Origin of the sequence: Nocardioides flavescens (genome assembly GCF_009823805.1) — a bacterium.
GTDB classification, from domain to species: Bacteria; Actinomycetota; Actinomycetes; order Propionibacteriales; family Nocardioidaceae; genus Nocardioides; species Nocardioides flavescens.
The window spans coordinates 170519-225830 of sequence record NZ_WUEK01000009.1 but is presented as its reverse complement, the minus strand read 5'-3'; the positions used below and the strand labels follow the sequence as shown (position 1 = coordinate 225830).

Below are 55312 nucleotides of genomic sequence, written 5' to 3'. Positions count from 1 at the left end.
CTGGCCAACCCGGACCTGCCCGAGCGCTGGAAGCAGGGCGCCGAGCTCAACGAGCCCGACCAGGACACCTTCTACGGCGGCGGCGCCGAGGGCTACACCGACTACCCGACCCTCGACCAGGCGTCCTGAGGCGCTCACCGGTCGTGGTTTCGAGACGGTCCTGGCGGACCTCCTTAACCACCGATTCGGTGGTTGAGGAAGGACGAAGTCCTGTCTCGAAACCACACCTCTCGACAGTGGTCTCGAGACGGCGTCAGCGCGCCTCCTCGACCACCGTGGGCGTCTAGTACCGCTGCCACACCCTGAGCCGCCGGGGCGAGTCCGACTCCGGCGACTCCGACTGCTCCCACACGCGCCGCCACGGTGCGACGTCCGGCCCCGACGGGTCGGGCGTCGTGCCGCTGGCGGCGCGTCGCTTCGCCTCCCACCAGGTGCTCCTGTCCTCGTCGAGCAGCGCCGCGACCCCGTCGCGGATGCGGGGCGCGAAGTCGCGCACGCTCTCACCCTCGGCGGGGCTCAGCGGCTCCCCGAAGCGGACGGTGAGCTGACGACGGCCCTTCGAGGGCCAGTTCTGGTCGCGCGGCATCGCCGCGAACGTGCCGCGGTGGGCCACCGGCACGACCGGCACGCCGTGCTCCACGGCCAGGAACGCCGCGCCCATCCGGAAGTTGCCCATCCAGCCGTCCTTGGACCGGGTGCCCTCCGGGAAGATCACCAGGGACCAGCCCTCGGCGAGCACCTCGCCCGGCGTGGTCGCCATCGCGCCGCCGCGGCGGTCGATCGGGAAGGTGTTGAACACCAGCGAGGAGCCGACGGCCCGCCACCAGGTGTCGAAGAAGTAGTCGGCCGCTGCGGCGACCGCCGTACGCCGCCGCCACGCGTCGGGCAGCGAGAGCAGCACCAGCGGGGTGTCGAGGTGCGAGGCGTGGTTGGCCGCGAAGATGACCGGGCCCTCGAGGCGCTCGAGGACGTCGAGGCCCTCGACGCGGGTGCGCACCTGGGAGCGGAAGAGCGGCTCCAGCCCGGCTTTCTGCGCGATCTCGCGCGCCGCCACGGCCGCCGGGCCGCGCGACCAGTCGGAGGGGAAGACGCTCTTCTGCGTGGGCAGGACGTAGGGCTCGGCCGAGCGCGGCACGAGCGGGCGCCGACCCCAGCGCCAGCCCTCGCGCACCTGCTTCAGATCGGAGGCGAGGCTCATGCCGACCTCACCGCACGTCCGCGAGCAGGTGCGGCGGGTTGTGCAGGTAGGTGATCGACGGCGAGGGACCGACCGTGCTGGACGCCATCTCGAGCGCGTCCTGCAGCGTCGTCGCGGCCCGGAAGCCCAGCCGCGCCGCCGCCTTGCGGTCGCCGCCGACCCAGATCACGTCGCCGACGTGGTCCATCGCGTGCGCCGCCCAGTACCACATGTAGAACGGGTGGACGCCGTGGTAGGCGTGCGAGGTGCGGTAGAGGTGGCGGTACCACGGGTCCTCGGCGAACTGCTGCTCGTACTTCTCCCCCACGACCGCCGGGTCGGTCGACTCGGCGAGGACCTCCTCGTAGAAGTCGACGTAGGAGGGGTGGTGCAGCTGGTTGAAGCCCTCGTCGAGGGGGTGGTAGAGGATCACCGCGCCGCCCTTGCGGACGACCGGCTGACCCCGGTAGGAGTTGAAGTAGTAGCCCAGGCCCATGCAGGTCGCGAGGATCGGGTTCATGGAGCTGTTGACGTTGTAGGGGCCGACGTAGGGCACCCCCATGACGAGCACGTCGGACTGGCCGTCGACCTCGACGCTGTGCTGGGCGTGGACCTTCTCCAACGTCTTGGTGTGCACCGCCTCGACCTCGCCTGCGCGCACACCGGTCAGGCCGTAGACCGAGCGGACGTCGTGGAACAGCTTGTGGCGCGCCTTCTGCGGCGCCATCGCGAGCCCGCGCTTGACGGCCAGCATCGAGGCCTGGTCGCGCACCGACCACTCCCACTCGCGCTTCTGCAGGAAGGCGAGCGACTTCGGGAAGATGTCGTTGTTGAGGGTCGTCTCGATCTGGAAGACCTTGACGGTGTCCTTGATGATGCGCCCCATCCGCCAGGCGGAGTGGTGCATCGCGGACTTCTTGTGGTCCATGAACGAGCGCGAGTGCACCATCGTCTTGGCGTTGTGGTGGTGCTTGATCGACTTGTACGACGCCAGCCCGATGCCGACGGACTTGTGGCCGCCGTCCATCGCGACGAGGTTGACGTTGACGTAGACGAGCAGGTCGGAGGTCGCCGCCCGCTTGTCGATCTCGATGTCCTCGCCGTGCTCGGTGGTGCCGAGGTGGAGCAGGTTGTCCTGGTCCTCGGCGTCGAAGTTGTAGAGGTCGCCCTGGGGGTAGAACGAGCGGAACACCCGCTCGCCGACGATGTGCTTGAGCTCGGCGGCGGTCATCCGGCGGTGCAGCGCGTTGGCCGCGACCAGCTTGACGTCGTCCACGCCCGCCTCGGCGGCCATGGTCAGCACCGCCTCGATGATGCGCCCGCGGATGTCGGGCGCCTTCATGGTCGGCAGCGGGAGCGACAGGTCGTCGAAGGCGATGGTCAGTCGCATGCCCGCGCGCAGCAGCGCCGGCAGCGGCTCGGACTCCTCCGGGTTGCGCAGCGCGTGGTCGATCGCCGCGTCGACGTCGGGCACTGCGGGCAGCGACTCGGGCGGGTAGACCACCCGGGTGCCGAGCGGGAAGCTCTCGAGCCGGAAGCCGAGCCCCTCGTGCACGATCATCGGGGGCGTGCGGTCGTCGACCTCGAGGACGAAACCTGGCCTGCTCATCTGACATCCATCCTTGTTGTCGACTGGTCTCGGCGGTCGCTGGTCACGACGAGCTGCCCGAGGACCTCGGGTCGAAGGCGACCTTGACCGTCCCGAGACGGCCGGCCGCGTGGGCGTGGTCGAGGGCCTCGCGCCAGCGGTGCAGCGGGTAGGAGACCACGGTCTTGGACAGCTGCACGACCGGCTCCAGGGAGCCGAGCTCGATCGCCTTGTCGAAGGCGTCCTCGGACTGCGAGGAGGCGTAGGTGCCGACGATCTCCAGCTCGCGGAACCACGCGGCCGACAGGTCGGCGGCGGCGGGCATCCCCGAGAGCACGACGCGACCGCCGGCGCGCGTGGCACCGAGCGCGGTCTCGAGCGACTGCTTGCTGCCGACGGCGTCGACGGCCACGTCGACCCCGCCGAGGAGGTACGGCGCGGCGTAGTCGGGGTTGAGCTGGAAGGCGCCGGTCGAGCGGCGTACGCGGCGCAGCACCTCGCGCGGCGCGACCACCTCACTGGCGCCGAACTGCTGGGCGAGCTCGCGCTGGTGGCCGTGCTTGGCGACGACGACGATCTCGCCGGCCGGCGTGAGCTCGCGCAGCGCGAGCGTCGCGAAGAGCCCGACCGCGCCGGCGCCGCTGACGAGCACGCGGTCACCGTCGCGCACGCCGGCCCGCAGGGCGGTGTGCACCGCGCACGACAGCGGCTCGAGGAGCAGGGCCTGCTCGTCCGACCAGCCCTCGGGCACCGGGTGCATCTGGCTGCGGTGGGCGGAGAGCTGCTGGCCCCACCCGCCGCCGGTGTCCTTGCAGAAGCCGGTCTGCAGTCCGGGCGAGAGGTCGCCGACGGTGATCCGCGAGCAGCGGTTGGTGTCGCCGAGCGCGCAGTTCTCGCACGGCTCGACGCCGCGCGCCGCGCAGGTGAGCACGGGGTCGAGCACGACGCGGGTGCCCTTGGGGAGGTCCTCGCAGTCGTCGAGGAGCTCGGCGACGACCTCGTGGCCGGGCACGAACGGCAGCGAGACCACCGCGGAGAAGTAGAGCGACGTCGACCCCGACAGTGCCCCGAGGTCGGAGCCGCAGATGCCGGAGAGCCGGGTGCGCAGCCGGGCCCAGCCCGGCCGGTCGACCACAGGCGGGTCGATGGTCACGAGCCGCAGGGGGGCGGCGAAGCCGGACAGCAGTCCAGGCATCCGCGAGCCCATCGCCTTGCCCGCGACGGTGCGCGGCAGGCTGCGGAACATCTCGAGCGCGAGCATCATCCCCGCGTCACCTCCGGGCGGCGGGGTCGAGGGCACGGGTCGAGCCGGACGGGCTCGCCCAGTCGGCGACGTCCCAGTGCGAGCGCCGCGCGTGGCGGTAGAGCGGGACGTCGGGGCGCACGGCGACCGGGTTGCCGACGGCTTCCAGCAGCGGCAGGTCGGACAGCGAGTCGGCGTAGGCGAACGACGCGGCCATGTCGATGCCGTGCTCGGCGGCGTAGGACTTCATCCACGCCCCGCGCGACTCCCCCACGAGCGGCGAGGTGGCGAGGTGGCCGGTGCAGATGCCGCGCTCGTCGACCTCGAGCTCGGCGGCCTCGATGTGGTCGAAGAGCGGGATCAGCGGGCGGGTGAGCGGCCGGATCGCGCCGGTGATGAGGACGGTGCGGTGCCCCGCGCGCCGGTGCTCGCGGATGCGGCGCACGGCGTCGGGCGAGAGCCGCGACAGGATGTGGCTGGTCAGGTGCTCGTCGGCGACCTCGTCGAGGTCGGCGAGCCGGGCCCCCGCGTAGTCGCGGTAGACCCCGCGCAGGAAGTCGCTGCGCGAGCGGCGCTCGGCCTGCACGAGGCTCGGCACCCGGGTGGCCATCCGGCCGAGCTCGCCGAGACGACCGAGCCGGTCGAGCTCGCGCAGCCGCACCCACAGGAACGTCTCGATGACGTTGGACGACAGCAGCGTGCCGTCCATGTCGAAGAACGCCGCGACGCCGTCGCGCTTGTCGCCCACCTTGCGCAGGCCGGTCTTCGCGCTCTTGCGGCGCAGGGCGCGCAGCTCGTCGAGCTTGCGCACCGGCTCGGTGACCGAGGGGCAGTGCACGTCGAGGAAGTAGTGCTCCCAGTCGACGACCGCGGTGTCGAAGGCGAACGTCGAGCGGTCGGCGTCCGAGAGCGACTCGTAGAGCGCGAGCGTGCGGCGGTCGGAGAAGCGCAGCTCGGCGGTGGCGTACTCCATGTAGAGGTCGAGGTAGCGGCGCAAGAACTCCAGGCGGCGGCCCTGCTGGTGCAGCCGGCGCGCCATGTCGCGCGCCCGGTCGCTGCGCGGCGCGTGCCCGACGACGTAGTCGGCGGCCTTCCAGGCCTTCTCACTGGTCGACAGCAGCCGCTCGACCGAGCGGGCGCCCGGGAAGCGCCACTCGGGCAGCCGCACGTTGCCGCGGTCGGTGGCGGTGAACGGGTGGCGCTCGAAGTAGGTGCGCACCGAGGTGTAGAGGACGTTGAACGTGAGCGGGTTGCGGTCGCCGCTCGAGACGTGGAAGAACGCCGGCTCGGCGGGCGCCGGCGGGTGCGCGAGCACCGCCACGATCGCGCTGACCACGTGGTCGACCGGGACGATGTCGACGATCGTGTCGGCGGAGGCGGGGAACTCCGGCAGCTCGCCGCGGCCGTAGGCCAGGATCAGCGGCTCGGCCATCTTGAAGCCCTCGATCCAGCCCGCGTGGGGCCGCTCGAGAGCCGACTCGATGATGCTGGGGCGCACGATCGAGGCGCGGTGGCCCGCGGCCGACCAGCGCTCGACGATCCGCTCGCCCATCGCCTTGGTGAAGGTGTAGCAGTCGGTCCAGCCGAGGCTGCGCGCCCGCTCGGTGCCGATGCGCACCAGCTCGTCCTTGACCCACTGGCGGCGCGCGACCTCGGTGGCCCGCGCGGCGGTGAGCAGGCCCGCGCGGCCGTGGGCGCGCTCGGCCTTGCGGCGCTCGCGCTCGAGCACGTCGACGCTGCGGCTGCGGTGCTCGACCGACTGGCGCTGGCTCAGCCCCCAGGCGAGCTCGGCCTCGAGGTCGACCTCGTGGTCGACGGGCGCCTCGGGGATCGAGCCGCGGCGCCGGCCGGCGACGTACGCCGTGGAGATGTGGACGTAGTGGATGTCGGTGCCCGAGGCGGCGGACGCCTCGTCGATGCGGGCGAGCAGGTCGCGCACCCCGACGACGTTGCTCGTGAACCCCTCGTCGACCGGCGGGTCGAAGGACACGTCGCCGGCGCAGTGCACGACGGCGTCGAGGTCGGTCGGCAGCGGCGGCACGTCGGCCAGGTCGCCCTCGACGACGCCGACCCGGGCGGCCATCAGCTCGGGCACGCCGCCCGCGGCGGCGACGACGTCGGCGAAGACCGGCTTCTCGAGCAGCTTGGCGATGCGCATCTCACCCGTGGTGGAGCCCTTGGGCCGCACGACCACGGAGGTGCGCACACCGGGCACCTCGGTGAGCATCAGGTGGAGCAGCGCCTCGCCGACGAAGCCGGTCACACCCGTCACCAGGACGTGCTGACCGGCCAGCCGCTCCGCCACCGATCGCTCGTCCGCACCCGCCACGACGGACGATCGTGCCACAGGCGCGACCTCCCACCGAGGACAGGTGCGGTGCCCCCGGGGAATCGCGACCGGCGGCGCGGCGTTCCTCCCCCATGAGCACCCCCTTCTCCCCCGGCACCACGACCGTCGCCACCATCGGCGCGGGCCACATCGGCACCGCCGTCGCCCGGATCGCCACCGCGGCCGGCTACGACGTCGTGGTGAGCAACTCCCGCGGTCCCGAGACCCTCGCCGACCTGGTCGCCGAGCTCGGCGACCGGGCGAGCGCCGACACCGCCCAGGGCGCCGCCGAGCGCGGCGACCTCGTGGTCGTCACCATCCCGCTCCACGCGATCGACCAGGTGCCGGTCGAGCCGCTCGCCGGCAAGGTCGTCGTCGACACGAACAACTACTACCCGCAGCGCGACGGGCAGATCGCCGAGCTCGACGATCAGAGCGCGACGTCCACCGAGCTGCTCCAGCGACACCTGCCGGACTCGAAGGTGGTCAAGGCCTTCAACCACATCCAGAGCGACCAGCTCGCCTTCGACGGCACGCCGAGCGGCACCGCGCAGCGCCGGGCGCTGGCGATCTACGGCGACGACGCCGACGCCCGCGCCCAGGTCGCCGCCTGGCTCGACGAGCTCGGCTACGACGTCGTCGACGGCGGCGCGGCCGCCGAGAGCTGGCGCATCCAGCCCGACACCCCCGGCTACGGTCCCCGGCTCGACGCCGAGGGGCTGCGCGCCGCCCTGGACTCCGCCACCCGCTGAGCGGGCCGACGCCCTGGTGGGGCGGCCGTGGTGGGCGCAGAGGGGATCGAACCCCCGACCACCTCGTTGTAAGCGAGGGGCTCTACCGCTGAGCTATACGCCCCGGACCGGGGACGAGGCTACGACAGGAGCCTGGAAAGGGTCGAGCCGCTGGAGTCTCGGGTCACCAGCGGCTCGACGTGCACGAACCTAGCCAGCCGGACGGGCCCGTGGCAACGCCCCACGGCGGGTCCGCCCGGGTGGTCTCGAAGTTGAGCCGACCGGGCCAGTCCCGCATGGTCCGAACGGGTCAGTGCACACCCGTGCGGTCAGCGGGTGCGGGGTGCGAGGCGTGCAGGGTCGGAGTCGGGTCGCGTGCCCACGGACGAGCCCGGACTCGTCCTCGGGCACACCACCCGGCAGCGGCCGACGACTACTCGGCGGCCTCGCGCAGCTGGCGCAGGTGCTCGTCGAGGTCGCGCCCCTCGGGCATGGCGTTGTGGACGGCCCAGCGGACGGTCCCGGCGCGGTCGACGACGTACGACGAGCGGCGGGGGCAGCCGGCGCGCTCGTCGAAGACGTCGTAGGCCCGGGCGACCTCGCCGTGCGGCCAGAAGTCGGAGAGCAGCGGGAAGTTGAGACCGTCGCTGTCGGAGAAGGCGCGCAGCGCGAACATCGGGTCGCACGAGATCGCGAGGACCTCGGTGTCGAAGGTGAGGAACTCCGCGAGCCGCTCGCGGATCCCGGCCATCTCACCCGTGCACACCCCGGAGAACGCGTAGGGGTAGAAGACCAGGGCGACGGCCTTGCGGCCGCGGAACGACGACAGCGTGACGTCCTGGCCGAACTGGTCGCGCAGGGTGAAGTCCGGGGCCGGGCCGCCGAGCTGGAGTCCGCTCACGTGGCAGCAGTCTGCCCGCTGTCCTCCGACTCCTGCGCACCGGAGTCCTGCCCACCGGAGTCCTGCTCAGCGGAGTCCCCGCCGCGGTCGGCGAGCTCGCGCTTGAGCACCTTGCCGGTGGCGTTGCGGGGCAGCTCGTCGATGACCACGATCTCGCGGGGCACCTTGTAGCGCGCGAGGTTGCGCTTGACGTGCTCCTTGAGGTCGTCCTCGCTCGCCGAGGCCCCCGACTGCAGCACCACGAAGGCCTTGAGCCGCTTGCCGAACTCGTCGTCGTCGACGCCGATCGCGGCCACCTCGACGACCGCCTCGTGCCGGGCGAGGCAGTTCTCGACCTCCTGCGGGAAGACGTTCTCGCCGCCGGAGACGATCATGTCGTCGTCGCGGCCCTCGATGTGCAGCCGCCCGTCCTCGTCGAAGCGACCCACGTCGCCCGAGGACATCAGGCCGTCGATCATGTCCTTGTGGCCGCCGCCGGTGTAGCCCTCGAAGAGCAGGCTGTTGCCGACGAAGATGCGCCCCGACTCCCCCGCCGGGAGCTCGCGGTCGGACTTCTCGTCGTAGATCTTGACGACGGTCGCCCACGGCGGCTTGCCGGCCGAAGACGGCGACTCGCGCAGGTCCTCCGGCGTCGCGATCGAGGCGTAGGCGACCTCGGTGGAGCCGTAGGTGTTGTAGAGGTTGTCGCCGAAGTGGTCCATCCAGGTCAGCGCCAGGTCACCCGGCAGCGCCGAGCCGGAGGCGGCCACGACCTGCACCGTGCGCAGCGAGTAGCGCTCGAGCACCTCCTCGGGCAGGCCCAGGATCCGCTGCAGCATCACCGGGATGACCACGAAGCCCTCGCAGCCCTGCTCGTCCACCGTGCGCAGGGCGCCCTCGGGGTCGAAGCGGCGGCGCAGGACCAGCGTGTGGCCCAGCAGCAGCGACAGCATCATGTGGGCGTAGCCCCAGGTGTGGAACAGCGGCGCCGCGATGTGCACGCTCCACCCCTGGCGCAGCGGCATCCGCGACATCAGCGAGATCGCCGCGTCGACCCCGGCCTCGTTGCGCGGCGCACCCTTGGGCGTGCCGGTCGTGCCTGAGGTCAGGATGATGATCCGGCTGTGGTGCTCGGGGGCGGGCAGCCGGGCGCCACCACGCGCCTCGCCCTCGATGAGCCGGTCGAGGCTGGTCCGCGCGCCGTTCTCCTCCACCTCGGAGTCGACCCAGGCGAGCACGCGCGTCTCGACGTGGGCGTCGGCGACCAGGTCGGTGAACTCCTCGTCATGCACGACGACCGTCGGGTCCTCGCGCTCGAGGACCTCGACGAGCTGCGGTCCGGCGAAGGCGGTGTTGAGGTAGAGCAGGTCCGCGCCGAGCTTGGCGGCGGCGACCGTGATCTCGAGGAAGCCGCGGTGGTTGCGGGCCATGACCGCCACCGAGGACCCCTCGTCGACGCCGAGGCCCTGCAGGGCCCGGGCGAGGCGGTCCGTGCGCTCGTCGACCTCGGCCCAGGTGAGGTCACCGCGCTCGTCGGAGATCCAGACCCGGTCGGGCAGCAGCGTCGCCATGGCCATGAAGCCGCCCGCGGGGCCGGTGCCCCAGTCCTTGAGCAGCTTCAGCACCCGGGCGAGCGCGAGCGGGGAGTACGGCTTGATGATCCCCGAGGAGAGCAGCACCTTCGCGGCGGTGCCGGCGGAGGAGGCGCGGGTGGTCAGCGCGGTGAGCGGTCCGGACGACGGTGTCGAGGAGGGCACCTTTCGCAGGATGCCACGCGCGGGGCCGCGGCGACACCCGGTGTCCGCGTGTTCACCGACACGCGGCACACGCCGTGACCCGGGGCCGCGCTCGTCGTTGGACGCACGGCTCGGAGACAGGCCTCGGGGTGGACCTCAGGCGGGGGTCTTGGGGGCGATCAGCTTGGTCGCCGACCAGTCCTTGCTGACGGTCGCGGTGGTCGTCTGCGACAGCCCGGCGATCGGTGCCGCCTCGGCGATGTCGGCCGGGTCGACGGCGTGGGGTCGACCGACCTTGGGAGTGAGCAGCCAGATCGCGCCGCCACCGACCAGGTCGGTCAGCGCGTCGACGAGACCGTCGACGAGGTCGCCGTCGTCCTGGCGCCACCACAGGAGCACCGCGTCGACCACGTTGCCGTAGTCACCGTCGACCATGTCCGCGTCGATGGTGTTCTCGACGTCGATGCGCAGGGCGTCGTCGACGTCCTGGTCCCAGCCGAGCTCCTGGATGACCATGCCGGCGCCGAGGCCGAGTCGTTCCGCTGCTCCCGGCGTGCCGGTCTGGGTGTCGCCACCCCCGGTCGAGCTCACTGCTGTCTCCCCTGGTCGATCACGGCCCCGCCACTGTGCGAGACGCCTTGTCGCGGGACAGTCCAGCGGAGATGCAGCCCAACTGCAAGCGCTCGCGCCCACTCGGCGGGTCCCGGCCCCCGGACTCCGGGGCTCCCCGTGGTCCAGCAGCGGGCTACCGACGGGTACGAATCGGACGCGGGCGGAGTCGGTGGAGCGTGACACGATGGACCCCGTGACCGCAGAGACACCCGAGTCGACGCCACGAGCCGACCGCTCCAACGCGACCGTCATCCACGAGGGACTGCCGACCCAGCTCCCGGACATCGACCCTGACGAGACGCACGACTGGCTGGACTCCTTCGACCAGCTCGTCGACGAGCGCGGCCGCGAGCGCGCCCGCTACGTCATGCTGCGCCTCCTCGAGCGCGCGCGCGAGCAGAACGTCGGCGTCCCCGCGCTGCGCAGCACCGACTACATCAACACGATCCCGCCCGAGCGCGAGCCGTGGTTCCCCGGTGACGAGGAGGCCGAGCGCCGCATCCGTGCCTTCATCCGCTGGAACGCCGCGGTGATGGTCTCCAGCGCCAACCGCAAGGGCCTCGAGGTCGGCGGCCACATCGCGACGTACCAGTCGAGCGCGAGCCTCTACGAGGTCGGCTTCAACCACTTCTTCCGCGGCAAGGACCACCCCGGCGGCGGCGACCAGATCTACATCCAGGGTCACGCCTCCCCCGGCGTCTACGCCCGCGCTTACCTCGAGGGCCGCCTCAGCGAGGAGCAGCTCTACCGCTTCCGCCAGGAGGTCCAGCACGGTCCGGGCCAGGGCCTGTCGTCCTACCCCCACCCCCGGCTGATGCCGGAGTTCTGGGAGTTCCCGACGGTCTCGATGGGCCTGACCGGCATCAACTCGATCTACCAGGCGCGGTTCAACCGCTACTTGCACAACCGGGGCATCAAGGACACCGCCGACCAGCGCGTGTGGGCGTTCCTCGGCGACGGCGAGATGGCCGAGCCCGAGTCGCTCGGCGCGATCCGCATCGCCGCGCGCGAGGAGCTCGACAACCTCACCTGGGTCATCAACTGCAACCTGCAGCAGCTCGACGGTCCGGTCACCGGCAACGGCAAGATCATCCAGGAGCTCGAGTCCAACTTCCGCGGTGCCGGCTGGAACGTCATCAAGGTCGTCTGGGGCCGCGAGTGGGACCAGCTGCTGGCCCGCGACGTCGACGGCGTGCTCGTCAACCGGATGAACAGCACCCCCGACGGTGCGTTCCAGACCTACTCCACCGAGGACGGCGGCTACGTCCGCGAGCAGTTCTTCGGCAGCGACCCGCGGCTGCGGGCGATGGTCGAGCACATGAGCGACCCCCAGATCGCCAAGCTCCCGCGCGGTGGCCACGACTACCGCAAGGTCTACGCCGCGTTCGACGCCGCGACCAAGCACGTCGGTCAGCCGACGGTGATCCTGGCCAAGACCATCAAGGGCTGGACGATCGACGCCCTCGAGGGCAAGAACGCCACCCACCAGATGAAGAAGCTGACCCCCGAGGACCTCAAGAAGTTCCGCGACCGGCTCTACCTGCCGATCTCGGACCGCGACCTCGAGCGGTCCTACGAGGAGACCGGCGCGGCGCCGTTCTTCCACCCCGGCGCCGACGCCCCCGAGATCGAGTACATGCTCGAGCGGCGCAAGCAGCTCGGTGGCTCGGTCCCGCGCCGCGTGATCCGGTCCAAGCCCCTCGAGCTGCCCGCCGAGAAGACCTACGCCGAGCTCAAGCAGGGCTCGGGCAAGAACAAGGTCGCCACGACCATGGCCGTCGTCCGCCTGCTGAAGGACTGGATGAAGGACGCCTCCATCGGCAAGCGCATCGTGCCGATCGCGCCCGACGAGTACCGCACCTTCGGCATGGACTCGATGTTCCCGAGCGCCAAGGTCTACAACCCGGGCGGCATGCAGTACGAGTCGGTCGACCGCAAGTTGTTGCTGTCCTACAAGGAGTCGCAGCAGGGTCAGATGCTCCACGAGGGCATCTCCGAGGCCGGCGCGATGGCCTCGGCGACCGCCGCCGGCTCGGCGTACAGCACCCACGGCGAGCCGATGATCCCGTTCTACATCTTCTACTCGATGTTCGGGTTCCAGCGCACCGGCGACTCGATCTGGGCCATGGCCGACCAGCTCTCGCGCGGCTTCCTCATCGGCGCCACCGCCGGTCGCACCACGCTGACCGGTGAGGGGCTGCAGCACGCCGACGGGCACTCGCCGCTGCTGGCGGCGACCAACCCGGCGGTCGTGCACTACGACCCGGCGTTCGCCTACGAGGTCGCGCACATCATGGAGTCCGGCCTCGAGCGGATGTACGGCTCGAGCGACGCCAAGCCGCACGGCGAGGACGTGATCTTCTACATCACCGTCTACAACGAGCCGGTGAGCCAGCCCAAGGAGCCCGAGGGCGTCGACGTCGACGGGATCCTGCGCGGCATGCACAAGACCGCCACGGGCGAGGGCGACGGCCCGCGGGTCACACTGATGGCCTCCGGCGTCGGCTACCCGTGGATCGACGAGGCCGCCCGCATCCTCAAGGAGGACTGGGGCGTCACCTCAGACCTGTGGTCTGTCACCTCGTGGAACGAGCTGGCCCGCAACGCCACCGCCGCCGAGGAGTGGAACCTCCTGCACCCCGGCGAGAGCCCGCGCACGGCGTACGTCGCCGACCGGCTCGAGGGCGTCGAGGGCCCGGTCGTCGCGGTCTCCGACTACATGCGGGCGGTGCCGCTGCAGATCGCCCGCTGGGTGCCCACCGAGTACCACGTGCTCGGCGCCGACGGGTTCGGCTTCGCCGACACCCGCCCGGCGGCCCGGCGCTTCTTCCACATCGACGCCCAGTCGGTCGTGGTCCAGGCGCTGCAGGCGCTCGCCGACGCCGGCGAGATCGACCGCGGTCAGGTCGAGAAGGCGTTCAGCGCCTACCGCATCGACGACCCCACCGCCGTCGCCGGCGTGAAGCAGGAGGGCGGCGACGCCTGACCGGTGCCGCGCCCAACGGACCCCCTCGACCATCGCTGGTCGAGGGGGTTCGTGGTTTCGAGACAGGACTCCGTCCTTCCTCAACCACCGGTGATGTGCCGGTGGTTGAGGAGGTCGCGATGGCGACCGTCTCGAAACCACTCCAGTCGGCAGTGGATTCGAGACAGGACTTCGTCCCCTCAACCACCGGTGATGCGCCGGTGGTTGAGGAGGTCGCGCTGGCGACCGTCTCGAAGCCAGTCGACCGGGACGCCGATCCGCAGTTCAGGCGGTGGTGGCCTCGCCGCCGACGGCGCGGACGTCCTGGCCGCTGCGGAGCAGGCCGCGGAAGCGCGCGCGGGAGTACGTCGCAGGCTGGGTGGAGCGGATGAACTCGTGGACGACCCGGGCGAAGCGCTGCGGGTGGTCCTTGTGCGGGAAGTGGCCGCTGTTGGGGATCACCTCGACGCGGGCGTCGGGCGCCAGGGCGGCGGCGTTGCCGGCGTGCTTGACCGGGATGACCTGGTCGTCGCGGCCCCAGATGACGGCCATCGGCATCGCCTGGGTGAGGTAGGCGCGATCGGCCATGGTGACGATCTGGCCGCGCCAGTCGACCACGGCGCGCACGACGTGGCGGATCGCGGCGCGGGCGTCGGGGTCCTTGAAGGAGTCGTAGATCTCGGCGACCTCGTCGAGGTCGCGCAGGGCCTTGTGACCGGTGAGCGCGAGTGTCTGCAGGGCGGCCTTGCCGACGTGGCGCACGCCCGGGAGGGTCAGCACGCCCATCACCTGGTGGAAGCCGGGGGTCGTGACGGCCCGGATGGCCGGGGTCACCTCGGAGCCGAGGCCGCCGCTGGCGACCAGGATCAGCCGCTCGGTGCGCTCGGGGAACTGGTAGGCGAACTGCATCGCGACCCCGCCGCCGAAGCTGTGGCCCACCACGGTCACCTTGTCGATGCCGAGCAGGGTGATCAGGTCGCGCATGCCGTTGGCGTAGCCGCCGACGCTGTAGTCGGCGCGGGGCTTGGCCGACAGACCGTGACCGAGCAGGTCGGGGGCGATGACCGTGTAGCGGCGCGCGAGCGCGTCGATGACCGGCTCCCAGGTCGTGTGGTCGCAGCCGAGTCCGTGCAGGAGCAGCAGCGCCGGACCGGAGCCGACCTTGACGTAGGCGCGCCGGTGCCCGTGCACGGTGACGAACCGGACCTCGTGCTGCGGCGCGTGCTGGAGCTGCCCCCGCATCGCTCCACCTCCCTCAACCGTGGGCTCGAGCCCACGTGGTGGACGATTGAACCACGCCCAGATGACAGGATCGTTGCGTGAACCAGGCCACGCGCGTCGCCGAGGAGCTGCGCCGGGCCACCGGGCGCCTCAGCACCTCGGCCACGGCGCGCATGGGCGAGGCCCTGCCGTGGTTCGGCCGGCTCAGCGCCGAGGACCGCTCCTGGGTGGGCCTGATCGTCCAGGCGGGCATCCGGGGGTTCGTCGACTGGTACGAGCAGGGAGCCCGCCGCGGCGGCACCGCCATCACGAGCGCCGTCTTCGGTGCGGCGCCGCGTGCGCTGGCCGGCGTGATCACCCTGCAGCAGACCGTCGACCTGGTGCGTCTGTCGATCGAGGTGGTCGAGAGCGACGTCGAAGGCGTCCTGGACGCCGACGACGCCCGCGAGGTGCGCGTCGCCATCGCCCGCTACGCCCGCGAGGTCGCCTTCGCGACGGCCGAGGTCTACGCCCGGGCGGCCGAGGTGCGCGGTGCGTGGGACGCGCGACTCGAGGCCCTGGTGGTCGACGCCGTGCTGCGTGCCGAGACCGACGAGGCGGTGCTGTCGCGGGCCAGCGCGCTGGGCTGGACGACGCAGGGCCGGGTCTGCGTGGTGCTCGGCACCTCACCGGCCCGGCGCACCGACACCGACCTGTTCGAGGAGGTCCGCCAGACCGCCGCCGGCGCGGGGTACGACGCGCTGTGCGCCGTGCAGGGCGAGCGCCTGGTCGTGCTGCTGGGTGGGGCCGACGACGCCCGCGAGGCCGCGGCCGCCATCGCACCGCTCTTCGGCGACGGCCCGGTCGTGGCCGGCCCGGCCGTGGCCGACCTCGTCGCCGCCGGCCAGTCGGCGCGCGCCGCGCTCTCGGCGTACCGCGCCGCGGCGGGCTGGCCGGACGCCCCGCGACCGGTGCTCAGCATCGAGCTCCTCGCCGAGCGGGCGCTGGCCGGTGACGGCCACGCCCGCCGCCAGCTCGTCGACGACGTCTACCTGCCGCTGGCGCAGGCCCGGGGCACGCTGGTGGAGACCCTCAGCGCCTGGCTCGACGGCGGCGGGTCGGTGGAGGGGGCCGCACGAGCCCTGTTCGTCCACCCCAACACCGTGCGCTACCGCCTCAAGCAGGTCGCCGACCTCACGGGCCTGACCCCGGGCGTCGCCCGCGACGCGTTCACCCTGCAGATCGCGCTCGTGCTGGGCCGCCAGTCGGGTCGGGGCTGACTCCCCGCCAGCACCCGGCAGGAGAACCCACAGGTAGCACTGGCAGGTAGCACTGGCGGGTAGTGCGCACCTGTGCACTTCTTTGTGGGGACCCCACAAAGACGACCCCTGGACTTTCGTGCGCGCCGGAGGCGAACGCCTCCGGCGCAGACGGCAGAGTGGAGCACGTGCTCGCGATCGTCGCGCCCGGCCAGGGTGCCCAGTCCCCCGGCTTCCTGACCCCGTGGCTCGAGGCGCCGGAGTTCCGCGCCCGCTTCGAGTGGCTCTCCACGGTCGCCTCCCTCGACCTCGTCCACTACGGGACCGAGGCCGACGCCGACGAGATCCGGCGCACCGAGATCGCCCAGCCGCTGCTGGTCGCGACCGGCCTCGTCGCCGCGCTCGGGATCTTCCCGCACCCGACCGACGCCTTCGGCAAGGTCAGCGCCGTTGCGGGCCACAGCGTGGGCGAGCTGACCGCGGCCGCCGGAGCGCGGGTCATCACCGCCGAGCAGGCGATGGTCCTCGTCCGCGAGCGCGGCAAGGCGATGGCCGCGGCGGCCGCGGCGACCCCCACCGGCATGACGGCCGTCCTCGGTGGCGACCGCGAGACCGTCCTCGCCACCCTCGAGCGCCACGGCCTGACCGCGGCCAACGACAACGGCCCCGGCCAGGTCGTCGCGGCCGGCACCGTCGAGCAGCTGCAGGCGCTCGCCGCCGACCCGCCGGAGAAGGCGAGGCTCGCGCCGCTGAGCGTCGCCGGGGCGTTCCACACCGTGCACATGGAGCCCGCCGTCGGCCACCTGGCCTCGCTGGCCCGCTCGGTCTCGGTCCACGACCCGCGCACCCGCTTCGTCTCCAACAAGGACGGCCAGGTCGTCCACGACGGCCGCGACGTGCTGCGCCGCCTCGTCGGCCAGATCGCCAACCCCGTGCGCTGGGACCTCTGCCTCGACACCTTCGCCGACCTCGGCGTCACCGGCATCCTCGAGATGCCGCCGGCCGGGGTGCTCACCGGCATCTCCAAGCGGGCGCTCAAGGGCGTCGAGACCTTCGCGCTGAAGAGCCCCGACCAGCTCGACGACGCCCGCGCGTTCTGCGACAAGCACGGCGAGTCGGCCGAGATCGGCAGCACGCCGACCTGGCGCATGGTCGTCTCCCCGGCCAAGGGCACCTTCCACCGCGCCCCGGCGGCCGCCGACGCCGACGTGCTGGGTGCCGGTGAGCCGATCGGCGAGGTCGCGGGCCGCAGCGACCGGATCGGTGTCACCGCCGCCCACGGCGGCCAGGTCGTGGAGTGGCTCGTCGAGGACGGTGACCTCGTCTCCCCCGGCCAGCCGCTGCTGCGCCTGCACCCCGAGAACGGCGCCGGCCAGGACGGGTCCTACTGATGGCCGAGCTGCGCTCCACCACCGGCGCCCCGCACGCGCGCATCCTGGGACTCGGCGCCTACCGCCCGACCCGGGTCGTGCCCAACAGCGAGATCGTCGACCGCATCGACTCCAGCGACGAGTGGATCCAGCAGCGCTCCGGCATCAAGGAGCGCCGCTGGGCCGGCCCCGAGGAGACCGTCGCGGCGATGTCGCTGGCCGCGGCCCGCGAGGCCGTCGAGCGCTCGGGCGTCGACCCCCGCCAGATCGACGCCGTCGTCGTCGCGACCGTCAGCCACTTCATGCAGACCCCGGCCGTCGCGACCCAGATCGCCTTCGAGCTCGGCACCGAGCAGGCGGCGGCGTTCGACATCTCGGCCGCGTGCGCCGGCTTCTGCCACGGCGTCGCGCTCGCCTCCGACATGGTGCGGTCCGGCTCCGCGGGCCACGTGCTGGTCGTCGGCGTCGAGCGCCTGAGCGACATCACCGACCTCGACGACCGCGGCTCGGCGTTCATCTTCTCCGACGGCGCGGGCGCCGCAGTGGTGGGCCCGAGCGACACCCCCGGCATCAGCCCGGTCGTGTGGGGCTCCGACGGCGAGCAGTTCGACCTGATCCGCTCGCGCCAGGACTGGCGCGAGGTCATCGAGGACGACGCGCCGCGGATGCCGCACCTGGTGATGCAGGGCAACTCCGTCTTCCGCTGGGCGTCGTTCACGATGGCCAAGGTGGCCCAGCAGGCCCTGGACCGCGCCGGCATCGCCCCCGAGGACCTCGACTGCTTCGTGCCCCACCAGGCCAACATGCGCATCACCGACGCGATGGCCCGCGCGATGAAGCTCCCCGCCTCGGTCCGGATCGCCCGCGACATCGCCGAGCAGGGCAACTCCTCGGCCGCCTCGATCCCGCTCGCACTCGACCGGATGTACGCCGACGGCGACGCGAAGTCCGGCGACACCGCGCTGCTCATCGCCTTCGGCGCCGGGCTGGCCTACGCCGCCCAGGTCGTCGTGCTGCCCTGAGCAGGCCCACAGAACCCGTCCAGGGAACCGCACCACCCCACCGCAGAGAAACCAGGAAGAGAGAACGCCAGATGGCAACCACCGAGGAGATCCGCTCCGACCTCGCCGAGATCGTCAACGAGATCGCCGGCGTCGATGCCGATGACGTCCAGCTCGACAAGTCCTTCGTCGACGACCTCGACGTCGACTCCCTGTCCATGGTCGAGGTCGTCGTGGCCGCCGAGGAGAAGTTCGGCGTGACCATCCCCGACGACGAGGTCAAGAACCTCAAGACCGTCGGCGACGCCGTCGCCTACATCGAGCGCGCCCAGGGCTGACCCGCCCCCACCTCACAGCACCACCCGCCACACGGAAGCGAGCAGCACAGCATGAGTCGCACCCGAGTCGTCGTCACCGGGCTGGGCACCACCAGCCCGGTGGGCGGTGACGTCCCCAGCACCTGGGACGCCCTGGTCAACGGTCGCTCCGGCGTCCGCCGCATCGAGGCCGACTGGGTCGAGGAGCTGCCGGTCAAGATCGCCGGCGTCGTCGCGGTCGAGCCGACCGAGGTCCTCGAGCGGGTCAAGGCCCGTCGCATGGACCGGGTCACCCAGCTCGCCATGGTGGCGGCGCTCGAGGCCTGGCGCGACTCGGGACTCGCCGACGCCGGTGACGACCTCGACCGCGACCGGCTCGGGGTCGCCATGGCGACCGGCATCGGCGGCGTGCACACGCTGCTGTCGAACTACGACACGCTCAAGGAGAAGGGGGCCCGACGGGTCTCCCCCCTGGCCGTGCCGATGCTGATGCCGAACGCCCCGGCGGCAAACGTCAGCCTCGCGCTCGGCGCCCGGGCCGCGGCGAACACGCCGATCTCGGCCTGCGCGTCGGGCAACGAGGCCGTGGCGATGGCCATCGACGCGATCCGGCTCGGCCGGGCCGACGTCGTGGTCGCGGGCGGCAGCGAGGCGGCGATCCACCCGCTGCCGATGGCGGCGTTCGCCAACATGATGGCGCTCAGCAAGACCGGCAGCGAGGACGGCGGCGACCCGACCGTCGTCTCGCGGCCGTGGGACACCGGGCGTGACGGGTTCGTGCTCGGCGAGGGCGCCGGCGTGCTGGTGCTCGAGTCCGAGGAGCACGCCGTCGCTCGTGGTGCCCGCATCTACGCCGAGGTGCTCGGCGCGGGCATCACGGCCGACTCCCACGACATCGCCCAGCCCGACCCGGAGGGCCGCGGCGGCACCCGGGCGATCCGGATGGCGATCTCCGAGGCGCAGGTCGACCCGTCGACCCTCCACCACGTCAACGCCCACGCCACCTCCACCCCGCTCGGCGACATCGCCGAGGGGCTGATGCTGCACGCCGTCCTCGGTCAGCACGTCGAGCAGGTCGTGGTGACCAGCACCAAGTCGATGACCGGCCACCTCCTCGGCGGCGCCGGGGCGCTGGAGTCCGTCGCGACCGTCCTGGCCCTGCACCACCGGCTCGTGCCACCGACGATCAACCTCGACGACCAGGACCCGAAGGTCGAGCTCGACATCGCGACCAAGGCGCGCGACCTGCCGGTCGGTGACATCGCGGCGCTCAACAACTCCTTCGGCTTCGGCGGCGCCAACGTCGCGGTCGTCTTCGGGAGCCGGTGAGCCCGCGATGACCACGACCGCCGCCCCGGCCAAGCCCGCCAAGCTCCCCCGTGAGCAGGACCCGCGCAACCCGGTCCACCGCCTCACCGCCCTGCTCGACGAGGGCACCCTCGAGCTGATCACCCCCGACGACGACTCGGGCATGCTGGCCGCGATCGGCAAGGTCGACGGCTCACCGGTCGTCGCGTTCTGCTCCGACGCCACCACCATGGGTGGCGCGATGGGCGACATCGGCTGCCGCGTGGTGGTCGACGCCTACCACCGCGCCGTCACCGACGGCGTTCCGATCATCGGCCTGTGGCACTCCGGCGGCGCCCGGCTCGCCGAGGGCGTGCTCTCGCTGCACGCGGTCGGCCGGATCTTCCACGCCATGACCCAGGCCTCGGGCAAGGTGCCGCAGATCTCGGTGGTCCTCGGCCCCGCGGCGGGCGGCGCGGCGTACGGCCCGGCGCTGACCGACGTCGTCATCCTCGGCCCCGAGGGCCGCATCTTCGTGACCGGGCCCGACGTGGTCCGCTCGGTGACCGGCGAGGACGTCGACATGCTGCGTCTCGGCGGTCCCGAGCCGCACGGGCGCCGCTCGGGCGTCGTGCACATCCTCACCGACTCCGAGCAGGAGGCGCTCGACCGCGCGCGGACCGTCGCCTCGCTCCTCGGGGCCCAGGGCAGCCTGAAGGTCGACGAGGTCGAGGACCGCGACCTCGAGGGACTGCTGCCGGAGGCCAAGAACCGCGCCTACGACGTGCACCCGCTCGTCGAGGCCGTCCTCGACGAGGGCACCGCGCAGGAGCTCCACGCCAAGTGGGCGCCCAACATCGTCACCGCCCTCGGCCGCTTCGGTGGTCGCACCGTCGGCGTCGTGGCCAACAACCCGCTGCGCCTCGGCGGCTGCCTCGACTCGCTCTCGGCCGAGAAGGCCTCCCGGTTCGTCCGCATGTGCGACGCCTTCGGGGTCCCGCTCATCGTCCTGGTCGACGTGCCCGGCTACCTGCCCGGCGTCGGTCAGGAGTGGGACGGCGTCGTGCGCCGTGGCGCCAAGCTGCTGCACGCGTTCGGTGAGTGCGTCGTCCCGCGGATCACGCTGGTGACCCGCAAGACCTACGGCGGCGCCTACATCGCGATGAACGCCCGCTCCCTCGGCGCCACCAAGGTCTACGCCTGGCCCGGGGCCGAGGTCGCCGTCATGGGCGCCGTGGCCGCCGTGCGCATCCTGCACCGCCGCAAGCTGGCCGAGGTCACCCCGGACATCCGTCCCCAGGTCGAGGCCGAGCTCGCGGCCGAGCACGAGCGGATCGCTGGTGGGGTCGACAAGGCCGTCGAGATCGGCGTGGTCGACGAGGTCATCCGCCCCGACCAGACCCGCTCAGCCCTGGCCCGGGCCATCGACGACGCCGTCCAGACGGTCGGCGTCCGCAAGGGCCAGCACGGCAACATCCCGCTCTGACGCTCGCGCGCCAGGTCGTCTGGCCTCAGACGACCCCGGTTCAGACGACCTGGTGCAGCCAGCGCACCGGCGCGCCCTCACCGGCGTGCCGGAACGTCTCGAGCTCGTCGTCCCACGGCTTGCCGAGCAGCTTGTCGATCTCGACGAGCAGCGTCGTGTCACCCAGCGCGGCCTTGACCACGGCGGCCTTGAGCCGGTCCTCGGGGATCATGATGTCGCCGTGCTGGCCGGTGACGGCGTGGAAGACACCGAGGTCGGGCGTGTAGGAGAAGCGCTGACCCTCGCTGGTCGCGGTCGGGTCCTCGGTGACCTCGAAGCGCAGGTGCGCCCAGCCGCGCAGCGCGCTCGCGATCCGAGCGGCCGAGCCGGTGCTGCCCGTCCACGACAGCTCGGTGCGGTAGGTGCCGCTCTGCGCCGGCTGCGGGATCCAGGACGCGCTGACGGTGCCACCGAGCACGCCTGCGACCGCCCACTCGACATGGGGGCACAGCGCGGAGGGCGCCGAGTGGACGAACAGCACACCACGAGTGGTGCCCTGGGCGCCGTCGGCGTCGAGCATCATGCGGGGTCCGTGCATCAGCGTCTCCTTCGTCCTCGGCGCGAGCTACGCCTTCCCCAGCGGGCTCGTCTCGGACGTCGGACCGCACACGCGGGCCTGGTCGAGCATTCGGTTGTGCGTCCATTGTGACGCATGGTGCGCGTGGGCACCAGCAGAAGCGCAGACCGGTGGTCCGCGACCTTCCGTCCGGCGTACCGGACGTCCGCGGACCGTCCATCCCCTCGGCGGACGGTAGTGCGCGACCTTGCGTACACGTACCGAACGTCGCGGACTGTCGGTCGACGGCGCCGAGCGGTAGTGCGCGACTTCTCCGACGCGTCAGGCGGTGGGGTGGAGCCGGACCTGGGCCGCGTCGACCACGTTGCGCGGGTCGGCGAGGGCGCCGAGAGCGCCGCCGGTGCCGACGATCCGGGGGCCGTCGACGAGGTCGAGCACGAGCACCGTGATGTTGTCGCGACCGCCGGCCCCGAGGGCGAGGCGGGTGAGGGTGTGCGCGGCGTCCTCGTCCTCCTCGGTGGCGAGCACCGCGGCGATGCGCGCGTCGTCGACGAGGTCGGTCAGGCCGTCGCTGCACAGCAGGAGGCGGTCGCCGACCCGGGCGTCGAGGCGGACGACGTCGAGGCCGCCGCCCTCGGGGTCGCCGTCGACGGAGCGGAGGACGACGTTGCGCCACGGGTGGGTCGCCCGGGCACGCTCGGTGAGCTGGCCGTTGTCGACGAGGTGCTGGACGTAGGTGTGGTCGCGGGTGATCTGGCGCAGCACGCCGTCGCGGAAGAGGTAGCCGCGCGAGTCGCCGACGTGGCCGACGGCGACGTGGCGTCCGTCGGTGACCAGCGCCGTGAGCGTCGTGGCCATGCCGAGGCGCTGCAGGTCGCGTTGGATGCCGAGGCGCACGCCGTCCGCTGCGGCGCGGTAGGCCTGGGCGAGCACCTGCTCCGGGGGCTCGGCCGGGTGGCCGAGAGCGACCGCGCTGGCGGCGTAGGCAGCCGTGGCCGAGGCGATCTCGCCGGCCGCGGCACCGCCGACGCCGTCGGCCACGAGGGCGACGTAGGGGCCGAGGTAGGCGGAGTCCTCGTTGTGCGGGCGCACGCGCCCGACATCACTCACTCCTGCGCCCGAGAAACGCAGCATGACGCCCCCCTTCGGAGACCGGATCCTTCCCATTGGAACCCGGTCTCACGCCCCCGGTCAACGCCGAGGTCCTGCGAGCGACCTCACAGCCGCGGCCGACGGGGCCGAGGAGTCAGTCCTCCGACTGCTCGAGCTGCTTCTCGAGGGCGCCCGCGCGCGCGGTCGCGTCGGTGATCTCGTCGGCGTCGATCGCGTCGGTGCGGTGGAACCACGTGAGCGCCTCGGCCGTGCGGCCGGCCTCGGCGAGGGTGTCGGCGTAGGCGTAGCGCAGCCGCACCACCCAAGGCTCACGCGACTTCGAGGTGAGCGGGGCGAGCTCAAGGGTGCGCAGCGCGGCGTCGAGCTGGCCCATGTCGCGGCGCGCACCGGCCTCGACGATCGTCATCTCCGCCTTCGCGGCCGAGGGGAAGTTGGCGACCGACGGGCTCTTGGCGAGCTTGACCGCCTGGTCGGGCTGGCCCAGGGCGCGGTGGCAGTCGGCCATGATCGGCAGGTACGCCGTGGCGCCGTTCATCCGCTTGGCCGCACGCAGGTCGGCGAGCGCCTCGGCGTAGTGACCCGCGGCGTACGCCGCCTCGCCGGCGGCCTCGCGGACCACCGCGAGGCGGGGGGCGCGGGCGCGGGCGGCCAGGGCGTGGCGGTAGGCGAGCTCGGGATCGGTGTCGATGAACAGCCCGGCGGCGGCGAGGTGCTTGGCGACGCGCGCAGCGAGCTTCTCCGGCAGTCCCTTGAGCTGGGCGGCGACCGAGCGGTCGAGCTCGGCGCCGGTCACGTCCTCGGGCAGGTCGGGCCCGTCGTAGGCCGCCTGGTCGGCGGTGCGGGCTGGCTTCTCCTCGCGACGAGGGCCGCGGGGGCCACCGCGCTGCGGCCCGCGCGAGGGGCCGCCGCGACGGTCGTCGGAGCGGGAGTCGGACCGGGAGTCGGAGCGGGGCTTGCCGCCCTGACCGGCGGGCTTGCCGCCGCGACCGGCCGGCTTCTCGTCGCGCCCGGCGGGCTTGCCGTCACGCCACGAGGGCTTGCCGCCCTGGCCGCCCTGGCCGCCCTGGCCGCCCTGGCCGCCGGACCGACCGCCCGGCTTGCCGCCCTGCTTGCCCGCCGGCTTGCCGCCCTGGGATGCTCCGCGGGCCCCACGCGGGGCACCCGACTTCGGGCCGGAGGGACGGGAGGGGCGACGGTTCTCGGGCACGAGGGTCAAGCCTACGGAGCGGGCGGGAGCGCCGCGACTCCTCGCGCCTCACGTGGCGTGCGACACCCGGCCAGGCGCAGGGCCTCGACGAGGTCTCGGCGCAGCTCGTCGTGCAGCCGCGCGACCCCGCCCTCCCCCTCGACGAGCGCCCAGACCGGCGAGCGACCGAGGAACACCGCGTCCGCGCCGAGCGACAGGGCGGCGAGGACGTCGGTGCCGGAGCGGATGCCGCCGTCGACGTAGACCTGCGCGTCCGCACCGACGGCCTCGACCACGGCGGGGAGGGCCGTCGCGGTCGGCAGCACCCGGTCGAGCTGGCGGCCGCCGTGGTTGGAGACCCAGACCGCGGCGGCGCCCGCGTCGACGCAGCGGCGGGCGTCGTCGGGTCGCAGCACACCCTTGACCGCCACCGGGAGCCCGCTCACCCCGGCGAGCCAGCCGATGTCGTGGGGGCCGAGGTCGGTCGCCTTCTCGGAGCCCGGACGCTCGGCGTACCCCTCGTCGAAGTTGACACGCACCCGGGCCGGGTCGACGAGGTCCCAGAACGACGCCTCGGACGCGCCGGCCGGCTTGCGCGAGACGACCGGGGTGTCGACGGTCAGCACCAGCGCCGAGGCTCCGGCGGCGACGGCGCGCTCGATGAGCGGCTGGGCGAGGGTGCGGTCTGCGGGGAGGTAGACCTGCAGCCACCAGGGCGCCTCGGGCAGGTCCTCGAAGCGGGTGCCGGCGTTGCTGGAGACGACGGTGAGCGCGCCGGCCGCGGCGCCGGCCCGCAGCACAGCGGGCTCGCCGTCGGCGTGCACCTCCCGCTGCCCACTGGTCGGCGCCACGCCCCAGGGGACGGTGAGCTCGCGGCCGAGCAGGGTCGTGGTGAGGTCGACCGAGGTGACCTCACGCAGCACGTGGGGCGCGAACCGCACGCGCGTCCAGGCGTCGTGGGCCTCGTCGCGGGTGAGCTGCTCCCCCGCGCCGGTGGCGACGTAGTCGACGACGTGCGGCGCGAGCACCTCGCGCGCCCGCGCCTCCAGCCCCGCCAGCCACGGGCTCACGAGACGAGCTCGACCCCGGCGAAGTTCTTCTTGCCGCGACGCAGCACGAGCAGCCGGCCGTCGACGAGGTCGTCGGACGACGGCACGTGCTCGACGTCCTCGACGCGCACGTTGTTGACGTAGGCTCCGCCCTCGGCGACCGCGCGCCGGGCCTCGCCCTTCGACGCGCACAGACCGGACTCCACCAGCAGGTCGACGATGCCGGGCAGCGTCTCGACGCGCAGGAGGGGCCGGGCCGTCTCGAGCGCGGCCCGCAGCGTGGCCGCCCCGGCGTCGCGCAGCTCACCCCCGCCGAACAGCGCGGCCGAGGCCGCCTGGATGCGGGCGGTCTCCTCGGCGCCGTGCACGAGGGTGGTGACCTCCTCGGCCAGCCGGCGCTGCGCCGTACGACGGAACGGCGCCTCGGCGTGCTCGGCCTCGAGCGCCTCGATCTCGGCGCGGGGCAGGAAGGTGAAGATCCGCAGCAGCTCGCCGACCTTCTCGTCCTCGGCGTTGAGCCAGAACTGGTAGAAGCCGTAGGGCGACATCATCTCGGGGTCGAGCCACAGCGCCCCGCCCTCGGTCTTGCCGTACTTCGTGCCGTCGGCCTTGGTCACCAGCGGAGTCGCGAAAGCGTGCGCGTGCCCGCCCTCGGCGCGGCGGATGAGCTCGACGCCGCCGGTGAGGTTGCCCCACTGGTCGGAGCCGCCGAACTGCAGCGTCACGCCGTGGTCGCGGAAGAGGTTGAGGAAGTCCATCGACTGCAGCAGGACGTAGGAGAACTCGGTGTAGCTGATGCCCGCCTCGAGCCGGGTGCGCACGACGTCACGGGCCAGCATCCGGTTGACCGGGAAGTGCTTGCCGATGTCGCGCAGGAAGTCGATGGTCGACATGGGCTGGGTCCAGTCGAGGTTGTTGACCATCGTGGCGGCGTTGGGGCCCTCGAAAGAGAGGAACGGCTCGATCTGGCCGCGCACCCGCTGCACCCACTCGCGCACCGTCTCGGCGGAGTTGAGGACGCGCTCGCCGCTCTCCTTGGGGTCACCGATCATGCCGGTGGCCCCGCCGACCAGCGCGAACGGTGTGTGGCCGGCCTGCTGCAGGCGCCGCGCGGTGAGGATCTGCACCAGGTTGCCCATGTGGAGGCTGGGGGCGGTCGGGTCGAAGCCGACGTAGAACCGGACACTGCCCGCCGAGAGCGCCTCGCGCAGCGCGTCGCGGTCGGTCGAGTGCGCGATCAGGCCGCGCCACTCGAGGTCGTCCACCAGGCCGGTGTCGATCACCGGGTCGATCGTCGGGTCGGTGCTCACGGCTCCCATCCTCCCCGACCGGTCCGTTCTCGGCTGCGGGGGTACTCCTAGGACGTGTCGACCAGCTCCGCGTGGGAGCAGGCGTGGGGTCGCGCGGAGCTGGCAAGGCGGAGGAGCCCGCCGTGGCGGAGTCACGGCGGGCGACGACAACGCCGTCCAGGTCCGATGCGACGCCGCGCGGGCGACCGCGAGGAGTTGGTCTACACGTCCTAACCTTGGGCAGGAACGAGAGGTGACGGGTGATCGCAGGCAGGTACGAGCGCGAGGCGGAGATCGGCCGCGGCGGCATGGGCGCCGTGTGGCGCGGTCGCGACACGGTGCTCGGGCGCACCGTCGCGCTGAAGAAGATCGGGATGGCCCCTGGGGGGCTCAGCGCCGACGCCCTGCGCGCCGAGCGTGAGGCCCGGCTCGCTGCGAAGCTGAGCCACGCCAACGTCGTCGCCGTCTTCGACCTGGTGCGCGAGGAGCCCGGCGCGGGCGATCTCGACCACGGCCAGCAGTGGCTCGTCATGGAGTACGTCGACGGCACGGACCTCGCCGAGACGATCCGCGCCCGGGGCCGGCTGGAGCCCGACGAGGCGGCCCCCGTCATGGCGCAGACGGCCGCGGCCCTCGCGGCCGCCCACGGCGCCGGGATCGTGCACCGCGACGTCAAGCCGTCCAACATCCTCGTCACCGCGACCGGGCAGGTGAAGCTCTCCGACTTCGGCATCGCCCGCGCCGCCACCGACCCCTCGTTGACGCAGACGGGGCTCGTCACCGGCTCCCCGGCGTACCTCTCCCCCGAGGTCGCCTCGGGCCAGGTCGCCACCCCCGCCAGCGACGTCTGGTCGTGGGGCGCGAGCCTCTTCCACGCCGTCGAGGGGCGCACGCCGTACGGCGTGGAGGGAGACGCCGACGGCAACCTGCTCGGCGTGCTCTACCGGATCGTCCACGAGCAGCCGCCGTACCCCGAGCACGCCGGGTGGCTCGCGCCCGCCATCGAGGGGACCATGGAGCGCGACCTGTCGCAGCGCTGGTCGATGGCTCAGGTGCAGGAGTTCCTCGAGGCGGGTCCGGCGGCCTCGGCCGCGACCGGCACCCGCGTCGTGCGCCGCCCTCGCCGCGCGGCGCGTCCGGTGCCGCCGCCTCCGCCGGCCGCCTCGGCCGGGGCCACCCAGCTGCTGAGCGCGACCGCGGCGACGCCGACCGTCCCGCCGGCCCCACCCGCGGCCCCGCCGGGGCCGGGCGGGGCCCGGCGCGACACCGGCTCCGGACGCGACCGGCGCCGCACGCTCCTGCTGGTCCTCGGCGCCGCGGTCGTGCTCGCGGTGCTGACGCTCGGCGCGCTCCTGATCGGCCTGCGCGGAGACGATGACGGCGGGGACACCGTCGCCGACCCGGGCTCGTCGGCCTCGGCCGGGTCGCAGTCGCCGTCGCAGGACGCGAGCCAGGACGCCGCACCCGACGCGGACGCGATGGAGAGCTTCGCCCGCGACTACGTGCAGACCGCCGCCAGCGACCCGCGGGCCGGGTTCGCGCAGCTGACGACGGCCTACCAGGAGAGGAGCAAGGGCTTCCGCGGCTACAACAGCTTCTGGGGCAACGTCAGCGATCCGCAGATCGAGACGATCTCGGCGGACCCGGAGGCACTGACGGTCAGCTACACCTACACCTACGAGGTCGACGGCCGACGTCAGAGCGAGGACGTGGTGCTGCAGCTCGAGCAGACCGACGACGGCTTCCTCATCTCCGGTGCGAGCTGAACTTTCACCCGTGGGGGTGAGGGATCTCGTCAGGTGCGCACGGTCACTTCGGCCTAGATTCGGGTCATCATGAACAGTGGTGCGCCGGCCCGCCTGACGGTGGGCGTCTACGACGAGCCCGAGCTGATCGTCTCGGGCATCGGGGGGATGCTGGCTCGCGACGGCTCCCCGGCGGAGGTGCGACCGCTCTCCCCCGACGACGACGGCGCCCACCGCCTCGACGTCGTCGTGTGCGACCCGGTGGGACGCCCGCAGAGCCTCGAGGACTACCTCGGTGCGGTCGTCGCCGTCAGCGACGCACCCGTCTTGGTGCTCAGCTGGACCACGTCGCCGTCGACGGTGCGCCGGGCCCTGGCCGCCGGGGCCCGGGGCTACGTCTCGAAGGCCGCCGGCTCCGCCGACCTGGCGGCCGCCGTCGCGGCCGTCACCCGCGGCGAGACCGTGGCGCCGGAGGTCTCACGACTCCCGGTCGCCGGCGGCGGAGGCACAGGTGGCGCCGAGCTCAGCGCCCGCGAGGCCGAGGTGCTCGACCTCATCTGCCGTGGCCTCAGCAACCTCGAGATCGCCGCCCAGCTCTACGTCAGCGTCAACTCGGTCAAGACCTACGTCCGTCAGATCTACCAGAAGATCGGGGTCACCCGGCGCGCCCAGGCCGTCGCCTGGGGGCTCGCCCACGGCTACTAGTGCGTGTGTCGAGAGTGGTTTCGAGACGGAAGCTGTGCAACCTCCTCAACCAGCAGCGGTGGACTCCTCGGTGGTTGAGGAGGGACGAAGTCCTGTCTCGAGACCTCCATCGCAAGGACGCGGGACGCTACCGGTCGGGGTCGCGGGGCAGCCGCGGGCGCGGTGCCCGCTCGCGCGGGAGGTCGGTGTCGTCGAGGGCGCCGAGGTTGGCGACGATCGCGGCGACCGGCGGCATCAGCGCGGCGACGATGCTCATCGCGACGGCGGCACCGGTCGACCAGAGGCGCACGACGTTCCAGGCCAGCACGATGAGGACCACGCAGGTGCCCATGAGGGCGGCGTAGGCACGCCGCCGGGTCCGTCGCTGCACTCCTCCACCGTACGGTGGAGAGGTGATCGACAGCCCCACCGTCGCTGCGCTCCACGTCGCCCCGGGCACGCGGCTGGCGATGAAGGCGGTGCCCGCCGTCGAGGTCGAGACCCAGCGCGGCATCGTCGGCGACCGCTACCACGGGTCGAAGCACCGGCAGGTGTCCGTGCAGTCGCTGCAGGCGCTCGCCGAGGCCGAGACGGCGTACGGCGCGCCGGTGCCGGCCGAGCTGACCCGGCGCAACGTCACCGTCTCTGACGGCGTGGTGCCGCGCGAGCCCGGCTCGCTGATCCGGCTCGGCCCGGTGCTGCTCGAGGTCGTCCGCGTGGCGGCGCCGTGCAAGCTGCTCGACGACACCATCGGACGTGGTGCGCAGGAGGCGCTGCGCCGCCGGGGCGGGTCGATCTGCCGGGTGCTCGAGGGCGGTCGCGTTGAGGTCGGAGACCCCGTCGACCTGCTGGTCGAGCGCTCGGAGGCTGTGCCACAGTGACGCCGTGCGCACGCTGATCGTCACCGCCTTCGTCTCCCTCGACGGCGTCATGGAGGGCCCGGGCGGCGAGCCCGGTTACCGCAACAGCGGCTGGACCTTCCAGGACGTCGAGTTCGTGGAGGAGGCCTACGAGATCAAGGGCCGAGAGCAGGAGGAGGCGGGAGCGCTGCTGCTCGGCCGACGCAGCTACGAGGCGTTCGCGCCGGTCTGGTCGACGATGACGGCGGAGTTCCCGGGCTACAACGCCATGCCCCGCTACGTCGTCTCGACCACGCTGGCGTCCGACGACCCGCGGTGGCCGGCCACGGTGCTCCGGTCGGTCGACGACGTCGCCGCGCTGCGCGCGGGTGAGGGTGACCCGATCATCGTGCACGGCAGCGCGACCCTCGGCGCGGCGCTCGCCGACGCCGGACTGGTCGACCGCTACCACCTGCTGCAGTTCCCCGTGCTGCTCGGTGCGGGCAAGCGCCTGTGGAGCGACACCGACCGCGACCAGACCTCCCTCGAGGTCGTCGAGGCGGAGACCTACCGCAACGGCGTCACGAAGATCGTCGCGGACGTCAAGCGACCGGCCTGAGTCAGGCCTCTGCGTCGGAGTCGCCGCGCAGGCACAGCGCCACGACCACGACGTCGTCGATGCCCGCCCGACCGCGCGGACGCCCCGACGGCGACAGCTCGGCCAGCAGGTGGTCGACGAAGCCCTCGAGCCCCTCCGGGGCCGAACCGGCCGCCTCCAGCAACCGCGCCAGTCCGACATCGAGGGACTCCCCCGGCTGCTCGATCAGGCCGTCGGTGTACATGAAGAGCAGCGAGCCGGCCGGCAGCGCGAAAGTGCCGTCGTGGCGACGGCGGGCACCGGTGCCCAGGCCCAGCAGCGGACCGCGGGCGTGTGGCGGGTCGAGGAAGGTCAGCTGACCGTCGGGCAGCCGCACGAGCGGCGGCAGGTGGCCGGCCGACGACATCGTGAGCGTCCACACCGCCCGCGGCTTGTCGGAGCCGGTCATCGTCTGCTGCAGCGACGGGACGCGTGACCCCTGCGCCCATCCCCCGACCTCGCCGAGGTCGGCGGTCGTCGCGTCGACGGCCGCCGTCAGCGACAGCGGGGGCTCGAGGTGGGCGCAGACCATCGAGGCGAGCCGGGCCGAGGCGTAGGCGTCGGTCCAGCCCTCGGTGCCCGGCCGGGCGTCGTCCTCGGCGATCTCCGGGGTGATCTGGCTGCCCGCGGTGCCGATGAGCAGCCGGTCGATGTGCTCCAGCGTCGCGGCCGGCATCAGGCGCAGGGTCAGCGCGGTGGCGCGCAGGATCCCCTTGAGCTGGCCCATCACGGCCGCGGCGTACATGTCGTGACCCTCGACGTCGCCGACGGCGAGCGCAATGCTCTGGTCGTCGTGCTCGAAGAGGTCGAAGAAGTCGCCGCCGACCTCGGCACCGTCGGCACCGGCGAGGTAGCGGGCGTCGACGTCGACCCAGGCGAGCTTGGGCACGGCGGGCAGCAGGCTGCGCTGCAGTGTGCGGGCGATGCGGGACTGGCCGGTGTAGAGGCGCAGGTTGTCGAGGATCAGCCCGGTGCGACGTCCGAGGTCGAGCGCGAGCTGGGCGTCGGCCTCGGTGAACGGCGCCCGCTCGGAGGTGCGGTTGAGCACGACGATGTCGCGCACCCGCTCGCGGCCGGGCAGGCCGACGATCAGTGCAGAGGTGACGTCGAGGCCCTCCTGGGCGCGGTCGGTGTAGGTCTCGTCGGTCACGAAAGCGTCGCGGGCAGCGCGGCTGGAGGCACTGTCGATGTCGGCGAGGAGGCGGTAGGTGTCGTCGCCCAGCAACGAGGCCACCAGGCCCCCCTCGGGGGTCATCGAGGCGACCTCACCGGCGTACTGGTCGGCCACGTCGCGCAGTGCGGGGTCACGGTGCTCGACGAAGTGCTCGCGCACCGCACCCTCGTCGTCGAGGTGGAAGAAGAACGCGATGTCCCCCAGGCCGGGCACGAGCAGCTGGAGCAGCCGCGCGCGGGCCTCGGACTCGTCGAGCTCGGCGGTGAGCGCCGCGGTCGCGTCGGCTAGGACGGCGAGCCGCGCCTGGGCGGCCTCGGCCTCGACGCGCGCCTCCTCGGCGGCCTTCAGGGCGCGGTCGCGCTCACGGTCGGCCTCGATGCGCCCGCTGACGTCGGACTGCACACCGACGAAGTGGGTGACCTCGCCGTCGGCGTCGAAGATGGGGGTCATCGTGACCTGGTTCCAGAAGGCCAGGCCGTCCTTGCGGTAGTTGAGCAGCGTGACGACGATGCCCTCTCGGCGCTCGAGCGCCTCGCGCATCCTGGTGACCTCGGCCGGGTCGGTGCCCGGGCCCTGCAGGAACCGGCAGTTGTGACCCACGGCCTCGTCGAACTCGTAACCGGTCGTGGCGGTGAAGGCCTGATTGACCCAGACGAGCGCGAGGTCGGGGTCGTGAGCGTCCGCGACGGTGAACGACAGCCCCGTTGCGAGCACGGCCTGCTCGCGCAGCCGGGCCCCCTCCTGGGCCATCGCCTCGACGGCGGCCGTGGCCTCCTGCTCGCGGACCGCGAGCAGGACGACGAGGGCGAAGCCGTCGAGCTGGGGGGCGCCGGTCATCGGCACGCCGACGACCCACAGCGGCTCGCGGGAGCCGCCCATCTCGCTGTGCCGCTGCGCCGAGACCGGCTGGCCGGGGACCGGCTCGAAGCGCACGAGGCGGCTGAGCGGGTGCTCCGTGTCGGCGAGCTCAGCGCCGGAGGGGTCGCGCAGCCCGGCCGCCTCGGACCAGGCGTCGACCCGCACCGGGAGGCGCAGGTCGGGGGCGAGCTGTTGAGCCACGTCGTTGGCGTGGACCACCTCGCCGGCCTTGAGGTCGACCAGGAGAATGGCGGCGGGAGCGTCGCCGATGACCGTGTGCAGGGCCGTCGAGGCACCCACGGAGGTGATCTGCTCGTCCGTCACTGGCCTCTCCCCGTCGTCACGTTGCGGCGGTACCCGACCATCGACCTTCGACAGCACGCACCAATCTACCCGAGATAGTTGCGCATGGCTCGTCCTGACGGGCGAGCCCGCCGCGTCAGGCGGGCCGGAACGAGTCGTGCTCGGGCGGCGCCGCGTGGCGCAGCATCACGTGGTGGGTGACGGTGTACTCCGCCAGCGACTCCTGGCCCATGTCCTTGCCGAAACCGCTGGCCTTGACCCCGCCGTGCGGAGCCTCGGAGGCGATCGGCAGGTGGTCGTTGACCCAGGTGACGCCGGCCTCGATGCGATGTGCGACCCGCAGGGCGCGCTGCACGTCGCGCGTCCACACCGAGGAGGCGAGGCCGTAGGGGCTGTCGTTGGCCAGGCGCACCGCGTCGTCCTCGGTGTCGAAGGGCAGCACGACGACGACCGGGCCGAACACCTCGTCCTGCACGATCTCGCTGTCCTGGGCGGCGCCCGTCACCAGCGTCGGCGAGTAGTAGGCGCCGGGCCCGTCGGGCAGCTCGCCGCCGGTGACCACGGTCGCGCCGGCCTCGCGGGCTCGAGCCACGAAGCCGTGGACGCGGTCGCGGTGGGCCGCGCTGACGAGCGGGCCGATCTCCGTCGCGGCGTCGTACGGCGCGCCGACGGTGATGGCCGCGAGCCGCTCGGCCAGCGCGGCAACCAGGTCGTCGTGGGCGGAGCGCTCGACGTAGATGCGGGTGAGGGCAGTGCAGTCCTGCCCGGAGTTGTAGGTGACGCCCATCGCCAGCCCGGTGACGGCCGAGGCCAGGTCGGTGTCGGCGAAGACGACGGCGGGGGCCTTGCCGCCCAGCTCGAGGTGGAGCCGCTTGGTGCTGCCGGCCGCCGCGGCCATGACCTCACGCCCGGCGCGCGAGGAGCCGGTGATCGACACCATCGCCACGTCGGGGTGCTCGACGAGCGCGGCGCCGACCTCGTTGCCTCCGGTGACGACGTTGAGGACGCCCTCGGGCAGCCCGGCCGCGACCGCGATCTCGGCCAGGCGCAGGGTCGAGGACGGCGTGAGCGGAGCGGGCTTGAGCACCACGGTGTTGCCGGCGGCCAGGGCGGGGCCGAGCTTCCAGATCGCCATCACCAGCGGGAAGTTCCACGGCGCGATGCCGGCCACGACACCGACCGGTCGCCGGACGAGCATCGAGGTGTAGCCCTGGCTGAGCTCGCCGGCCGCGCTGCCCTCGAGCGAGCGGGCGGCCGCGGCGAAGAAGCGGAGGTTGTCGACGGCGAACGGCAGCTCGCCGTCGGCGAAGACGGGACGGGGCTTGCCCGTCTCGCGCACCTCGAGGTCGACCAGGTCGCTCGCCTCGGCGAGCGCGTCCGCGACGCGGGAGAGGACCAGTGCCCGCTCCCCCGCGGTGCGAGCCGCCCAGCCGGGCAGTGCCGCCTTCGCCGAGGCGACCGCCCGGGTGACGTCGTCGGCCGAGCCCTGGCGCAGCGTTGCACTGACCTCGCCGGTCGCGGGGTCGACGAGGTCGAGGTCGGCGCCGCCGCCCTCGGTGGGGCGGCCGTCGATGAAGGTGCCGTGCACGGGGTGTCCTTTGCTGGATGGATCTAGGGGGGGTCAGGAGACTGCTGATCAATGGCAAGGGGCGGCGTCAGCCCCATTGATCAGCACCCTCCTAGGAGTTGAAGCCGACGCCGAAGTGGTCGAGGGTGCGCAGCCACAGCCCGCGGCGACCGGTGCGGTCCTCGCGGGCCAGGGCGGCGCGGGTCGTCTGCACGCCGAGGTAGCGCACCGGCTCCGGCGGGAACGGCACCGGGCGCGCGCCGAGGTGGGCCGGCAGGGTCGCCCCGTCGAGGGCGTCGAGCACGCTGTGCGCAGCGAGCCGGCTGTAGGCCACGCCGAGCCCGGTGAACCCGAGGGCGTGGCCGACCCGGCGGCCGCGGTCCGTGCCGACGTACGGCGTGAAGCGGCTGGAGGTGTCGATCAGCCCGGCCCAGCGGTGGCTGAACCCGACGTCCTCGAGCTGCGGGAACGTCTCGTGGAAGTGGCGCGCGAGCAGCCGGTGCGAGGCGTCGCGCTGCTCGCGGGCGGCGTCGGTGCGCGAGCCGTAGTAGTAGATCGCGTCGTAGCCGCCGAACAGGATGCGGCCGTCGTCGAGCGGGCGGTAGTAGTGGAACTGGTTGCCCGCGTCGGTCATGCCCTGCCGCTCGCGCCAGCCGATGCGGTCCCACTGCTCGGCCGACAGCGGCTCGCTGACGAGGACGTGGTCGTAGACGGGCACGACGTACTTGCGCAGGCGGCGCACCGGGCTGCGGAAGGCGTTGGTCGCGAGCACGACCTGGCGCGCCCGCACCCGGCCGCCCGGGGTCAGCAGCGCCCCGGAGTCGAGGCGGCGCACCGGTGTGCGCTCGTGGAGGCGTACGCCGAGCGCGACCGCGCGGTCGCGCAGGCCGAGGGCGAGGGCCACCGGGTCGAGCAGGCCGCCGCCGGTGCGCACGCGGACGCCGGCGAGGTAGGTCGGCGAGTCGACGTCGGCGCGGACGGCCTCGGCGTCGAGCACCTCGGCGTCCTCGCCGTGCTCGCGCAGGGCGGCGGCGAGCGGGGCCATCGCGCGGGCGCTGTGCTCGGTGGTGGCGACGACGCTCTTGCCGACCAGGTGCAGCCCGGCGTCGATGCCGGCGGCCTCGACGTCGGCGGCGAGGTCGGCGAGGTTGCGGCGCCCGACCTCGAGCAGGTCGGCCATCTCGTCGGGCCACAGCGCGAGGCCGTGGGCCAGGCCGTGGGTCACCGAGTCGGAGATGAAGCCACCGTTGCGACCGGTCGCGCCGAAGCCGACGTGCTCGGAGTCGAGGAGCACCACGTCGCGGCCGGGGTCGCGACGCTTGGCCTCGAGCGCGGCCCAGAGGCCTGTGAAGCCGGCGCCGACGACGACGAGGTCGGCTTCGAGCTCGCCCTCGACGGGCGCGGTGGTGGGCGCGAGGTCGTGCAGGTCGTGCCAGTACGACGTGGGCCGGGCGTCGGCGAGCGGGTCGGTGCGGCCGGGCCCGCGCAGGGTGCTGCTCATGCCACGATCCGCGCCGCGTCGGGGCTCCAGCTGAGGTCGACCTCGGCACCGCGCTGGACGCTCGGCACCCCGGCCTGCGTGATGACGAGCGGCTGTCCTGAGGCGGTGGCGACGCCGTCGGCGGCCACCGCGATGGCGGTGCTGCCGCCGCTGAACTGCGTCTCGAGCACGCGCCCCGAGAGGACGGCACCGGCGCCGGTGCCGCGGGGGGTCACGACGACGTCCTCGGGCCGGACGACGAGGAACGAGCCGGTGCCGTGGCCGGGCAGCAGTCGACCACCGACCGTCAGGCCGTCGGGGCCGGCGGCGCCCTCGAAGACGTTGCTGCGGCCGATGAACTCGGCGACGAAGCGGTTGGCCGGGGCGCGGTAGAGCTCCTCGGGCGCAGCGACCTGCTGGACGAGGCCGTCGTTCATCACCGCGACGCGATCGGCCATCGACAGCGCCTCGTCCTGGTCGTGGGTGACGACGACGAAGGCGATGCCGACCTCGTGCTGCAGCCGCTTGAGCTCGAGCTGCATCTGGGCACGGACGTTGCGGTCGAGAGCCGAGAGCGGCTCGTCGAGCAGCAGCAGCCGCGGCCGGTTGACGATCGCGCGGGCGAGCGCGACCCGCTGGCGCTGACCGCCGGAGAGCTGGCTCGGGCGGCGCTTGCCGAGGCCCTCGAGACCGACGGTGCGCAGCACCTCGGCGACCCGCTGGGCGATCTCGGCCTTGGGCAACCCGGCGCGGGCGGGGCCGTAGCCGACGTTGCGCTCGACCGTGAGGTGCGGGAACAGCGCGTAGGACTGGAACATCATGTTGACCGGTCGCCGGTGCGCCGGCTGGGCCAGCAGGTCCTCCCCGGCGAGCTCCACCGTGCCCGACGCGGGCTGCTCGAAGCCGGCGAGCGAGCGCAGCAGCGTGCTCTTGCCGCAGCCCGAGGGACCGAGGAGGGCGAAGAACTCGCGGTCGCCGATGTCGAGGTCGACGCCGCGCAGCGCCTGCACGTCGCCGTACGCCGCGGTGAGGCCGCGGACCCGCAGGAGGGGCTCGGTGGCACCGGTCGGCTCAGTCGTCATCGATGGTCTCCGTCCGTCGCAGGGCGAGGGCGCCGGCCACGACCGCCACGACGCTGACGAGCAGCAGCAGGGTGGCCAGCGCGTTGATCTCGGGCGTCACGCCGAAGCGGACCCGCGAGTAGATCTCGATGGGCAGGGTCGGGCTGTCCGGCCCGTTGGTGAAGAAGGCGATGACGAACTCGTCGACCGAGAGCGTGAAGCTGAGCAGCGCGCCGGCGAGCACCGCGGGGGCGATCGAGGGCAGGGTCACCCGCACGAACGTCGAGAGCCACCCGGCGCCGAGGTCCTGCGAGGCCTCCTCGAGCGAGCCGTCGAGCTGCACGAGCCGTGCCCGCACCACCGCGACGACGAACGCCGTGCCGAACGCCGTGTGGGCGACCATCACGGTCCCCAGCCCCAGGCTGATGCCGGCCCAGCTGAAGAACGACAGCAGCCCGATCGCCAGCACCAGGTCGGGCAGGATCGCGGGGGTCATCGCGAAGGCGTCGAGCGCCGTCGAGCGGGCGTGGCGCACCAGGCCGACGGCCAGCATCGTGCCGAGCACGGTCGAGACGACCATCGTGCCGGTGGCGACGAGCAGGGTGTTGACCAGGGCGTGGCCGAGGTCGCCGTCGCGGAAGACCTCGGCGTACCACCGCAGCGAGAGGCCCTGCAGGTTGAGCGCGGAGCGGCCGCTGTTGAAGGACAGCACGACCACGACGAGGATCGGCAGGTAGAGGAAGGCGAAGCAGCCGAGCAGCGGGATCCAGAGCAGCCCCGGCCCCTGCTTCGCGGCGCCGCGCGGGCGCGCGCTCACCGGCGGGCCTCGACGGAGTAGCGCCGGCTGACCACCGACTGCAGGGCGAAGAGCACGAGCAGCAGCACGACCACGAACAGCGCGAGCGTGGCGCCGAAGGGCCAGTCGCGCGCCTTGAGGAACTGGTCGCGCACGAGGTTGCCGACCATCACGGTCTTGCCACCGCCCAGCAGCTCGGGCACGACGAAGTTCCCCAGGCTGGGCACGAAGACGAAGATGCAGCCGGTCACGACCCCGGGCAGCGACAGCGGCAGCGTCACCCGCAGGAAGCCGGTCAGGCGGCTCGCCCCGAGGTCCGCCGAGGCCTCCCCCAGCTCGCGGTCGAGCCGCGCCACGGAGGCGTAGATCGGCAGCACCATCAGCGGGAGGTAGACGTAGACGAGCCCGGCGACGACCGCGCCGCGGGTGTAGAGCAGGTCGAGCCGGTCGTCGATGAGCCCGGCACCGACCAGCGCGTCGTTGAGCACGCCCTGGGTGTTCAACAGCACGGTCCAGGCGTAGGTGCGGATCAGGAAGTTGGTCCAGAACGGGATGACGACCAGCACCAGCGCGATCGAGCGCCACCGCTCCGGCAGCCGGGCGATCGCGTAGGCCACGGGGTAGCCGATCGCCAGCGCGATCGCGGTCGCGGCGGCCGCGGTGACGACCGAGCTCACGAGCACCGAGCGGAACGTCGGCTCCAGCGCCCGGGAGAAGTTGTCGAACCCGAACGTGTAGACGATCCCGCCGAACCGGCCGCGCTGGAAGACGGTGTAGCTCATGACGAGCAGCACCGGCACGGCGACGAAGACCGCCGTGAAGAGCAGGCCGGGGCCGAGGAACGCCGCGCCCGCGGCGCGGCGTCCCCGGGTCACCGTGGTCACGAGGCCGTGACGTCCGTGGTGAGGTCGGTGTACTTCGTGCTGTCCTGGCCGAGGTCGACGAGGCTCTCGCCCTCGGCGAGCTGGTCGGGGGTGACGTCGAGCTGCGGGAACTGCTGCTTGAGCTCGGCCGGGACGAGCGCCTCGGCCTTCTCGTTCGGCACGTTGTAGTAGACGTTCTCGGTCACCCAGGCGTGCACCTCGGGCTCGAGCATCATGTTGACGAAGGCGAAGGCCGCCTCCTTGTCCTCGGAGTCCTTCAGCACGACCATCGTGTCGGCCCACAGGTCGCTGCCCTCGTCGGGCACGACGAACTTGATGTCGGGGTTCTCGGCGGTGCCGTAGCCGCACCAGCCGTCCCACGCCTCGGCCATGACGGCCTCGCCGGAGATGAGCTTCTCGTAGAACGTCGTGTCGTCGTAGCCGAGCAGGTGCTTCTTGGCCTCGACGAGCTTCTTCTCCATCTCGGCGATCTCACCGTCGTCGGTGGTGTTGACGGAGTAGCCCAGCGCCTTCTGCGCGGGCAGCGCCAGCCAGCGCTCGGTCGAGAGCATCGTGACCTTGCCGTCGTACGCCGGGTCGGGGTCGAGGATGTCGTTCCACGACGTCGGCGCCTCGGAGACCAGGTCGGAGCGGTAGCAGATGCCGGTGGTGCCCCAGGTGTAGGGCACGGAGTACTCGTTGCCCTCGTCGTAGGCCAGCTGGGTCGCCTGGGGGTAGAGGTTGGTGAGGTTGGGGACGAGGTCGGCGTGGATCGGCTCGAGCAGGCCGGCCTCGTTGAGCGCCTGGGCGTACTGGCCCGAGACGAAGGCGACGTCGATGCCGGAGTCGCCGCCGGCGGTCAGCTTGGCCATCACCTCCTCGTTGGTGGCGTGCTCGGTGGACTTCATGGTCGCGCCCGTCGCCGCCTGGAACTGCTCGGCGATGTCGTCGGCCATGTAGCCCGACCAGTTCGAGACGGTGATCGACTGCTTCGACAGGTCGGCCGAGGCGTCGAGGTCGGAGGCCTCGGCGCCCCCGCCGGCCTCCTCGCCACCACCGCAGGCGGCCAGCGCCGCGGCGCCGATCAGGGTGCCGGCGCCGATCGCGGCGCGGCGGGCGAGGGTGCGGCGGGCAGGGGTGCGGGTGCGTGCCATGTCGTCTCCTGGGCTGGCCCGAGTCGGGTGATGGGCGCCAACTTTGCACGCACGTTCAAAAACGCGCAAGGCCCAAAATCCGCGCAATGACGTCGAAACACGGCCGTCACTGAACGCGTCTTCAACAACCCTTCTCACGAGCGCCGAGTCGTGCCACGCTGTGCCCCGACCCGGGCGACCAGGACGACCCGGGGTCGGGAGAGGCAGGACGAGCATGGTCAGGGCCGGCAGGCAGGCACGGCGCGAGGCGCTCGTGGGCGCGGCGCAGCGCGCGATGCTCGAGCACGGCGCCGACGCCAAGCTCGTGCACGTCGCCGAGGCCGCGGGCCTCACCTCCGGCGCGGTGCTCTACCACTTCCCGGACGTCCAGGCGCTGCTGCTCGAGGCCAACCGGGCCGGCATGGAACGCTTCTACGACCACCGTGTCGCCGCGCTCGCCGAGCTCGACGACCCGGCCGAGAAGCTGGTCGCCACCGTGCGCTCCGGGCTCCCCGTCGACGGCGACGACGCCTCGGTGCGGCTGCTCTGCGAGCTCGGTGGCGCCGCCGGCCGCCAGCCGGTCTACGCCGCGCTGCTCACCTCGCTCTACGACCGGCAGGTCGCGATGTACGAGGTCGTCCTCGCCCAGGGCGTCGCCCGCGGGATCTTCACGCTCACCGACGACGCCCGCACCATCGCGCGCAACCTCGTCGCCCTCGAGGACGCCTACGGCTACCGCATCGTCGCGCGCCACCCCAGCATCGACAGCGAGACGGCCGCCGAGCTGATCCTCGCCGTCGCCCGGGTCGCCACCGGCCACCCGCTGCCCACCTCCTCCACCACGTCCGACCCCGCCTCAGCAGAGGGAGAGCCCGTCTCGTGACCGACCAGAAGCTGACCGTCCTGTTCATGCCCGAGTCCGCGCACGGACCGACCAACCAGTGCATCGGCATCGGCAAGGTGCTGCTCGACCGCGGCCACACGGTCGTCTTCGCCGCCGAGCGCTCCTGGGAGGGCCAGCTCGCCCCGCTCGGCTTCGTCGAGGCGCTCGTCGACCTCGCCGAGCCCGCCGAGGAGACGGAACAGGAGGAGGCCGCCGGGCAGTTCTGGATCGACTTCATCGCCGAGACCGCGCCGGAGTTCCGCAAGCCGACGATCGAGCAGCTCTCGACGTTCGTGCAGCCGACCTACCAGGCGCTCGTCGACGGCGCGAAGTACGTCGAGCCGCAGCTGCGGGCGATCATCGAGGAGCACCGACCCGACGTCCTCGTCGAGGACAACGTCGTGGCGTTCCCCGCCCTGGTGACCTCCGGTGCGCCGTTCGTGCGGATCGTGTCGTGCAACCCGCTCGAGGTCCGCGGCGAGGGGGTCGCACCGACGTTCTCCGGCTACGCCGCCGCCGAGCCGGAGCGCTGGGCCGACTTCCTCGAGGAGTTCGACCGCACCCACGGCGAGACCTGGGCCGACTTCGACGCCTGGGTGCAGGAGCAGGGCGCTGCCCCGCTGGCGCCGCGCGACTTCATCCACACCTCCGAGGCCGCCAACCTCTACGTCTACCCGGCCGAGCTCGACTACGTCGACGACCGACCCCTCGACGACACGTGGCACCGGATGGACTCCAGCGTGCGCGAGACCGACGCGGAGTGGGAGGTGCCGGCGGAGTTCGCAGACCGCCCCGAGGGCGCCGGGCTGGTCTACCTCTCCCTCGGCTCGCTCGGCGGCGCGGACATCGCGCTGCTGCAGCGGCTGATCGACGTGCTGGCGACGACCGAGCACCGGGTCGTGGTGAGCATGGGTCCGCGCGCCGACGAGATCCGGCTCGGCGACGGCATGGTCGGGGCCGCGATCGTGCCGCAGACCAAGGTCGTCCCCCACGTCGACCTCGTCATCACCCACGGGGGCAACAACACGACGACCGAGGCGATGCACTTCGGCAAGCCGATGATCGTGCTGCCGCTGTTCTGGGACCAGTACGACAACGCCCAGCGGGTGCACGAGACCGGCTACGGCCGCCGCCTGTCGACGTACGGCTTCACCGACGACGAGCTGCTCGGTGCCGTCGAGGAGCTGCTGGCCGACACGGCTCTGCGCGAGCGCGCAGCCGCGGCCGGCGAGGCCATCCGCGCCCGCGACGGCCTGCGCGTCGGCGCCGACGTCATCGAGCGCGTCGGGCTGGAGCACCTCGCCTCCCGGACCTCGTGAGCCTGCCGCTCGAGCTCGTCGACCTCGACGGAGCCGTCGCCGCGCGAGCGGTCGGGCCGGAGCCGAGCCGCCGGCTGCTCGCACTGGCCGCCGACGGCGACCCGTTGCCGGAGGGTTGGCGGTGGGGCCCCGGCACGCGACCGGCGGTCGCCGTCGACGGCCCGGAGCGGCCGGTCGACGTCGACCAGACCAACCACTCGGTCGTCGTGGGCGAGCAGGTCGTCGTGAAGTGGCAGACCGGACCCCTGGTCGGCCCCCACCCCGCACCCGAGCGGCTGCGCCGCCTGGTCGCGGCGGAGTTCTCCCACATGCCGGCCGCCTGGTGGTCGCTGGAGTGGTGCACGCCCGACGGCGACTGGGTGCCGGTCGTGACCGCCGCCGACCTCGTGCCCGGCGCGAGCGACGGGTGGACCTGGTGCCTGCACGAGGCGCGCGTCGCGGTCGGCGTCGACGACGGGGCGGCGCGCCCCTTCGCCGCCGAGCTCGGCCGGGTCACCGCCGCGATGCACCTGGCCCTGACCGACCCCGGGTCCCACCTCGTCGCCGTCCACGGCGACTACCACGTCGGCCAGGTGCTGCGCGGCGACGACGAGGCCCTGCGCGTCGTCGACTTCGACGGCAACCCCACCCTGAGCGCGGCCGAGCGGGTCGCGCACCACCCCGCGGCCTACGACGTCGCGGGGATGCTGCTCTCGCTCGAGAACGTCGGGCACGTGGTGCGCCACCACGCCCCGGCCGTGCCCGAGGAGCCGGTGGTCGCGTGGACCGAGGAGGTCCAGGGCGAGTTCCTGGCGGCGTACCGTCCGCGGGCGGGACACCTGCTCGACGAGACCCTGCTCCCGGCGTACGTCGACGAGCAGATCGAGCGCGAGCTGGCCTACGCGGAGGCGCACCTGCCCCGCTGGCGCTACGTGCCGGAGGCCGCGCTGCGGCGGAGAGGACGACTGTGAAGCCCGAGGAGTTCCTGCGCGACCTGCAGGCCAAACCCGACCACCTGCGCGCCCTGAGCGTCGAGGGCTCCTGGGAGTGGCTCGAGCGGCCGCCCGGGCGGATCGTGCTGCTCGGGATGGGGTCGTCGCACTACGCCAACGCCGTCGCCGCCGCGCGGCTGCGCACCGCCGGTCTCGACGCGGTCGCGGAGCTCGCCAGCAGCGACCTGCTCCCCCGGCCCCGCCCCGACGACCTGGTGCTGGCCGTGTCGGCCTCGGCCGGCTCCGCCGAGACCCTCGACGCGGTCGAGCGCATCCGTGGGGCCGGTGCGACGTCGGTCGTGGCCGTCGCCAACCGCGAGGGAGCGCTGACCGGGCTCGCCGAGCGCACCGTCTGGATGGAGGCCGGCGAGGAGCGCGGCGGGGTCGCCTGCCGGTCGTTCCAGCACACGCTCGCTCTGCTGCTCGAGCTCGAGCGGCACCTGACCGGCGGCCGCGCCGTACCGCTCGCCGAGGTGGCTGCTGCCTCCGAGCACCTCCTCGACACCGAGGGCACCTGGCGGCCCCGCCTCGACGAGCTGCTGCTCGGCCCGAGCGGCACCCACGTCGTCGCTCCCGCCCGACGCCTGTCGTCGGCACAGCAGTCGACCCTGATGCTGCGCGAGGGCCCCCGCCTGCCCGCCGTCGGCTGCGAGACCGGCGACTGGAGCCACGTCGACGTCTACCTCACCAAGACCACCGACTACCGCATGCTCCTGCTCGCGGGCTCGCCCTGGGAGCCCCAGCTGATCGACTGGACCACCCAGCGCGGCAGCACCGTCGTCGCCCTCGGCGGCACCGTCCCCGGCGCCACCCAGGAGCTGCGCTACCCCCACGACGAGGACGACGACGTCCGCCTGCTCACCGAGACGCTCGTCTGCGAGCTCGTCGCCGCCCGGGCGTGGGTGGCCCAGGGCTGACCTGCCCCGACCGCGAGAGCGGTTTCGAGACACGACTTCGTCCTTCCTCAACCACCGGCGGCGGCTCGATCACGCCGGTGGCGAGGAGGTCGCGCTGGCGACCGTCGATGGCGGTGGTTGAGGAGGTCGCGCTGGCGACCGTCTCGAAACCACCCTCACCACGACAGTGGTTCCGAGACAGGACGTCGTCCTTCCTCGACCACCGGTGACGGCTCGTCCGCCGCAACACCCCTCTGACGGTGGCGTCATGCGTCTGCAACAATCCCGGTGTTCACTGAGCGGAGACAGTGAACACCGACAGTGGATTGGAAGAGCAGATGTCACCACTCGCCGAACTGGCCCAGGCCTCGGGGACGAAGTTCATCCTCGCCCTGTTCGTGGATCTCAACGGCAAGCCCTGTGCCAAGCTGGTGCCGGTCGAGGCGGTGGAGCAGCTGGCCTCCGAGGGCGTCGGCTTCGCCGGCTACGCCGTGGGCGCGATGGGCCAGCAGCCCAAGGACCCCGACATCATGGCGATGCCCGACGTCGCGTCGTTCACGCCGATCCCGTTCGTCAAGGAAGGGCTCGCGCTCGTCCACTGCGACCCGCACGTCGAGGGCAAGCCCTGGCCGTTCGCCCCGCGCGTCATCCTCAAGGCCGCGCTGGAGAGGGCCGCCGAGCACGGCTTCGACACCTGGGTGGGCGCCGAGGTCGAGTACTTCCTGCTCCGCCGCGACGCCGAGGGCCGCCTCGTCACCGCCGACCCGCACGACACCGCCGCGCAGCCCTGCTACGACGCTCGCGGTGTCTTCCGGATGTACGACCACCTCACCTCGATCAGCACGGCGATGAACAGCCTCGGCTGGGGCAACTACGCCAACGACCACGAGGACGGCAACGGTCAGTTCGAGCAGAACTTCGAGTACGCCGACGCCCTCACCACCGCCGACCGCGTCATCACGCTGCGCTACCTGCTCTCGGTGATGGCGGCCGAGCGCGACATGGTCGCGACCTTCATGCCCAAGCCGTTCACCGACCGCACCGGCTCGGGGCTGCACCTGCACATGTCGCTCACCCAGGGCGAGGACAAGGTCTTCGTCGGCGAGGACGGCGACGTCTCGCCGCTGGCCAAGTCCTTCGTCGCGGGCATCCTCGACCACGCCTGCGCGCTGCAGTCGGTCATCGCGCCGACGGTCAACTCCTACAAGCGCACCGGCGTCACCGCCTCCAGCGCGAGCGGCGCGACCTGGGCGCCCCGCACGCCGACGTACGGCGGCAACGACCGCACGCACTACATCCGCATCCCCGACAGCACCCGCATCGAGGTGCGCGGCGGCGACGGCTCCGCGAACCCCTACCTCGCGATCGCCGGACTGCTCGCGGCCGGGCTCGACGGCGTCGAGCGTGGCGCTGACCCCGGCCCCCTCGGCAGCGGCCCCGCAGGGGCGCTGCCGCTGACGCTGCTCCACGCCGTCGAGGCGCTCGAGGAGGACAAGGTGCTCATCGGCGCGCTCGACGCGGCCGGCAGCGGGGTCGCGGAGTACTTCGCCGGCCTCAAGCGCCAGGAGTTCTTCGACTGGCACAGCTCCGTCTCCCCCTGGGAGACCGAGCGCTACCTCACCGCCTTCTGACCCACGACCCACACGACCCGAGAGAGACAGACACCATGTGCGGAATCGTCGGGCTGCACCTGCGCAGCCCCGAGCTCCACCCCCACCTCGGCGAGCTGCTCGCCGGGATGCTGTGCGAGATGCAGGACCGGGGCGCCGACTCCGCCGGCATCGCGGTGTACGGCGACCCGACGTGGTCGCCGCCCGGGCACAGCACGGTCTCGCTCGTCGAGCCCGACGCCTCGCCCGAGGAGGTCGCCGCCACCCTGAGCGCCACGCTCGGCACGCCGGTCGCGGTGCTCGTGCGCGACGTGACCTACCTGCTCAGCGCGGAGGCCGACCCGGAGGTGCTGCTGGCCGCCGCGCGCTCGGCGTACCCCCACGTGCTGGTCGGCGGCTTCGGCGTCGACCTGGCGGTGCTCAAGGGCGTCGGCACGCCCACCGACCTCGCCGCCCGCTGGGGCCTGGCCGGGGCGCAGGGCTGGCAGGGCGTGGGCCACACCCGGATGGCCACCGAGTCTGCGGTGACCCCCGCCGGCGCCCACCCCTACGCCGTGGGCCCGGACCAGTGCATGGTCCACAACGGCTCCTTCTCCAACCACGCCACGATCCGCCGCGAGCTGCGCGCCGCGGGGGTGGCCTTCGACTCCGAGAACGACACCGAGGTCGCCGCCCGCTTCGTCGCCGACCGGCTCGCCGCCGGGGCGGACGTCGAGGAGGCGCTCACCGACGTGACCCGCACCTTCGACGGCTTCTACACGCTGCTGGTCTCGAACCGCGACTCCTTCGCCGTCGTGCGCGACGCGATCGCCTGCAAGCCGGCGGTCATCGCCGAGACCGACGCCTGGGTGGCGATGGCCTCGGAGTACCGCGCGCTGGCCCACCTGCCCGGGGTCGAGAACGCCCGCATCTGGGAGCCCGAGCCCGAGACCGTCTACGCCTGGACCCGAGAGACGACCCGAGAGGCGGCCCTCGCATGACCACCTACGACCTGAGCACGACCCCGCTGCGCGAGGTCAACACCGCACTGCACGCCGAGGGCCTGTCCGGCGCGCACGTGATCACCCGCCCCGCCGGCGCGCACAACGTCGCCGTCGGCGTCGACGCCCCGGTGAAGATCACGATCGAGGGCCACGTCGGCTACTACGCGGCCGGGATGAACCAGCAGGCCGAGATCACGGTGCACGGCAACGCCGGCACGGGGGTCGCCGAGAACATGATGAGCGGCACCGTCCACGTCACCGGCAGCGCCTCGCAGTCGGCCGGCGCGACCGGGCGGGGCGGGATGCTGATCGTCGACGGCGACGCCGCGGCACGGTGCGGCATCTCGATGAAGGGCATCGACATCGTGATCGGCGGCTCGGTCGGCCACATGAGCGCCTTCATGGCCCAGCGGGGCCGGCTCGTGATCCGCGGCGACGCGGGCGAGGCGCTCGGCGACTCGATCTACGAGGCCCGCATCTACCTGCGCGGCACCGCCCGCTCGCTCGGCGCGGACTGCGTCGAGAAGGAGATGCGCGAGGAGCACCTCGAGGAGCTCGCCGGCCTGCTCAAGGCCGCCGGCCACGAGGACGACGACCTCACGGCGTACCGCCGCTACGGCTCGGCGCGCACGCTCTACCACTTCACCCACGACAACGAGTACTGAGGCGCCACGACATGACCCTCTCCGCAGAAGAGCGGGCGCAGCGCGGGCTGCGCGAGTCCGCCACCTTCGACCGCACCACGATCGCGGCCATCCAGCGCGCCGCCGAGACCGGCATCTACGACATCCGCGGCTGGGGCGCCAAGCGGGCGCTCCCCCACTTCGACGACCTGCTGTTCCTGGGCGCGTCGATGAGCCGCTACCCCCTCGAGGGCTACCGCGAGCGCTGCGGCACCGAGGTGGTGCTCGGGGCCCGCCACGCGAAGTACCCCGTCACCATCGACATCCCGGTGACCGTCGCGGGCATGAGCTTCGGCGCGCTCGGGGCGAACGCCAAGGAGGCGATCGGTCGCGCGGTCTCGGCCGTCGGCACCTCGAGCACCACAGGCGACGGCGGCATGACCCCCGAGGAGCGCGGGCACTCCAAGACGCTCGTCTACCAGTACCTCCCCAACCGCTACGGCATGGACCCCGACGACCTGCGCCGCGCCGACGCCATCGAGATCGTCCTCGGCCAGGGCGCCAAGCCCGGCGGCGGCGGCATGCTGCTCGGCCAGAAGGTCTCCGAGCGCGTCGCCGGGATGCGCGACCTGCCCGCCGGCATCGACCAGCGCTCGGCCTCGCGCCACCCCGACTGGACCGGACCCGACGACCTCACCATCAAGATCGCCGAGCTGCGCGAGATCACCGACTGGGAGAAGCCGATCTACGTCAAGGTCGGCGCCTCGCGCGTCTACTACGACGTCAAGCTGGCCGTGCACGCCGGCGCCGACGTCGTGGTCGTCGACGGCATGCAGGGCGGCACCGCCGCCACCCAGGAGGTGTTCATCGAGCACGTCGGCATCCCGACGCTGGCCGCCGTCCCGCAGGCCGTGCAGGCACTGCAGGAGCTCGGTGTGCACAAGAAGCCGGACGGCGTGCAGCTGATCGTCTCAGGCGGCATCCGCAACGGCGCCGACGTCGCGAAGTGCCTGGCGCTCGGCGCGGACGCCGTCGCCGTGGGCACCGCCGCGCTCATCGCGCTGGGTGACAACCACCCGCGCCACGCGGCGGCGTACGAGGCCCTCGGCTCGGCCGCCGGCTGCTACGACGACTTCCAGGACGGCCAGGACCCGGCCGGCATCACCACGCAGGACCCGGAGCTGCAGGCGGCGCTCGACCCGGTCGAGGGCGGCCGGCTGCTCGCCAACTACCTGCGCGTGCTGACCATGGAGGCCCAGACGATCGCGCGGGCCTGCGGCAAGGCCCACGTCACCCACCTCGAGCCCGAGGACATGGTCGCGGTCAGCCTCGAGGCGGCCGCGATGGCCCGTGTGCCGCTCGCCGGCACCAGCTGGATCCCGGGGGTGACCGCGTGAACGCGCCCAGCGGCACCCCCAGGTCCGCGATCGTGGTCGGCGGCGGCCTGATCGGGCTCGCCATCGCCCGCTCCCTGACCCTGCGCGGGCTCACCGACGTGCTCGTCGTCGAGCGCGCCCAGCTCGCCGGCGGCGGCACCGGCAAGTCGAGCGGCATCGTGCGCGCGCACTACGGCGTGCCGTCGCTGGCCGCCATGGCCTGGCGCAGCCTGCCGCTGATCGAGGAGCTCGGCGACGAGGTCGGCTTCCGCCAGGTCGGCTACGGCGTGCTCGTCGGCCCCGAGAACGACGCCGCGCTGCGCGCCAACATCGCCACCCACCAGGAGCTCGGCATCGAGGCCGAGATGATCGACGTCGACAAGTTCGCCGCGATGTGGCCGATGATGGAGGTCGACGACGTCGCCGCGGTCGGCTACGAGCGTCGCGGCGGCTACGCCGACGCCTCGCAGCTCGCCTTCCACTTCGGCCAGGTTGCCCGCGACCACGGTGCCCGCATCCGCCAGCACACGCCGGTCGCCCGGCTGCTGACCCGCGAGGACCGCGTGACCGGGGTCGAGCTCACCTCGGGCGAGGTCCTCGAGGCCGACCTGGTCGTGCTCGCCAGCGGGTGGTGGGCCAGCGCGATGCTCGCCGAGGTCGGCGTCGACCTGCCGATGAAGGGCTACCGCTCCGAGCTGCTGATCGTCGACGCCGGCGTGCCGCTGCGCGACCTCCCGGTGGTCTCCGACCTGGTCAGCCTGCAGTACTGCCGGGTCGAGGGCTCGGGCCACTTCCTGGTCGGCAACAGCGACCACAGCGAGCGGGAGGCGAAGTGGGTCGACCCCGACCACTACTCCAACATCGCCAGCGACGCGAGCGTGGAGAAGTACGCCGAGAAGCTGATCCACCGCTTCCCCGGCTTCCCCGACCCGTCGGTGACCCACACCTACGCCGGCGTCTACGACGTCGCCCCGGACTGGAACCCCGTGATCGCCCCGGTCGAGGCGCTCGACGGGCTGGTCGTGGCCGCCGGGTTCGCCGGCCACGGCTTCAAGATCAGCCCCGCCGTGGGCGAGCTCGTCGCCGACCTGGTGCTCGAGGGTGACAGCCGCGACCCCGACGTGCCCGCCTCCGACTTCCGGCTCGAGCGGTTCGCCGAGGGTGACCTGCTCACCAGCCCGCACCCCTACGTCGGTGCGGGCGAGATGAGGTGAGCGCACCTCCGGGTGCGCTCACGCTGCTCGACGAGATCGCCCGGGTCGGCCGCTCCGCGCAGACCGGCGGCTACCGCCGGTTCGCCTGGACCGCGGCCGACCACGTGCTGCGGGAGTGGTTCGCGGCCCGCGCGAGCGGTCTGGGTCTCGAGGTCACCGAGGACCGTGTCGGCAACCAGTGGGCGTGGTGGGGCGACCCCGACGCCGACGGGCCCGGCGTGGTCACCGGCTCCCACCTCGACTCCGTGCCCGACGGCGGGGCGTACGACGGCCCGCTCGGCGTGGCGTCGTCGCTCGCCGCCGTGGCGCGGCTGCGCGCGGAGGGGTTCGAGCCCGCCCGACCGGTCGCGGTGGCCAACTTCGTCGACGAGGAGGGCGCCCGGTTCGGCGTGGCCTGTGCCGGGTCACGGGTGCTGACCGGCGCGATGAGCGCCGAGCACGCCCTCGGCCTGCGCGACGCCGACGGCGTGAGCGCCGCCGAGGCCCTGCGGGCCGCCGGGCGCGACCCGGCCGCGGTGGGTCGCGACGACGAGACGCTCGCGCGGGTGGCGACGTTCGTCGAGCTCCACGTCGAACAGGGCCGGCACCTCGCCGACACACCGCACGCCGTCGCCGTGGGCTCCTCCATCTGGCCGCACGGGCGCTGGCGCTTCGACCTCGAGGGCGAGGCCAACCACGCCGGCACGACGCGGCTGGTCGACCGACGCGACCCGATGCTCGACCTCGCCGCTCTGGTCCTCGCCGCGCGAGAGGTCGCCGAGGCGACGGGGTGCGTGGCCACCGTCGGCAAGGTCGCCGTGCTGCCCAACGGGGTCAACGCGATCCCGTCGTCGGTCACCGGGTGGCTCGACGCCCGCGGTCCCGACGAGGACGCCGTCCGCGCGCTCGTGCCCGAGCTCGAGCGGCGCCTCGGCGTCGCCGCGACGACGGAGTCGTTCACCGCCGACACCCGTTTCGACCCCGACCTGGCCGCGCGACTCGCCGCCCTGCTCGGCGGCGTGCCGGTCATCGGCACGGGCGCGGGCCACGACGCCGGCGTCCTCGCGACCCACGGCGTGCCGACCGCGATGCTCTTCGTCCGCAACCCCACCGGCGTCTCGCACTCCCCCGCCGAGCACGCCGAGGCGGACGACTGCGAGGCCGGCGTCGACGCGCTCGTCGACGTGCTGCGCGAGCTGGCCGGCCCTGCCGCGGCTCGACCCGGCGCGGGCCCAGGGCGTGTCTCCTGAGTCCTCGTAGTCGCCCGCGCGGCGTCGCATCGGACCTGGACTGCGTTGTCGTCGCCCGCCGTGACTCCGCCACGGCGGGCTCCTCCGCCTTGCCAGCTCCGCGCGACCCCACGCCTGCTCCCACGCAGACTCAGGAGACACGCCCTAGTCGTAACACCACCGTCACGCACGGCGAGCGCCCCCGAAAAGGAGACGTTGTTCGCTGTGGCGAAACAGCCCTCCGGGGCTCTCACACAGGAGCGGACATGGACACAGGAACCACAGCCTTCATGCTGTGCTGCATCATCGGGCTGACGCTGATGATCCCCGGGCTGGCGCTTTTCTACGGCGGCATGGTGAGCGTCAAGAGCTCGGTCAACATGATGATGATGACCTACGGCGCGGTGGCGGTGGTCGGGCTGCTGTGGTTCGTCTTCGGGTTCTCCGTCGTCTTCGGCGACTCGATCGGCGGCCTGTTCGGCAACCCGACCGACTTCTTCGGCAGCTCGGGCCTCTTCAGCCCTGACGGCTCGACCGACCAGACCAGCTACAGCGGCCTGCCGATCCTGCTCTTCTCGCTCTTCCAGGCGCTCTTCGCCTGCATCACCGTCGCCCTGATCTCGGGCGCCGTGGCCGACCGGATGAAGTTCGGCGCCTGGATGGTCTTCGCCGCCCTCTGGGCCGTGCTCGTCTACTTCCCCGTCGCCCACTGGGTCTTCGCCTTCGACGGTGTCGTGTCGGAGAAGGGCGGCTGGATCGCCAACTCGCTGGGGGCCCTCGACTTCGCCGGTGGCACCGCGGTCCACATCAACGCCGGCGCCGCCGCGCTCGCCGTCGCCATCGTGCTCGGCAAGTCGGCGAACTTCGGTCGCGGCCCGAAGCCCCACAGCGTCCCGCTGACCCTGCTCGGTGCCGGCCTGCTGTGGGCCGGCTGGTACGCCTTCAACGGCGGCTCGTGGCTCGGCGCCTCCGACGGCGCGGCGTTCGCGATGGTCACGTCGTTCCTCGCCACCTGCGCCGCGACCCTCGCCTGGCTCGCGGTCGAGAAGGTCAAGGACGGCCACGTCACCGGCATCGGCGCCGCCTCGGGCGCCATCACCGGCCTCGTCGCGATCACCCCGTCCTGCGGTGACGTGACCCCGATGGGCGCGATCCTCGTCGGTCTCGTCGCCGGGGCGATCTGCCCGCTCGCGGTCGGCATGAAGGAGCGGTTCGGCTACGACGACTCGCTCGACGTCGTCGGCGTCCACCTCGTGGGCGGCGTGATCGGCACCCTGATGATCGGCATCGTCGGCTCCGCCGACACCGTCCAGGGCGTCGAGGGCCTGCTCTACGGCGGCGGCCTCGACCAGTTCTGGCGCCAGCTCGCCGCCGCCGCGGCCGTGCTCGCCTACTCCTTCGTCGTCTCGTTCGTCCTCGCGATGATCCTCAAGGCCACCATGGGCATCCGGATCTCCCCCGAGGACGAGGAGACCGGCATCGACGCCCGTCTGCACCGCGACCCGGCGTACGAGCTCGTCTGAGCTCATCCGCCTCAGCACCACGCCCGCCCCGTGTCTGCACGCGGGGCGGGCGCGGTGCGTTCAGGGTCTGGCGTCAGGGCCGGTCGACCTCCAGCAGCCACCGCGCCACGCGCGCGCGGACGGCGGGCGTGGAGAGCCGGGTCCCGACCCTCCGCGGCCGCCGACGGGCCTGTCCGGAGGCGTCGACGCTCTGCACCGCCACCTCGCACCCCTCCTGCTGGGCACCCCGACAGGGGCCGAGGCAGGCCGTGCGGATCAGCACCGAGTGCGGTGCCACCCGCACCACCGCCCGCAAGGCATCGACCACCTCGTCGGTGCGCGCCGCGCACCGCTCGCCTCCGCAGACCAGCACGTAGTCGTGGCCGGCGCTCATCCCTGGCTCATCCCTGGCGCGTCTTCAGACGTGGGTTCAGCTTGTTGATGACGTAGATGCGTCCGCGCCGGCGGACGACCTGCGACCCCGGCTGGTCCTTCACCGAGCGGATCGAGTTGCGCACCTTCACCTGACACCTCCTTCCCTGTGGACGGTCGGAGCGACGAGACCGGCGTGCACCGCGGCCACGAGCCGGCGGGGCACCCGGTGGGTGCGTCCGTCGACGACGACGGGCACCAGGTCGGGCGCCTGCGCCTTCCACCGGCTGCGCCGGTGGCGGGTGCGGGAGCGCGAGGTGCGGTGCTTGGGGACGGCCATCAGGCGACCTCCTCGATCGGGCCGAGCCACGGCTCGAAGCCGTCCTCGACGGTGCACCAGCGCCCGTCCTGCTCCCCCGGCCGGACCAGCAGGGACTCGAAGGCGTCGGCCAGGCGGGCAGGGGCCACGCCCACCCCGGCGAGGACGATGCGGGTGAGCCGGGTGCGCCCGTGCCAGGTGCCCCAGTCGCCGATGCTGAGCTGGCCGCCGGCGCCGTCCCACTCGAGGACCCGGCCCGGTCGGGTCGGGATCCAGAAGCAGCCGCGCGAGCGGTGGGCGCCGCCGCCGAGCACCTCGAGCGACTCCAGGAGCCGCTCGGGGTGGAAGGCGCGCGAGGAGCGCAGGTCGACGCGCCACGCACCCTCGGTCTCGGGTCCCAGCCGGGGCAGGTCGCCCTCGCGCACCGGGCTCGACCACGCGTCGGACCGCGCGTGGACGTGCAGTCGGTCGACCAGGGGTGCCGCGTCGAGCTCGTGGGTGCCTTCGGCGAAGACGACGCCCTGGGGGCGGGCCAGCACCCGCAGCAGGCCCCGCGCCGGGGTCGAGGGGACACCGTCGCAGACCACCGCATCGGCGTACTCCACCATCGCGGCGAGCACCTCGCCGACCCCGCGGCGGTCGTCGCGGGCGCAGTGGTGGCCGCGCTCGGCGAGGAGCGCCTCACCGGTGAGGTCGTCGACGACCGTGCCCGCGCGCACGGCGGTCACGACCGCCGAGACGCGCAGCAGGCGGGCCAGCCGGGTGTCCCAGTTCAGCGCGCTGCAGAGGTTGTAGGCCTCCGCACCGACCGGCAGGTGCACCAGCACGCTCTGCCAGCGGCGCAGCCGGGCCAGGCGCTCGACCGTCGGCACGATGTCCTCACGGATCGCGCAGCTGATGCAGGCGTGCTCGAGCGTGGTCTCGACGTGCTCGAGGACCCCGCTCACGTCGCTCACCGTGCGGGTCAGCACCTGGCGCTCGACGTCGATGTGGTGCCGTACGGCGACCGCGGCGGGCAGGTCGAACTGCAGACCGACCACGGTCGCGGCCATCGGGTCCGGATCGACGCCGGTGACCACGACGACGGGGACCCTCACGACGACCCCCGCTTCCCGGCCGCGCGTCCGTAGCGACGCTCGAACGCCTCGACCCGACCCTCGCTGTCGAGCACCCGGCCCCGCCCCGTCCAGAACGGATGGCTGTGGCGGGTCACGTCGACGTCGAGCACCGGGTAGGTCCGCCCGTCGACCTCGACCGTGTGCGTCGGGTCGAGCGAGGAGACGAGCGTCGACCTCGTGACGAGCACGTCGCCGGTCGAGCGGTCGCGGAACGCCACCTCGCCGTACGCCGGATGGATGCCTGGCTTCACCTGCACTCCTCGATCTGTTTAGAATGAGATTCGTTCTCATTAGTCAAGCACAAGGAGGTCGCCCGTGTCACGGACGTGCCAGGTCACCGGAGCCGAGCCGGGGTTCGGTCACCACGTCTCCCACTCGCACCGCCGCACGAAGCGGCGCTTCGACGTCAACGTCCAGCACAAGCGCTACTGGGTGCCGAGCCTGGGACGCCACGTGCGGCTGACCCTGAGCGCCCGCGGCATCAAGACCGTCGACCGCCGGGGCATCGAGGCGGTCGTCGCCGACCTGCGGGCACGAGGGGTGAGTCTCTGATGGCGAAGCGGGGCAGCGAGACCCGACCGATCGTGAAGCTGCGGTCGAGCGCCGGCACGGGCACGACGTACGTCACCCGCAAGAACCGCCGCAACGACCCCGACCGGATGGTGCTGCGCAAGTACGACCCTCGCGTGCGCCGCCACGTCGACTTCAAGGAGGAGCGCTGATGGCCAAGGAGTCGAAGATCGCCGCCCAGCGGCGCCGCGAGCGCGTCGTGGAGCAGTACGCCGAGCGCCGGGCGGCCGCGAAGGCACGGGTGCGCGCCGCGGAGCCGGGCTCTGTCGAGCTGACGGCCGCCGTGCAGGCGCTGGCCGCCCTGCCGCGCGACTCCTCACCGGTGCGGCTGCGCCACCGCGACCAGGTCGACGGGCGCCCGCGCGGCTACCTGCGCAAGAGCGGGACGTCGCGGATCAGGTTCCGCGAGATGGCCCACCGCGGCGAGCTGCCGGGGATCACGAAGGCGAGCTGGTGAGCGCCGCGCACGCCGGGCAGAGCCCGAAGATCTCGACGGTGTGGGCGACGTCGGTGAAGCCGTGCTCCTCCGCGGCGCGGTCGGCCCAGCGCTCCACGGCAGGGCCCTGGACCTCCTCGACGCGACCGCAGCCGCGGCAGACGAGGTGGTGGTGGTGACGCGGGCTGCACTGGCGGTAGAGGACCTCGCCGTCCTCGCCGCGCAGCGTGTCGACCTCACCGTCCTCGACCAGCACCTGCAGGTTGCGGTAGACGGTGGCCAGCCCGACCGACTCCCCGCGCTCCCGCAGCACCTGGTGCAGCTGCTGGGCGCTGGTGAACGCCGTCGTCTCACCGACCAGCTCGCGCAGGAGCGAGCGCTGCCGGGTGGAGCGTCGA

General features: G+C 72.8%; 53 protein-coding genes and 1 tRNA gene (1 of these 54 only partly in view). 26 read left to right on the top strand and 28 right to left on the bottom strand.

The window, feature by feature from the left end; translation table 11 throughout:
- Nucleotides 1–283 precede the first annotated feature (283 nt).
- The 4 genes from GRQ65_RS15600 to GRQ65_RS15585 are packed head-to-tail and all read right to left on the bottom strand — an operon-like array spanning nt 284 to nt 6355.
- A complete protein-coding gene (locus GRQ65_RS15600; protein WP_160878892.1) occupies nt 284–1198 on the bottom strand; it encodes a lysophospholipid acyltransferase family protein in 915 nt (304 codons plus the stop codon).
- 7 nt (nt 1199–1205) lie between these two features.
- On the bottom strand, nt 1206–2786 hold the full coding sequence (gene larAH, locus GRQ65_RS15595; RefSeq protein WP_160878891.1) for an NPN-dependent hydroxyacid isomerase, LarAH14/15/16 family: 1581 nt from the start codon (nt 2784–2786) through the stop codon (nt 1206–1208).
- A 43-nt stretch (nt 2787–2829) separates the two neighbouring features.
- Complete coding sequence (locus GRQ65_RS15590; protein WP_160878921.1) at nt 2830–4026, bottom strand: zinc-dependent alcohol dehydrogenase; 1197 nt, start codon at nt 4024–4026, stop codon at nt 2830–2832.
- 10 nt (nt 4027–4036) lie between these two features.
- Nucleotides 4037–6355: an HAD-IB family hydrolase gene (locus GRQ65_RS15585; RefSeq protein ID WP_337191771.1), complete on the bottom strand. Its 2319-nt coding sequence runs from the start codon at nt 6353–6355 to the stop codon at nt 4037–4039.
- Between the two features lie 74 nt (nt 6356–6429).
- Here GRQ65_RS15585 and GRQ65_RS15580 point away from each other — a divergent pair, with 74 nt between their 5' ends.
- Complete coding sequence (locus GRQ65_RS15580) at nt 6430–7089, top strand: NADPH-dependent F420 reductase (protein ID WP_160878890.1); 660 nt, start codon at nt 6430–6432, stop codon at nt 7087–7089.
- A 28-nt stretch (nt 7090–7117) separates the two neighbouring features.
- Here the strand turns inward: GRQ65_RS15580 and GRQ65_RS15575 are convergent.
- The 4 genes from GRQ65_RS15575 to GRQ65_RS15560 all read right to left on the bottom strand — a co-directional run bounded on the left by GRQ65_RS15575 (nt 7118) and on the right by GRQ65_RS15560 (nt 10275).
- Nucleotides 7118–7192: transfer RNA gene (locus tag GRQ65_RS15575), tRNA-Val, on the bottom strand.
- A 309-nt stretch (nt 7193–7501) separates the two neighbouring features.
- Nucleotides 7502–7969 carry a redoxin domain-containing protein gene (locus tag GRQ65_RS15570; protein WP_160878889.1) on the bottom strand — a complete coding sequence of 156 codons (468 nt, stop codon included), beginning with the start codon at nt 7967–7969 and terminating at the stop codon, nt 7502–7504.
- Nucleotides 7966–9705 (bottom strand): AMP-binding protein, encoded by a 1740-nt coding sequence (locus GRQ65_RS15565; RefSeq protein ID WP_160878888.1) that lies wholly within the window; start codon nt 9703–9705, stop codon nt 7966–7968. The genes GRQ65_RS15570 and GRQ65_RS15565 overlap by 4 nt, the downstream gene beginning before the upstream one ends.
- A gap of 135 nt (nt 9706–9840) precedes the next feature.
- Nucleotides 9841–10275 (bottom strand): DUF3052 family protein, encoded by a 435-nt coding sequence (locus GRQ65_RS15560; protein WP_160878887.1) that lies wholly within the window; start codon nt 10273–10275, stop codon nt 9841–9843.
- A 205-nt stretch (nt 10276–10480) separates the two neighbouring features.
- Between GRQ65_RS15560 and aceE the strand changes: the two genes are divergently transcribed.
- Entirely contained in the window at nt 10481–13282 is a 2802-nt protein-coding gene (gene aceE / locus GRQ65_RS15555) for a pyruvate dehydrogenase (acetyl-transferring), homodimeric type (protein WP_160878886.1), read from the top strand.
- A 264-nt stretch (nt 13283–13546) separates the two neighbouring features.
- Here aceE and GRQ65_RS15550 read toward each other — a convergent pair whose 3' ends face one another.
- The gene (locus GRQ65_RS15550) at nt 13547–14503 is read right to left on the bottom strand and encodes an alpha/beta fold hydrolase (RefSeq protein ID WP_160878885.1); all 957 of its coding nucleotides are present in this window, start codon (nt 14501–14503) and stop codon (nt 13547–13549) included.
- A gap of 77 nt (nt 14504–14580) precedes the next feature.
- Here GRQ65_RS15550 and GRQ65_RS15545 point away from each other — a divergent pair, with 77 nt between their 5' ends.
- The 6 genes from GRQ65_RS15545 to GRQ65_RS15520 all read left to right on the top strand — a co-directional run bounded on the left by GRQ65_RS15545 (nt 14581) and on the right by GRQ65_RS15520 (nt 21181).
- Complete coding sequence (locus GRQ65_RS15545; RefSeq protein WP_337191770.1) at nt 14581–15741, top strand: PucR family transcriptional regulator; 1161 nt, start codon at nt 14581–14583, stop codon at nt 15739–15741.
- Nucleotides 15742–15908: 167 nt separating this feature from the next.
- Nucleotides 15909–17111, top strand: coding sequence for an acyltransferase domain-containing protein (locus GRQ65_RS15540; RefSeq protein ID WP_160878884.1), 1203 nt, complete (start codon nt 15909–15911; stop codon nt 17109–17111).
- Nucleotides 17111–18112, top strand: a complete 1002-nt coding sequence (locus tag GRQ65_RS15535) for a beta-ketoacyl-ACP synthase III (RefSeq protein ID WP_160878883.1) — start codon at nt 17111–17113, stop codon at nt 18110–18112. Before GRQ65_RS15540 ends, GRQ65_RS15535 begins: the two co-directional genes overlap by 1 nt.
- A 71-nt stretch (nt 18113–18183) precedes the next feature.
- The gene (locus GRQ65_RS15530; RefSeq protein ID WP_160878882.1) at nt 18184–18429 is read left to right on the top strand and encodes an acyl carrier protein; all 246 of its coding nucleotides are present in this window, start codon (nt 18184–18186) and stop codon (nt 18427–18429) included.
- 51 nt (nt 18430–18480) lie between these two features.
- On the top strand, nt 18481–19737 hold the full coding sequence (locus tag GRQ65_RS15525) for a beta-ketoacyl-[acyl-carrier-protein] synthase family protein (RefSeq protein WP_160878881.1): 1257 nt from the start codon (nt 18481–18483) through the stop codon (nt 19735–19737).
- Between the two features lie 7 nt (nt 19738–19744).
- Nucleotides 19745–21181, top strand: coding sequence for an acyl-CoA carboxylase subunit beta (locus GRQ65_RS15520; protein ID WP_160878880.1), 1437 nt, complete (start codon nt 19745–19747; stop codon nt 21179–21181).
- Between the two features lie 40 nt (nt 21182–21221).
- Here the strand turns inward: GRQ65_RS15520 and GRQ65_RS15515 are convergent, their stop codons facing one another.
- From GRQ65_RS15515 to tyrS, 5 genes are all read right to left on the bottom strand, one after another.
- Nucleotides 21222–21758, bottom strand: a complete 537-nt coding sequence (locus GRQ65_RS15515; RefSeq protein WP_272917706.1) for a DUF3145 domain-containing protein — start codon at nt 21756–21758, stop codon at nt 21222–21224.
- Between the two features lie 300 nt (nt 21759–22058).
- Complete coding sequence (locus GRQ65_RS15510; RefSeq protein ID WP_160878879.1) at nt 22059–22829, bottom strand: protein phosphatase 2C domain-containing protein; 771 nt, start codon at nt 22827–22829, stop codon at nt 22059–22061.
- 154 nt (nt 22830–22983) lie between these two features.
- On the bottom strand, nt 22984–24057 hold the full coding sequence (locus GRQ65_RS15505) for a tetratricopeptide repeat protein (protein WP_237448323.1): 1074 nt from the start codon (nt 24055–24057) through the stop codon (nt 22984–22986).
- Between the two features lie 11 nt (nt 24058–24068).
- A complete protein-coding gene (locus GRQ65_RS15500) occupies nt 24069–25106 on the bottom strand; it encodes an alpha-hydroxy acid oxidase (protein WP_337191769.1) in 1038 nt (345 codons plus the stop codon).
- Complete coding sequence (gene tyrS / locus GRQ65_RS15495; protein ID WP_337191768.1) at nt 25103–26395, bottom strand: tyrosine--tRNA ligase; 1293 nt, start codon at nt 26393–26395, stop codon at nt 25103–25105. The genes GRQ65_RS15500 and tyrS overlap by 4 nt, the downstream gene beginning before the upstream one ends.
- Nucleotides 26396–26634: 239 nt before the next feature.
- Between tyrS and GRQ65_RS15490 the strand changes: the two genes are divergently transcribed.
- Entirely contained in the window at nt 26635–28140 is a 1506-nt protein-coding gene (locus GRQ65_RS15490; RefSeq protein WP_160878876.1) for a protein kinase domain-containing protein, read from the top strand.
- A gap of 69 nt (nt 28141–28209) precedes the next feature.
- Nucleotides 28210–28824, top strand: coding sequence for a helix-turn-helix transcriptional regulator (locus GRQ65_RS15485; protein WP_160878875.1), 615 nt, complete (start codon nt 28210–28212; stop codon nt 28822–28824).
- 127 nt (nt 28825–28951) lie between these two features.
- Here the strand turns inward: GRQ65_RS15485 and GRQ65_RS15480 are convergent, their stop codons facing one another.
- Nucleotides 28952–29194: a DUF3099 domain-containing protein gene (locus GRQ65_RS15480; RefSeq protein ID WP_337191766.1), complete on the bottom strand. Its 243-nt coding sequence runs from the start codon at nt 29192–29194 to the stop codon at nt 28952–28954.
- A 22-nt stretch (nt 29195–29216) separates the two neighbouring features.
- Between GRQ65_RS15480 and GRQ65_RS15475 the strand changes: the two genes are divergently transcribed.
- A complete protein-coding gene (locus GRQ65_RS15475; RefSeq protein WP_337191765.1) occupies nt 29217–29684 on the top strand; it encodes an MOSC domain-containing protein in 468 nt (155 codons plus the stop codon).
- Nucleotides 29685–29688: 4 nt separating this feature from the next.
- A complete protein-coding gene (locus tag GRQ65_RS15470; protein WP_160878872.1) occupies nt 29689–30261 on the top strand; it encodes a dihydrofolate reductase family protein in 573 nt (190 codons plus the stop codon).
- A 1-nt stretch (nt 30262) separates the two neighbouring features.
- Here the strand turns inward: GRQ65_RS15470 and GRQ65_RS15465 are convergent, their stop codons facing one another.
- The 7 genes from GRQ65_RS15465 to GRQ65_RS15435 all read right to left on the bottom strand — a co-directional run bounded on the left by GRQ65_RS15465 (nt 30263) and on the right by GRQ65_RS15435 (nt 39535).
- Entirely contained in the window at nt 30263–32635 is a 2373-nt protein-coding gene (locus tag GRQ65_RS15465; RefSeq protein ID WP_160878871.1) for a SpoIIE family protein phosphatase, read from the bottom strand.
- A 115-nt stretch (nt 32636–32750) separates the two neighbouring features.
- On the bottom strand, nt 32751–34202 hold the full coding sequence (locus GRQ65_RS15460) for an aminobutyraldehyde dehydrogenase (protein WP_160878870.1): 1452 nt from the start codon (nt 34200–34202) through the stop codon (nt 32751–32753).
- Between the two features lie 91 nt (nt 34203–34293).
- Nucleotides 34294–35682, bottom strand: a complete 1389-nt coding sequence (locus GRQ65_RS15455) for an NAD(P)/FAD-dependent oxidoreductase (RefSeq protein ID WP_160878869.1) — start codon at nt 35680–35682, stop codon at nt 34294–34296.
- Nucleotides 35679–36743, bottom strand: a complete 1065-nt coding sequence (locus tag GRQ65_RS15450) for an ABC transporter ATP-binding protein (protein ID WP_160878868.1) — start codon at nt 36741–36743, stop codon at nt 35679–35681. Before GRQ65_RS15450 ends, GRQ65_RS15455 begins: the two co-directional genes overlap by 4 nt.
- Nucleotides 36733–37539 (bottom strand): ABC transporter permease subunit, encoded by an 807-nt coding sequence (locus GRQ65_RS15445; protein ID WP_202388163.1) that lies wholly within the window; start codon nt 37537–37539, stop codon nt 36733–36735. The genes GRQ65_RS15450 and GRQ65_RS15445 overlap by 11 nt, the downstream gene beginning before the upstream one ends.
- Nucleotides 37536–38402: an ABC transporter permease subunit gene (locus GRQ65_RS15440; protein WP_202388162.1), complete on the bottom strand. Its 867-nt coding sequence runs from the start codon at nt 38400–38402 to the stop codon at nt 37536–37538. The genes GRQ65_RS15445 and GRQ65_RS15440 overlap by 4 nt, the downstream gene beginning before the upstream one ends.
- Nucleotides 38399–39535: a polyamine ABC transporter substrate-binding protein gene (locus GRQ65_RS15435; RefSeq protein WP_160878867.1), complete on the bottom strand. Its 1137-nt coding sequence runs from the start codon at nt 39533–39535 to the stop codon at nt 38399–38401. Before GRQ65_RS15435 ends, GRQ65_RS15440 begins: the two co-directional genes overlap by 4 nt.
- 214 nt (nt 39536–39749) lie before the next feature.
- Between GRQ65_RS15435 and GRQ65_RS15430 the strand changes: the two genes are divergently transcribed.
- The 11 genes from GRQ65_RS15430 (at nt 39750) to GRQ65_RS15380 (ending at nt 52120) form a co-directional block, all read left to right on the top strand.
- The gene (locus GRQ65_RS15430) at nt 39750–40397 is read left to right on the top strand and encodes a TetR/AcrR family transcriptional regulator (RefSeq protein WP_160878866.1); all 648 of its coding nucleotides are present in this window, start codon (nt 39750–39752) and stop codon (nt 40395–40397) included.
- Nucleotides 40394–41716 carry a nucleotide disphospho-sugar-binding domain-containing protein gene (locus GRQ65_RS15425; protein ID WP_337191764.1) on the top strand — a complete coding sequence of 441 codons (1323 nt, stop codon included), beginning with the start codon at nt 40394–40396 and terminating at the stop codon, nt 41714–41716. Before GRQ65_RS15430 ends, GRQ65_RS15425 begins: the two co-directional genes overlap by 4 nt.
- On the top strand, nt 41713–42666 hold the full coding sequence (locus tag GRQ65_RS15420; RefSeq protein ID WP_160878865.1) for an aminoglycoside phosphotransferase: 954 nt from the start codon (nt 41713–41715) through the stop codon (nt 42664–42666). Before GRQ65_RS15425 ends, GRQ65_RS15420 begins: the two co-directional genes overlap by 4 nt.
- Nucleotides 42663–43604 carry an SIS domain-containing protein gene (locus GRQ65_RS15415; protein WP_160878864.1) on the top strand — a complete coding sequence of 314 codons (942 nt, stop codon included), beginning with the start codon at nt 42663–42665 and terminating at the stop codon, nt 43602–43604. Before GRQ65_RS15420 ends, GRQ65_RS15415 begins: the two co-directional genes overlap by 4 nt.
- Nucleotides 43605–43921: 317 nt before the next feature.
- Nucleotides 43922–45214, top strand: coding sequence for a type III glutamate--ammonia ligase (gene glnT / locus GRQ65_RS15410; protein ID WP_160878863.1), 1293 nt, complete (start codon nt 43922–43924; stop codon nt 45212–45214).
- 35 nt (nt 45215–45249) lie between these two features.
- Nucleotides 45250–46173, top strand: coding sequence for a class II glutamine amidotransferase domain-containing protein (locus GRQ65_RS15405; protein ID WP_160878862.1), 924 nt, complete (start codon nt 45250–45252; stop codon nt 46171–46173).
- Nucleotides 46170–46841: a GltB/FmdC/FwdC-like GXGXG domain-containing protein gene (locus tag GRQ65_RS15400; protein ID WP_160878861.1), complete on the top strand. Its 672-nt coding sequence runs from the start codon at nt 46170–46172 to the stop codon at nt 46839–46841. The genes GRQ65_RS15405 and GRQ65_RS15400 overlap by 4 nt, the downstream gene beginning before the upstream one ends.
- An 11-nt stretch (nt 46842–46852) precedes the next feature.
- A complete protein-coding gene (locus GRQ65_RS15395; protein WP_160878860.1) occupies nt 46853–48196 on the top strand; it encodes an FMN-binding glutamate synthase family protein in 1344 nt (447 codons plus the stop codon).
- The gene (locus GRQ65_RS15390; protein ID WP_160878859.1) at nt 48193–49389 is read left to right on the top strand and encodes an FAD-dependent oxidoreductase; all 1197 of its coding nucleotides are present in this window, start codon (nt 48193–48195) and stop codon (nt 49387–49389) included. The genes GRQ65_RS15395 and GRQ65_RS15390 overlap by 4 nt, the downstream gene beginning before the upstream one ends.
- Entirely contained in the window at nt 49386–50618 is a 1233-nt protein-coding gene (locus GRQ65_RS15385) for an allantoate amidohydrolase (RefSeq protein WP_337191763.1), read from the top strand. The genes GRQ65_RS15390 and GRQ65_RS15385 overlap by 4 nt, the downstream gene beginning before the upstream one ends.
- A 245-nt stretch (nt 50619–50863) precedes the next feature.
- Nucleotides 50864–52120 (top strand): ammonium transporter, encoded by a 1257-nt coding sequence (locus GRQ65_RS15380; protein WP_160878858.1) that lies wholly within the window; start codon nt 50864–50866, stop codon nt 52118–52120.
- A gap of 73 nt (nt 52121–52193) precedes the next feature.
- Here GRQ65_RS15380 and GRQ65_RS15375 read toward each other — a convergent pair whose 3' ends face one another.
- Genes GRQ65_RS15375 through GRQ65_RS15355 form a run of 5 tightly spaced genes read right to left on the bottom strand, consistent with a single transcriptional unit; the run spans nt 52194 to nt 54159 of the window.
- Nucleotides 52194–52493: a (2Fe-2S) ferredoxin domain-containing protein gene (locus GRQ65_RS15375; protein ID WP_160878857.1), complete on the bottom strand. Its 300-nt coding sequence runs from the start codon at nt 52491–52493 to the stop codon at nt 52194–52196.
- Between the two features lie 7 nt (nt 52494–52500).
- Nucleotides 52501–52623 (bottom strand): type B 50S ribosomal protein L36, encoded by a 123-nt coding sequence (ykgO, locus tag GRQ65_RS15370; RefSeq protein WP_160878856.1) that lies wholly within the window; start codon nt 52621–52623, stop codon nt 52501–52503.
- The gene (gene rpmF, locus GRQ65_RS15365) at nt 52620–52811 is read right to left on the bottom strand and encodes a 50S ribosomal protein L32 (protein ID WP_160878855.1); all 192 of its coding nucleotides are present in this window, start codon (nt 52809–52811) and stop codon (nt 52620–52622) included. The genes ykgO and rpmF overlap by 4 nt, the downstream gene beginning before the upstream one ends.
- Entirely contained in the window at nt 52811–53887 is a 1077-nt protein-coding gene (locus GRQ65_RS15360; protein ID WP_337191762.1) for a GTP-binding protein, read from the bottom strand. Before GRQ65_RS15360 ends, rpmF begins: the two co-directional genes overlap by 1 nt.
- Nucleotides 53884–54159: a type B 50S ribosomal protein L31 gene (locus GRQ65_RS15355; protein WP_160878854.1), complete on the bottom strand. Its 276-nt coding sequence runs from the start codon at nt 54157–54159 to the stop codon at nt 53884–53886. Before GRQ65_RS15355 ends, GRQ65_RS15360 begins: the two co-directional genes overlap by 4 nt.
- Nucleotides 54160–54223: 64 nt before the next feature.
- Here GRQ65_RS15355 and rpmB point away from each other — a divergent pair, with 64 nt between their 5' ends.
- Genes rpmB through rpsN form a run of 3 tightly spaced genes read left to right on the top strand, consistent with a single transcriptional unit; the run spans nt 54224 to nt 54935 of the window.
- Nucleotides 54224–54460: a 50S ribosomal protein L28 gene (rpmB, locus tag GRQ65_RS15350; protein WP_160878853.1), complete on the top strand. Its 237-nt coding sequence runs from the start codon at nt 54224–54226 to the stop codon at nt 54458–54460.
- Complete coding sequence (rpmG, locus tag GRQ65_RS15345) at nt 54460–54630, top strand: 50S ribosomal protein L33 (protein ID WP_160878852.1); 171 nt, start codon at nt 54460–54462, stop codon at nt 54628–54630. The genes rpmB and rpmG overlap by 1 nt, the downstream gene beginning before the upstream one ends.
- The gene (rpsN, locus tag GRQ65_RS15340; RefSeq protein WP_160878851.1) at nt 54630–54935 is read left to right on the top strand and encodes a 30S ribosomal protein S14; all 306 of its coding nucleotides are present in this window, start codon (nt 54630–54632) and stop codon (nt 54933–54935) included. Before rpmG ends, rpsN begins: the two co-directional genes overlap by 1 nt.
- Here rpsN and GRQ65_RS15335 read toward each other — a convergent pair.
- Nucleotides 54916–55312, bottom strand: the 3' portion of a protein-coding gene (locus tag GRQ65_RS15335; protein ID WP_160878850.1) for a Fur family transcriptional regulator. The gene runs 29 nt beyond the window's last position; the window shows 397 of its 426 coding nt (coding positions 30–426); its start codon lies beyond the right edge, outside the window; its stop codon occupies nt 54916–54918. The two genes, rpsN and GRQ65_RS15335, sit on opposite strands and share 20 nt — an antisense overlap.

Excerpts from the sequence above, each read along its gene's own strand:
- GRQ65_RS15600 (WP_160878892.1), bottom strand. The coding sequence starts at position 1,198 with ATGAGCCTCGCCTCCGATCTGAAGCAGGTGCGCGAGGGCTGGCGCTGG.
- larAH (WP_160878891.1), bottom strand. The coding sequence starts at position 2,786 with ATGAGCAGGCCAGGTTTCGTCCTCGAGGTCGACGACCGCACGCCCCCG.
- GRQ65_RS15590 (WP_160878921.1), bottom strand. The coding sequence starts at position 4,026 with ATGCTCGCGCTCGAGATGTTCCGCAGCCTGCCGCGCACCGTCGCGGGC.
- GRQ65_RS15580 (WP_160878890.1), top strand. The coding sequence starts at position 6,430 with ATGAGCACCCCCTTCTCCCCCGGCACCACGACCGTCGCCACCATCGGC.
- aceE (WP_160878886.1), top strand. The coding sequence starts at position 10,481 with ATGGACCCCGTGACCGCAGAGACACCCGAGTCGACGCCACGAGCCGAC.
- GRQ65_RS15550 (WP_160878885.1), bottom strand. The coding sequence starts at position 14,503 with ATGCGGGGGCAGCTCCAGCACGCGCCGCAGCACGAGGTCCGGTTCGTC.
- GRQ65_RS15535 (WP_160878883.1), top strand. The coding sequence starts at position 17,111 with ATGGCCGAGCTGCGCTCCACCACCGGCGCCCCGCACGCGCGCATCCTG.
- GRQ65_RS15530 (WP_160878882.1), top strand. The coding sequence starts at position 18,184 with ATGGCAACCACCGAGGAGATCCGCTCCGACCTCGCCGAGATCGTCAAC.
- GRQ65_RS15525 (WP_160878881.1), top strand. The coding sequence starts at position 18,481 with ATGAGTCGCACCCGAGTCGTCGTCACCGGGCTGGGCACCACCAGCCCG.
- GRQ65_RS15520 (WP_160878880.1), top strand. The coding sequence starts at position 19,745 with ATGACCACGACCGCCGCCCCGGCCAAGCCCGCCAAGCTCCCCCGTGAG.
- GRQ65_RS15515 (WP_272917706.1), bottom strand. The coding sequence starts at position 21,758 with ATGCACGGACCCCGCATGATGCTCGACGCCGACGGCGCCCAGGGCACC.
- GRQ65_RS15485 (WP_160878875.1), top strand. The coding sequence starts at position 28,210 with ATGAACAGTGGTGCGCCGGCCCGCCTGACGGTGGGCGTCTACGACGAG.
- GRQ65_RS15455 (WP_160878869.1), bottom strand. The coding sequence starts at position 35,682 with ATGAGCAGCACCCTGCGCGGGCCCGGCCGCACCGACCCGCTCGCCGAC.
- GRQ65_RS15450 (WP_160878868.1), bottom strand. The coding sequence starts at position 36,743 with ATGACGACTGAGCCGACCGGTGCCACCGAGCCCCTCCTGCGGGTCCGC.
- GRQ65_RS15435 (WP_160878867.1), bottom strand. The coding sequence starts at position 39,535 with ATGGCACGCACCCGCACCCCTGCCCGCCGCACCCTCGCCCGCCGCGCC.
- GRQ65_RS15430 (WP_160878866.1), top strand. The coding sequence starts at position 39,750 with ATGGTCAGGGCCGGCAGGCAGGCACGGCGCGAGGCGCTCGTGGGCGCG.
- glnT (WP_160878863.1), top strand. The coding sequence starts at position 43,922 with ATGTCACCACTCGCCGAACTGGCCCAGGCCTCGGGGACGAAGTTCATC.
- GRQ65_RS15405 (WP_160878862.1), top strand. The coding sequence starts at position 45,250 with ATGTGCGGAATCGTCGGGCTGCACCTGCGCAGCCCCGAGCTCCACCCC.
- GRQ65_RS15400 (WP_160878861.1), top strand. The coding sequence starts at position 46,170 with ATGACCACCTACGACCTGAGCACGACCCCGCTGCGCGAGGTCAACACC.
- GRQ65_RS15395 (WP_160878860.1), top strand. The coding sequence starts at position 46,853 with ATGACCCTCTCCGCAGAAGAGCGGGCGCAGCGCGGGCTGCGCGAGTCC.
- GRQ65_RS15380 (WP_160878858.1), top strand. The coding sequence starts at position 50,864 with ATGGACACAGGAACCACAGCCTTCATGCTGTGCTGCATCATCGGGCTG.
- GRQ65_RS15375 (WP_160878857.1), bottom strand. The coding sequence starts at position 52,493 with ATGAGCGCCGGCCACGACTACGTGCTGGTCTGCGGAGGCGAGCGGTGC.
- rpmF (WP_160878855.1), bottom strand. The coding sequence starts at position 52,811 with ATGGCCGTCCCCAAGCACCGCACCTCGCGCTCCCGCACCCGCCACCGG.
- rpmG (WP_160878852.1), top strand. The coding sequence starts at position 54,460 with ATGGCGAAGCGGGGCAGCGAGACCCGACCGATCGTGAAGCTGCGGTCG.
- rpsN (WP_160878851.1), top strand. The coding sequence starts at position 54,630 with ATGGCCAAGGAGTCGAAGATCGCCGCCCAGCGGCGCCGCGAGCGCGTC.